The organism is Serratia sp. ASV30 (assembly GCF_016428815.1).
GTDB classification, from domain to species: Bacteria; Pseudomonadota; Gammaproteobacteria; order Enterobacterales; family Enterobacteriaceae; genus Chania; species Chania fonticola_C.
This window is the reverse complement of the sequence record NZ_JAELTL010000025.1, coordinates 1-57,671: the sequence shown is the minus strand read 5'-3', so window position 1 is coordinate 57,671 and position 57,671 is coordinate 1. Positions and strand designations below refer to the sequence as shown.

The 57,671-nt window shown below is 52.0% G+C and carries 48 protein-coding genes and 2 CRISPR repeat arrays (1 of these 50 running past the window's edge); of the genes, 26 read left to right on the top strand and 22 right to left on the bottom strand.

The features are described 5' to 3' along the window. Window positions 1–244: the start of a spermidine/putrescine ABC transporter permease PotB gene (potB, locus tag JHD74_RS13190; protein ID WP_024531135.1), read on the bottom strand. Its footprint begins 617 nt before the window's first position; 244 of the gene's 861 nt are visible here — the first part of the coding sequence; it begins with the start codon at window positions 242–244; the stop codon falls past the left edge of the window. Further along, complete coding sequence (gene potA, locus JHD74_RS13185) at window positions 228–1,334, bottom strand: spermidine/putrescine ABC transporter ATP-binding protein PotA (protein ID WP_024531134.1); 1,107 nt, start codon at window positions 1,332–1,334, stop codon at window positions 228–230. Before potA ends, potB begins: the two co-directional genes overlap by 17 nt. A gap of 333 nt (window positions 1,335–1,667) precedes the next feature. Here potA and pepT point away from each other — a divergent pair, with 333 nt between their 5' ends. Then, the gene (pepT, locus tag JHD74_RS13180; RefSeq protein ID WP_024531133.1) at window positions 1,668–2,900 is read left to right on the top strand and encodes a peptidase T; all 1,233 of its coding nucleotides are present in this window, start codon (window positions 1,668–1,670) and stop codon (window positions 2,898–2,900) included. 302 nt (window positions 2,901–3,202) lie between these two features. Here the strand turns inward: pepT and JHD74_RS13175 are convergent, their stop codons facing one another. From JHD74_RS13175 to phoP, 3 genes are all read right to left on the bottom strand, one after another. Beyond that, on the bottom strand, window positions 3,203–4,324 hold the full coding sequence (locus tag JHD74_RS13175) for a cupin domain-containing protein (RefSeq protein ID WP_199062854.1): 1,122 nt from the start codon (window positions 4,322–4,324) through the stop codon (window positions 3,203–3,205). 80 nt (window positions 4,325–4,404) lie between these two features. Continuing rightward, complete coding sequence (phoQ, locus tag JHD74_RS13170; protein ID WP_024531316.1) at window positions 4,405–5,862, bottom strand: two-component system sensor histidine kinase PhoQ; 1,458 nt, start codon at window positions 5,860–5,862, stop codon at window positions 4,405–4,407. 5 nt (window positions 5,863–5,867) lie between these two features. After that, window positions 5,868–6,539, bottom strand: coding sequence for a two-component system response regulator PhoP (phoP, locus tag JHD74_RS13165; protein WP_021804688.1), 672 nt, complete (start codon window positions 6,537–6,539; stop codon window positions 5,868–5,870). Between the two features lie 351 nt (window positions 6,540–6,890). Between phoP and JHD74_RS13160 the strand changes: the two genes are divergently transcribed. Genes JHD74_RS13160 through JHD74_RS13150 form a run of 3 tightly spaced genes read left to right on the top strand, consistent with a single transcriptional unit; the run spans window position 6,891 to window position 10,183 of the window. Next, window positions 6,891–8,141: a nucleoside permease gene (locus JHD74_RS13160; RefSeq protein ID WP_024531315.1), complete on the top strand. Its 1,251-nt coding sequence runs from the start codon at window positions 6,891–6,893 to the stop codon at window positions 8,139–8,141. 51 nt (window positions 8,142–8,192) lie between these two features. Continuing rightward, window positions 8,193–9,212, top strand: a complete 1,020-nt coding sequence (locus JHD74_RS13155) for an ADP-ribosylglycohydrolase family protein (RefSeq protein WP_199062853.1) — start codon at window positions 8,193–8,195, stop codon at window positions 9,210–9,212. Beyond that, a complete protein-coding gene (locus JHD74_RS13150; protein WP_199062852.1) occupies window positions 9,209–10,183 on the top strand; it encodes a PfkB family carbohydrate kinase in 975 nt (324 codons plus the stop codon). The genes JHD74_RS13155 and JHD74_RS13150 overlap by 4 nt, the downstream gene beginning before the upstream one ends. Here the strand turns inward: JHD74_RS13150 and JHD74_RS13145 are convergent. Next, the gene (locus JHD74_RS13145) at window positions 10,170–10,934 is read right to left on the bottom strand and encodes a GntR family transcriptional regulator (protein WP_074032127.1); all 765 of its coding nucleotides are present in this window, start codon (window positions 10,932–10,934) and stop codon (window positions 10,170–10,172) included. The genes JHD74_RS13150 and JHD74_RS13145 overlap by 14 nt on opposite strands. Window positions 10,935–11,041: 107 nt before the next feature. On the opposite strand from JHD74_RS13145, the gene JHD74_RS13140 reads away from it, so the two are divergent. Beyond that, entirely contained in the window at window positions 11,042–12,172 is a 1,131-nt protein-coding gene (locus JHD74_RS13140) for an RNA-guided endonuclease TnpB family protein (protein ID WP_074032128.1), read from the top strand. 351 nt (window positions 12,173–12,523) lie between these two features. Here the strand turns inward: JHD74_RS13140 and JHD74_RS13135 are convergent, their stop codons facing one another. From JHD74_RS13135 to JHD74_RS13125, 3 genes are read right to left on the bottom strand one after another with little or no spacing between them, the layout of a single operon-like run. Beyond that, window positions 12,524–13,795, bottom strand: coding sequence for a cytochrome c (locus JHD74_RS13135; RefSeq protein ID WP_199062851.1), 1,272 nt, complete (start codon window positions 13,793–13,795; stop codon window positions 12,524–12,526). 17 nt (window positions 13,796–13,812) lie between these two features. Continuing rightward, window positions 13,813–15,591: a GMC family oxidoreductase gene (locus JHD74_RS13130; protein ID WP_199062850.1), complete on the bottom strand. Its 1,779-nt coding sequence runs from the start codon at window positions 15,589–15,591 to the stop codon at window positions 13,813–13,815. Next, entirely contained in the window at window positions 15,592–16,311 is a 720-nt protein-coding gene (locus tag JHD74_RS13125) for a gluconate 2-dehydrogenase subunit 3 family protein (protein WP_199062849.1), read from the bottom strand. A 373-nt stretch (window positions 16,312–16,684) separates the two neighbouring features. Between JHD74_RS13125 and JHD74_RS13120 the strand changes: the two genes are divergently transcribed. Continuing rightward, window positions 16,685–17,386 carry a GNAT family N-acetyltransferase gene (locus JHD74_RS13120; RefSeq protein ID WP_199062848.1) on the top strand — a complete coding sequence of 234 codons (702 nt, stop codon included), beginning with the start codon at window positions 16,685–16,687 and terminating at the stop codon, window positions 17,384–17,386. 42 nt (window positions 17,387–17,428) lie between these two features. On the opposite strand, the gene JHD74_RS13115 is transcribed toward JHD74_RS13120, so the two are convergent. From JHD74_RS13115 to ebgR, 4 genes are all read right to left on the bottom strand, one after another. Next, window positions 17,429–18,844, bottom strand: a complete 1,416-nt coding sequence (locus tag JHD74_RS13115; protein ID WP_024529944.1) for an amino acid permease — start codon at window positions 18,842–18,844, stop codon at window positions 17,429–17,431. 90 nt (window positions 18,845–18,934) lie between these two features. After that, window positions 18,935–19,387 carry a beta-galactosidase subunit beta gene (locus JHD74_RS13110; RefSeq protein ID WP_199062847.1) on the bottom strand — a complete coding sequence of 151 codons (453 nt, stop codon included), beginning with the start codon at window positions 19,385–19,387 and terminating at the stop codon, window positions 18,935–18,937. A 3-nt stretch (window positions 19,388–19,390) separates the two neighbouring features. After that, window positions 19,391–22,462, bottom strand: coding sequence for a beta-galactosidase subunit alpha (gene ebgA, locus JHD74_RS13105; RefSeq protein ID WP_199062846.1), 3,072 nt, complete (start codon window positions 22,460–22,462; stop codon window positions 19,391–19,393). Window positions 22,463–22,808: 346 nt separating this feature from the next. After that, on the bottom strand, window positions 22,809–23,792 hold the full coding sequence (gene ebgR / locus JHD74_RS13100; RefSeq protein WP_199062845.1) for a transcriptional regulator EbgR: 984 nt from the start codon (window positions 23,790–23,792) through the stop codon (window positions 22,809–22,811). A gap of 255 nt (window positions 23,793–24,047) precedes the next feature. Between ebgR and JHD74_RS13095 the strand changes: the two genes are divergently transcribed. From JHD74_RS13095 to JHD74_RS13080, 4 genes are all read left to right on the top strand, one after another. Then, window positions 24,048–25,139: a LacI family DNA-binding transcriptional regulator gene (locus JHD74_RS13095; protein WP_074032133.1), complete on the top strand. Its 1,092-nt coding sequence runs from the start codon at window positions 24,048–24,050 to the stop codon at window positions 25,137–25,139. A gap of 142 nt (window positions 25,140–25,281) precedes the next feature. Further along, the gene (locus tag JHD74_RS13090) at window positions 25,282–28,374 is read left to right on the top strand and encodes a beta-galactosidase (protein WP_199062844.1); all 3,093 of its coding nucleotides are present in this window, start codon (window positions 25,282–25,284) and stop codon (window positions 28,372–28,374) included. A 213-nt stretch (window positions 28,375–28,587) separates the two neighbouring features. Beyond that, entirely contained in the window at window positions 28,588–29,850 is a 1,263-nt protein-coding gene (locus JHD74_RS13085) for an MFS transporter (protein WP_196062985.1), read from the top strand. 23 nt (window positions 29,851–29,873) lie between these two features. Further along, window positions 29,874–30,482, top strand: a complete 609-nt coding sequence (locus JHD74_RS13080) for a maltose acetyltransferase domain-containing protein (protein ID WP_098932001.1) — start codon at window positions 29,874–29,876, stop codon at window positions 30,480–30,482. Window positions 30,483–30,638: 156 nt separating this feature from the next. Here JHD74_RS13080 and purB read toward each other — a convergent pair whose 3' ends face one another. The 5 genes from purB to rluE form a co-directional block, all read right to left on the bottom strand. Continuing rightward, window positions 30,639–32,009 (bottom strand): adenylosuccinate lyase, encoded by a 1,371-nt coding sequence (gene purB, locus JHD74_RS13075; RefSeq protein WP_024529948.1) that lies wholly within the window; start codon window positions 32,007–32,009, stop codon window positions 30,639–30,641. Window positions 32,010–32,030: 21 nt separating this feature from the next. Further along, window positions 32,031–32,657: a high frequency lysogenization protein HflD gene (gene hflD / locus JHD74_RS13070; protein WP_021804670.1), complete on the bottom strand. Its 627-nt coding sequence runs from the start codon at window positions 32,655–32,657 to the stop codon at window positions 32,031–32,033. 2 nt (window positions 32,658–32,659) lie between these two features. Then, window positions 32,660–33,763, bottom strand: a complete 1,104-nt coding sequence (gene mnmA, locus JHD74_RS13065) for a tRNA 2-thiouridine(34) synthase MnmA (RefSeq protein ID WP_021178255.1) — start codon at window positions 33,761–33,763, stop codon at window positions 32,660–32,662. A 95-nt stretch (window positions 33,764–33,858) separates the two neighbouring features. Then, window positions 33,859–34,305: an NUDIX hydrolase gene (locus JHD74_RS13060; protein WP_074032137.1), complete on the bottom strand. Its 447-nt coding sequence runs from the start codon at window positions 34,303–34,305 to the stop codon at window positions 33,859–33,861. 9 nt (window positions 34,306–34,314) lie between these two features. Beyond that, window positions 34,315–34,941, bottom strand: coding sequence for a 23S rRNA pseudouridine(2457) synthase RluE (gene rluE, locus JHD74_RS13055; protein ID WP_065686209.1), 627 nt, complete (start codon window positions 34,939–34,941; stop codon window positions 34,315–34,317). Window positions 34,942–35,081: 140 nt separating this feature from the next. On the opposite strand from rluE, the gene icd reads away from it, so the two are divergent. The 5 genes from icd to JHD74_RS13030 all read left to right on the top strand — a co-directional run bounded on the left by icd (window position 35,082) and on the right by JHD74_RS13030 (window position 38,619). Next, window positions 35,082–36,335 (top strand): NADP-dependent isocitrate dehydrogenase, encoded by a 1,254-nt coding sequence (gene icd / locus JHD74_RS13050; protein ID WP_021804667.1) that lies wholly within the window; start codon window positions 35,082–35,084, stop codon window positions 36,333–36,335. A 195-nt stretch (window positions 36,336–36,530) separates the two neighbouring features. Then, window positions 36,531–36,989, top strand: coding sequence for an IS200/IS605-like element IS1541C family transposase (gene tnpA, locus JHD74_RS13045; RefSeq protein ID WP_024531425.1), 459 nt, complete (start codon window positions 36,531–36,533; stop codon window positions 36,987–36,989). Window positions 36,990–37,152: 163 nt separating this feature from the next. Then, window positions 37,153–37,497 (top strand): hypothetical protein, encoded by a 345-nt coding sequence (locus tag JHD74_RS13040; RefSeq protein ID WP_074030916.1) that lies wholly within the window; start codon window positions 37,153–37,155, stop codon window positions 37,495–37,497. Between the two features lie 37 nt (window positions 37,498–37,534). Then, window positions 37,535–37,738, top strand: coding sequence for a hypothetical protein (locus tag JHD74_RS13035; protein WP_143182269.1), 204 nt, complete (start codon window positions 37,535–37,537; stop codon window positions 37,736–37,738). Window positions 37,739–38,088: 350 nt separating this feature from the next. Then, window positions 38,089–38,619, top strand: coding sequence for a fimbrial protein (locus tag JHD74_RS13030; protein ID WP_074030917.1), 531 nt, complete (start codon window positions 38,089–38,091; stop codon window positions 38,617–38,619). A gap of 193 nt (window positions 38,620–38,812) precedes the next feature. On the opposite strand, the gene JHD74_RS13025 is transcribed toward JHD74_RS13030, so the two are convergent. Further along, window positions 38,813–39,835, bottom strand: coding sequence for an AAA family ATPase (locus JHD74_RS13025; RefSeq protein ID WP_074030919.1), 1,023 nt, complete (start codon window positions 39,833–39,835; stop codon window positions 38,813–38,815). Beyond that, window positions 39,832–40,389: a nicotinamide riboside transporter PnuC gene (gene pnuC, locus JHD74_RS13020; RefSeq protein WP_074030920.1), complete on the bottom strand. Its 558-nt coding sequence runs from the start codon at window positions 40,387–40,389 to the stop codon at window positions 39,832–39,834. Before pnuC ends, JHD74_RS13025 begins: the two co-directional genes overlap by 4 nt. Window positions 40,390–41,232: 843 nt before the next feature. Between pnuC and JHD74_RS13015 the strand changes: the two genes are divergently transcribed. The 10 genes from JHD74_RS13015 to cas6f all read left to right on the top strand — a co-directional run bounded on the left by JHD74_RS13015 (window position 41,233) and on the right by cas6f (window position 53,799). Continuing rightward, the gene (locus tag JHD74_RS13015; protein ID WP_233169528.1) at window positions 41,233–42,156 is read left to right on the top strand and encodes a fimbrial protein; all 924 of its coding nucleotides are present in this window, start codon (window positions 41,233–41,235) and stop codon (window positions 42,154–42,156) included. Between the two features lie 542 nt (window positions 42,157–42,698). Further along, window positions 42,699–43,244, top strand: a complete 546-nt coding sequence (locus tag JHD74_RS13010; protein WP_024529955.1) for a fimbrial protein — start codon at window positions 42,699–42,701, stop codon at window positions 43,242–43,244. A 59-nt stretch (window positions 43,245–43,303) separates the two neighbouring features. Next, window positions 43,304–44,008, top strand: coding sequence for a fimbria/pilus periplasmic chaperone (locus JHD74_RS13005; RefSeq protein ID WP_074030922.1), 705 nt, complete (start codon window positions 43,304–43,306; stop codon window positions 44,006–44,008). A gap of 143 nt (window positions 44,009–44,151) precedes the next feature. Beyond that, complete coding sequence (locus JHD74_RS13000) at window positions 44,152–44,499, top strand: FimD/PapC N-terminal domain-containing protein (RefSeq protein ID WP_074030923.1); 348 nt, start codon at window positions 44,152–44,154, stop codon at window positions 44,497–44,499. A gap of 183 nt (window positions 44,500–44,682) precedes the next feature. Continuing rightward, a CRISPR array of direct repeats spans window positions 44,683–45,430; the repeat unit is 28 nt; unit sequence GTTCACTGCCGTACAGGCAGCTTAGAAA. Between the two features lie 242 nt (window positions 45,431–45,672). Further along, complete coding sequence (gene cas1f, locus JHD74_RS12995) at window positions 45,673–46,653, top strand: type I-F CRISPR-associated endonuclease Cas1f (protein ID WP_186580278.1); 981 nt, start codon at window positions 45,673–45,675, stop codon at window positions 46,651–46,653. After that, window positions 46,650–49,916: a type I-F CRISPR-associated helicase Cas3f gene (cas3f, locus tag JHD74_RS12990; RefSeq protein ID WP_199062841.1), complete on the top strand. Its 3,267-nt coding sequence runs from the start codon at window positions 46,650–46,652 to the stop codon at window positions 49,914–49,916. Before cas1f ends, cas3f begins: the two co-directional genes overlap by 4 nt. A gap of 31 nt (window positions 49,917–49,947) precedes the next feature. Beyond that, window positions 49,948–51,300 (top strand): type I-F CRISPR-associated protein Csy1, encoded by a 1,353-nt coding sequence (gene csy1, locus JHD74_RS12985; RefSeq protein WP_161711993.1) that lies wholly within the window; start codon window positions 49,948–49,950, stop codon window positions 51,298–51,300. Continuing rightward, window positions 51,297–52,220 carry a type I-F CRISPR-associated protein Csy2 gene (gene csy2, locus JHD74_RS12980; RefSeq protein WP_199062840.1) on the top strand — a complete coding sequence of 308 codons (924 nt, stop codon included), beginning with the start codon at window positions 51,297–51,299 and terminating at the stop codon, window positions 52,218–52,220. Before csy1 ends, csy2 begins: the two co-directional genes overlap by 4 nt. Window positions 52,221–52,231: 11 nt before the next feature. Continuing rightward, window positions 52,232–53,233 carry a type I-F CRISPR-associated protein Csy3 gene (gene csy3 / locus JHD74_RS12975; protein WP_161712071.1) on the top strand — a complete coding sequence of 334 codons (1,002 nt, stop codon included), beginning with the start codon at window positions 52,232–52,234 and terminating at the stop codon, window positions 53,231–53,233. An 11-nt stretch (window positions 53,234–53,244) separates the two neighbouring features. After that, window positions 53,245–53,799 (top strand): type I-F CRISPR-associated endoribonuclease Cas6/Csy4, encoded by a 555-nt coding sequence (gene cas6f / locus JHD74_RS12970; RefSeq protein WP_199062839.1) that lies wholly within the window; start codon window positions 53,245–53,247, stop codon window positions 53,797–53,799. Window positions 53,800–53,928: 129 nt separating this feature from the next. After that, a CRISPR array of direct repeats spans window positions 53,929–55,158; the repeat unit is 28 nt; unit sequence GTTCACTGCCGTATAGGCAGCTTAGAAA. A gap of 31 nt (window positions 55,159–55,189) precedes the next feature. Here cas6f and JHD74_RS26620 read toward each other — a convergent pair. Next, window positions 55,190–55,351 carry a YnfU family zinc-binding protein gene (locus tag JHD74_RS26620; RefSeq protein WP_021178250.1) on the bottom strand — a complete coding sequence of 54 codons (162 nt, stop codon included), beginning with the start codon at window positions 55,349–55,351 and terminating at the stop codon, window positions 55,190–55,192. Between the two features lie 538 nt (window positions 55,352–55,889). On the opposite strand from JHD74_RS26620, the gene JHD74_RS12965 reads away from it, so the two are divergent. Then, complete coding sequence (locus JHD74_RS12965; protein ID WP_021804652.1) at window positions 55,890–56,519, top strand: LysE family translocator; 630 nt, start codon at window positions 55,890–55,892, stop codon at window positions 56,517–56,519. A gap of 57 nt (window positions 56,520–56,576) precedes the next feature. On the opposite strand, the gene JHD74_RS12960 is transcribed toward JHD74_RS12965, so the two are convergent. Continuing rightward, window positions 56,577–57,224 (bottom strand): winged helix-turn-helix domain-containing protein, encoded by a 648-nt coding sequence (locus tag JHD74_RS12960; RefSeq protein ID WP_098931402.1) that lies wholly within the window; start codon window positions 57,222–57,224, stop codon window positions 56,577–56,579. Window positions 57,225–57,671: the final 447 nt, after the last annotated feature.

Below are 57,671 nucleotides of genomic sequence, written 5' to 3'. Positions count from 1 at the left end.
GCAGGCAGCACAAGGTGGCGATCGCCGCCATGTTCAGCGAGTGCAGCATCACCTGGGCATACAGGGGATCAAACAGCCGGGTGTAATTATCCAGAGTGAACACCATCTGCACCAGATTGGCGTCGTCACGGGTGAGGAAACTGGTACCGATAATCATCAGATTCGGCAGAAAAACAAACAGCACCAGCCAGCCAACGGTGCCGCTGATCACCAGGTTTTGCAGCAAATTACGCGATTTCTTCATCGGCCAGCACTACCTCCCAGCTTGCAACCCAGGTTATCGCCATCTTCTGGTTTAACGAGTGGTCAAAGTCAGGATCGTCTTCATTGAAGAACTCGCTGACCATCACCATTTTACCGTTTTCCAGTTCAACTACCGACTCTAGCGTCATGCCTTTATAGTTGCGTTCGCGCACGTAGCCGATCAGGCCATCTATCTGCTCGCTGTCGTTCACCTCTTCGACGCGCAGATCTTCCGGGCGCAGCAGAACTTTCAGGGATTGCCCAGGCTCGACCGGGAGATCGGCGTAGATATCACACTCACGGCCTTCTACACGAGCGCGCACCCGCTGCGGATCGATACGATGTAGCACTACCGCATCAAAGATATTGATCTCACCGATAAAGCTGGCGACAAACAGGTTCTTGGGCTCTTCGTAGATTTCCCGTGGGGTACCGTCTTGTTCTATTCGCCCGTCGCGCATCACCACAATCCGATCGGACATGGTCAGCGCCTCTTCCTGATCGTGCGTGACGAACACAAAGGTGATGCCCAACTGGCGCTGTAGCGCTTTCAACTCGTTCTGCATCTGCTTGCGCAGCTTGTAGTCCAGCGCCGAAAGCGACTCGTCGAGCAGCAACAGTTTAGGTTTATTCACCACGGCCCGGGCAATCGCGACCCGTTGCTGTTGCCCACCAGACAGTTGATGCGGGCGGCGCTGAGCGAACTCGTCCAATTGCACCATGCGCAGGGCTTCCTCCACGCGCGGCGTTAACTCCGCCTCTGGGGTTTTCTGCATGCGCAGGCCAAAGGCGACATTTTCAAACACGGTCATATGGGGGAATAGGGCATAGCTTTGAAACACGGTGTTAACGTGCCGATGCTCGGCCGGGATGGCGGTGATGTCTTGCCCGTCGAGCACAATCTGCCCGTGGTCGGCATTTTCCAACCCGGCAATCAGCCGCAGCACGGTGGTTTTCCCGCAGCCGGAAGGGCCAAGCAGGGTGAGGAATTCACCATCGTTAATCTCAAGGTTGAGATCGCGGATGATCTCTTTGCCGTCAAAACTTTTACTCAGGGCGTTCAGTGTAACCAGAGAGGATCGTTCAGTCATTTTAGTGTCTCTATCCCGTACGGTGGTGCAGATAGAACCGCCGCTGGAAAAGACTGCGCGAGCTTACGGGAGTGACCCGTCAGGTACTGAAGCTCAAAGCCAGCGGCGCCGATCAAAAATTTAAGAGCGCGCATGATAGACGCTGAATCAGGTAATTGAAAGCCAAACAGCCCATAAGTCATGCCAATTGGCCGATTTTTGCGTCGGTAGTTACCCTATTAAACCATCACTTGCTTTAATGATTTGTGTTAAATCTGATTATTAATGACCTGTCTCAATATTTGATCCGGATCGGTTCCGCATAATGAAACGCGAAATTCTGAGGGCGGAACCATGGATAAACTACTAGATCGCTTTTTTAACTACGTCTCATTTGACACACAGGCTAAAGCGAACGTCAAACATGTGCCTAGTACCGAAGGGCAACTGAAGCTGGCGCGTGCGTTGCAACAGGAAATGATTGGGCTGGGGTTTGAACGGGTATCGCTAAGCGAACATGGCTGCGTGATGGGTACGCTGCCTGGCAATGTGAGCTGGCCAGTGCCAGCCATTGGCTTTATTTCTCACCTTGATACTTCACCCGATTTTTCGGGAAAGCATGTGACACCGCAGATAGTGGAAAACTATCGCGGTGGTGACATTGCCTTGGGCATTGGTGATGAAGTGTTATCGCCGGTGATGTTCCCGATCTTGCATCAGATGCTGGGGCAAACGCTGATCACTACCGACGGCAAAACGCTGTTGGGGGCCGACGATAAAGCCGGGATTGCCGAGATCTTGACCGCGATGGTGCGGCTAAAGCAGCAAAAAATACCTCACGGCGATATCCGCGTGGCGTTCACGCCGGATGAAGAAGTGGGCAAGGGAGCGCATTTCTTTGACGTTGCCGCGTTTGATGCAGCATGGGCTTACACCGTCGATGGTGGTGGAGTTGGTGAGCTGGAGTGTGAAAACTTCAATGCGGCAGCGGTGACGGTGAAAATCGTCGGTAATAACGTACATCCCGGCAGTGCCAAAGGGGTGATGGTGAACGCGTTGTCGTTGGCAACCCGTTTCCAACAGGCGTTACCCGCCGAGGAAACACCGGAGCATACTGAGGGGTATCAGGGCTTTTACCATCTCAACAGCATCAAGGGGAACGTTGAACGTGCCGAGATGCACTACATCCTGCGGGATTTTGAGCGTGAAGGTTTTGAGGCACGCAAGCGCAAGATGATTGAAGTTGCACAAAAAGTTGGCCGTGGGTTACCACGGGATTGCTACATTGAGGTGGCGATTGAGGATAATTACTACAACATGCGGGAGCAGGTGGCCGAGCATCCTCATGTGATCGAGTTGGCACAGCAGGCGATGCGGGACTGCGATATTGAGCCGGTGATGAAGCCGATCCGCGGTGGTACCGATGGTGCACAGCTGTCCTTCAAGGGGCTGCCTTGTCCAAACCTGTTTACCGGCGGCTATAACTTCCATGGCAAGCATGAGTTTATTACGCTGGAAGGGATGGAGCAGGCGGTAGCGGTGATTATGCGCATTGCTACTCTGAGCGCCGAGCGCGCTAAACGGTAGTTTTTTGCTTTAACAAAGGCCCCTCACCCTAACCCTCTCCCAAAGGGCGAGGGGACCGAATGTGCTACCACTTGGCTTTGGCACTCAGCCTAGACCTCAACGGCGCTACAGATTAATTACTGTGTCAGACTACAACGCCAAACCAGCGCCCTCTCCCAAAGGGCGAGGGGACCGAATGTGCTACCACTTGGCTTTGGTACTCAGCCTAGACCTCAACGGCGCTACAGATTAATTACTGTGTCAGACGACAACGCCATACCAGCTCCCTCTCCCTGTGGGAGAGGGTTGGGGTGAGGGGCGTCCTAGTCGTTAAAATACCAGTAACCGCTGTTGATTAACGCCGTCAGAAGGGCCAGGAACGACGGATCGTCCACCGCGTCGCCCAGCAAGGCGGCATCAACGCTGGCGTGCTGGCACAGCGCATCGGCGGCTTGCAGATGTTCGGTGTCGATTAGCTCACCGTTGACAAAGCATTGGTCGCCAACGCGCAGCACGCGTAACCCACCCAAACGTTGTAATGGCTCACCCTGTTGCAGTAACTCATAGATTTCACCGGCCTGATAAGGCGGCTCTGGCGGCGCGATGTCCAGCTCGTGGCGCGATTGCGAAATAAACTCGCCAAACCAGTTCTGGAAGTGCTCCGGCTGCTGCACCAGCTCCAGGATCATCCCGCGCAGTGCATCAACCTCATGGGGGAGAACCATCGCCGGGTGATCGCGCAGCGCGATATCCGGATCGGTGTAACGCTTGCTGCCCAACTCGCGCGCTAGCACGTAGTCGGCATAGCCACTCATCATCTCGCGGCCATTCGGCGCGCGGAAGCCGACGGAATAGTTGAGCGAGTTTTCCAGTGAGTAGCCTTCATGCGGGAATCCCGGTGGGATATACAGAATATCACCAGGCTCCATCTCTTCATCAATGATGGCGTCAAACGGCTCTACCTGTAATAGGTCAGGGTGCGGGCAGTGCTGCTTCATCGGTACTTTTTCGCCCACGCGCCAACGGCGGCGGCCAGTGCCCTGGATGATGAACACGTCATATTGATCGAGATGCGGGCCAACGCCGCCACCCGGCACTGAGAACGAAATCATCAGATCGTCCATGCGCCAGTCCGGCAGCTTACGGAACGGTTGCATCAGGGCACTGGAAGGCTGATGCCAATGATCAACGGCCTGCACCAGCAATGACCAGTTGTTCTCGCCCAGATGATCGAAGCTTTCGAACGGGCCGTGGCCAACCTGCCAGCGACCTTCCTGATGGCTCACCAGGCGGCTGTCCACCTCGTTTTCCATGGCCAACCCGGCCAGCTCATCCGGGGAAATCGGGTCGATAAAGTTGTTAAAACCACGCTTGATAATTACCGGGCGCTTTTGCCAATAGCGTTGCAAAAAGTCGTTCCAGTCGAGATCTAATTGGTAATCCATGTTCTATTCCAGGATAGAGTGAGCCTGCAGGGATTATAACGGAAGTTAGGCCCCGTGGATCGGGGCCTGAGCGACAGAATTTAATCGTGATGGTGGGAGTCGTGCTGGCGGGAGAAGGTGACCTCCATCCGTGCTCCACCCAGCGGGCTGTCGCTGATGGTAATTTGCCCGTCATATTGCTCGATGATCTCGGCGGCGACCGACAGGCCAATCCCCTGGCCGGGGCGCAGAGTATCGACGCGTTGGCCACGTTGGAAGATCAGCTCACGCTTGCTTTCCGGGATGCCGGGGCCGTCGTCATCAATGACGATCGTCAGATATTTGTCCGAGTGCAGCGAGGAGATCTCCACAAACTCCAGGCAATATTTACAGGCATTCTCCAGCAGGTTGCCCATTACTTCCATAAAGTCGTTTTTCTCGCCCATAAAAGTGACTTCTGGTGAGATATCGAGGGTAATGACTACCCCTTTGCGCTGATAGACCTTGTTCAGCGCCACGCTCAGGCTGTCGAGCAAGGCCGATACCGAATGGATCTCGCGGGTCAGCACGGTTTGACCAGAGTTGATGCTGGCTCGATGCAGGTAATAACCAATCTGCTGCGAGATACGGCTAATCTGCTCGAGCATGATCGGCTCGACCTCTTCGATGGTGGTCTGCTTGCTGGAACGCAGCGAACGCAGGGTGGTCTGCAATACCGCCAGCGGGGTTTTCAGGCTGTGGGTGAGGTCGGACAGCGTAGTGCGGTATTTGGTGTAGCGCTGACGCTCGTTGCGCACCAGGATATTCAGGTTTCGCACCAAGCCACGTAGTTCACTGGGGGGATTTTCATCCAGTTGCTCGCGCTCGCCATTTTCCAATTCACCGACCTGGGTTATCAGCGCCTTGATCGGCCGCAAACTCCAATACGCGGCTAGCCACAGCAGAGGCACGACCAGTAGTAGATTGGCCAGCAGTACGTAGCTGAACCATTCCCACACCACATCCGAGCGTTGCAGTTCCTGCGGAATGCTGTCGACCACCACAATGCTCAAGGCAGGCAGGCGTGGGGTGGCGGCATAGGTATTGACGGCCACCGAGTGGGTTAACGCCTCATGGTCGGTATCGTCATAGTCTTTCAGCTGATTCTGAGCCTTGGGGTTGTCGCCCAGCACTTCGCTACTGATGCGGGTGTCGGTGTCTATCTCATAGAAACCGGACTCTTGCAGCCACTCTTTCTGGATCCGTTTTTCCAGTTCCGGGACCGAGCGCTGGCTCCACAGCAGGTTGCCTTTATCGTCGTAGATAAACACCAGCGTTGGGGAGTTGATATCGAGATCGGGCGGGATGGCAATGGTCAGCTTCTGGTCTTTCCACTGCGCGAGGCTGAAGAACAGGTTGCTCTCACCGCGCAGCAGGCGGAAAGCGGTTTTATCAAAGCTGACGATATAGCCGACAACCGCAACCAGCCCATAGGACAGCGACAGCGCCAGGATCACCCCGGCGGTGGCCATCAGAAAGCGGGCGCGCAGTGAGAAAGGTTTTTTATCTCTGTTGAACATTATGCTCACTTGGCATCGAAACGGTAGCCCTGGCCACGCACGGTGGTGATCACTTCCTGCGGGTATTCGGCCTGTAGCTTTTTACGCAGGCGGCCCATTAATACGTCGATGGTGTGGCTTTCACGCAGTTCGGCATCCGGGTAGAGTTGCAACATCAATGAATCTTTGCTGACCACTTTACCCGCGTTACGGATCAACGTTTCGATAATGGTGTACTCAAAGGCCGTCAGTTTGATTTGCTGTTCGTTGACGCTCAACTCACGGCGTGAGAGGTCGATCTGGAATGGTGGCAGTACGATCACCTGTGAAGCCAGGCCGCTATTACGGCGCATCAAGGCCTGCATGCGGGCAATCACTTCTTCCAGATGGAAGGGCTTGGTGACGTAATCATCGGCACCGGCTTCCAGCACCGCTACCTTGTCCTGCCAACTTTCACGGGCGGTCAGTACCAGGATCGGCAATTTCATCTGATTGGCACGCCAACGGCGGATCAGGCTCAGGCCATCTTCACCCGGCAACCCTAGATCGACAATGGCGATATCAGGCGCGTGTTCCTGCAGAAAATAGTCGGCCTCTTTGGCATCTTCTGCGGCATCAACCTGATGCCCCATTTCACGCATTTGCACACTAAGATGGTGGCGCAATAGGCCATTGTCTTCAACAACCAGTACTCGCATGGTACAGACTCCTGTTGTTAGGCGGGTGCAACACCAGGCACCCGCGCTGAAAGGTTACACGCTATTGGCCACGTTGTGAAAACGCGCACTAGCTGACCATTCCCTGATCGTTTGATTCTGTCATCCTGTGATTATCGGCAATGGCTAATAAACGCAGGATAAACAGCGAAGTGTCAAAGGTAAACAAAACTTAAACAAAGCCTGACTGCCTGAAGTGTGAGCGGGATCGCTGCAAAGGATTAAAGGTATCATTAAGGTATTATATAGGTATCGTAATGATACTAATACCAGGAACCCTACACCGCTTTCCCGAGCCGATGCCGGGAAGGTAGCCAGCAAGGATACATAATAATGAAACGTCCTCATCTGAAGCTGTCTGTCATGATGTTTATCGAGTGGTTTATCTGGGGAGCGTGGTTTGTTCCCCTATGGCAATACCTCAACAAGCTCGGCTTCACGCCGGGCGAAATTGCCTGGTCGTACAGCAGTACGGCGATTGCGGCAATCCTCTCGCCGGTGCTGGTTGGCGTCATTGCCGATCGCTACTTCGCCGCGCAAAAAGTCTTGGGCTGGTTGCATCTGGCTGGCGGGGTGCTGATGTTCATCATCGCCTGGCAAACCACCTTTGCCACCTTCTTCCCGCTGCTGGTGATTTATGCCATCACCTATATGCCGACCGTGGCGCTGACCAACAGCATCGCCTTTGCCAACATTACCGATACCGAGAAAGAGTTCCCGCGCATCCGCGTACTGGGCACTTTGGGGTGGATTGCCTCCGGTCTGGTGGTGGGCTTTATGCTGCCGCCGCTGCTGGGTTTAGGCAATATTTCCGATAGCAACCTGCCGCTAATCATTACCGGTGTGGCCTCGATCGCGCTCGGTTTATACAGCTTTGTGCTGCCCAATACGCCAGCCAAAGGCACTGGCCCGGTGGATATCAAGGCGTTGCTGGGCCTGAACGCGCTTGGCCTGCTGAAGGATCGCTCATTTGCCACCTTCGCCCTGTGCTCGTTCCTGTTCTGTATGCCGTTGGCGTTTTACTACCAGTTTGCCAATGGCTATCTGACGCAGGTTGGGCTGCCGAATGCCACAGGCTGGATGACACTGGGGCAGGTCTCGGAAATCTTTGCCATGTTGGCGCTGCCGTTGCTGCTCAAGCGATACGGCATCAAGAAGGTGCTGCTGCTGGGCTTTGTGACCGCAGCGATCCGCTATGTGTTCTTTATCTACGGCGGCACCGCCGACGTCTGGGCCTACAGCATGCTGTTCCTGGGCATTTTGCTGCATGGCGTCAGCTACGATTTCTATTTCGTGACCGGCTATATCTACGTCGACAAAAAAGCGCCACCGCATATGCGTACCGCCGCTCAGGGCCTGATCACCCTGATTTGCCAAGGGTTGGGCAGCTTTATCGGTAACTGGCTTGGGGGCCGTGCGATGACCACTTTTGCCCTTGAACAACCGCGAGACGGTATGACGTTTGACTGGTTCGCCGTGTGGGGCGTGGGTGCGGTGATGGTGGTGGGCGTCATGCTGCTGTTCCTGCTGTTCTTCCGTGAACGCAGCGACAACATCACCCCGATTGACGTGGCACGGTCTTAATTCGTTGCGCCGGGCCTGTTGCCCGGCAAGGTAAAAATTCAGGAGAAACAGATGAAGCAGTTAACCCAGGAACAACGCGTGGTGGGCGCACTTTATGGTCAAATGCTGGGAGATGCGCTTGGCATGCCTTCCGAGCTGTGGCCGCGTGAGCGGGTTAAGCGCCACTTTGGCTGGATCGACCGCTTCCTCGACGGCCCGGCGGAAAACAGCGCCGCCTGCTATTTCACGGCAGCGCAGTATACCGATGATACCTCGATGGCTCTGGCACTCGCCGACGCGCTGATCGAGGCCGACGGTGAAGTGGTTCCGGAGCTGATTGCCCGCAACGTGATCCGCTGGGTCGATAGTTTTGACGCCTTCAACAAAAACATCCTTGGCCCTAGTTCCAAACTGGCGCTGGGGGAGCAGAAGAAGGGCACGCCGATTAGCAATTTGGAAAACAACGGGGTGACCAACGGCGCGGCAATGCGGGTTTCCCCGTTGGGTTGTGTGCTGCCTTCTGCGCCGTTGGAGCAGTTTTGCCAGCAGGTCTGGCTGGCCTCCAGCCCGACGCATAAATCCGATATCGCGGTTGCCGGTGCGGTGGTGATTGCCTGGGCGGTTGCCAAGGCGGTCGAAGGGGCCAGTTGGGCAGAGATCCGCCTGGCGTTACCGGGGGTGTCAGATTACGCTCAGCGCCGCCAGAGCACCACCTTCAGCGCGTCTTTAGCGGCGCGTATCGAACTGGCCTTCCAGGTAGTCGAACAGGCTGGCGGTACCGAGCAGGCCTCCGAACGGGTCTACCAACTGGTTGGCGCAGGGGTCAGCACCATAGAATCCGTACCGGCCGCGTTGGCTATGGTCGAACTGGCGCAAACCGACCCTACCCGCTGTGCGATCCTGTGCGCCAACCTGGGCGGTGATACCGACACCATCGGCGCGATGGCCACGGCGATCTGCGGTGCCTTGAACGGTATCGACGCGTTCGACGCGGCTATGTTGGCAGAATTGAAGCGGGTGAATCCGCTGGATATCAATCACTACGCGCAGGCCTTTCTCCGTTTCCGCCAGCGCTGGCAGGAGGCTGAATGAGTAACGAAAGACGCGAGTTATTGCAGACGCTGACCCAGGGCGGCTGGCATCAGCAGTGCCCGGTGACGGTGATTGGCGCAGCGGTGATGGATATGGTGGTGAGCGCCGATGCCTTGCCGGTACGCGGTGGCGACGTGTCGGCCCAGATGCAGGGGCTGCATTTAGGGGGCTGCGCGCTGAATATTGCCGTGGCTCTGCGCCAGTTGGGCATTACCAGCCACAATCTGCTGCCGGTGGGCGAAGGCGTGTGGGCAGAGCGTTTGCGTAGCGAGATGGCGCAGCGCGGCGTGAATTCCGATCTGCAAGTGGGGGGTGAGGATAACGGCTGGTGTCTGGCGCTGGTCGAGCCGGACGGTGAGCGCACCTTTATCTCTATCGATGGCATAGAGAACCAGTGGCAGCCGGAGTGGTTGGCAGACGTGACGCCACAAAGCGGGCTGGTTTACCTTTCCGGTTATCAACTGGGTGCCAGGCAGGGCCACGTGCTGGTGGACTGGCTGTTACGCCTGCCCAAACAGGTTCGCGTCGTGCTGGATATTGGCCCGCGCATTGACGTGATGGCGCAGAGCCTGCTGCAAAGCCTGATCCGCCCAGGGGTGATCTTGACGCTAAACCAGCGAGAAGCCCAGCACCTTGGCATGCAGGAAGATATTGCCGGTTTTTGCCAGCAGTTATGGTCAACCACCGGGCAACTGGTGATTGTGCGCTGCGGGGGGGAAGGCGGCTATTACTTTGCCGGGCCGGAGGATCATGGTTGGATTGCCGCTCGCCAGGTCAACGTGGTTGACAGCATCGGTGCTGGCGATAGCCACAGCGCCGGTTTGCTCGCCGGGCTCGCATTGGGCCTGACCGCCCGCCAAAGCATGATGTTAGCCAATAGCATCGCCGGTTACGTGGTATCGCAGGCTGGTGGAGATTGTGCGCCAACCCTGGCTCAGCTCCTGGCCAGTGAGGAGCTCAATCCTCGCTGATAAACTCGTACATGTCGCTGCGGCAGAAGCTTTCGCTGTATTCGATGGGCTTTTTCCGGCTGTCGAACAGCGTTTGCTTGATGATCAGCAGCGGCATGGGGTCTTTCAACTGTAGCGCTTGCAGGGTTTCACCGTCGCTCATGGCGGCGCTGACCTGGCTACGTAGCGATCCCAGCTCCACGTTGTTCAAACGGAAGTAGTCATACAGAGAAACGCCAATATCATCAACGTTGGCTATCGCCTCCGCCACCACATAAGACACCGCCACCGACATGGGGCGCTGATCGATAAAGTGAATACGTTTGAGTTTGTACACCGGCGTATGCTCGGCCAGCGATAGCTTCTCGGCCAGTGCGCTATCCGCCGGGATTTGCTCACGGCTGATCCACATGGTGTCCGGCTTACGGCCTTGCAGCATCACTTCGCGTGAAAAGCCTTTCACATCCGCCAGCGAATAGGCCAGTTTAGGTTGAGCCACGGTATTTTGAATGAAGGTGCCATAGCCCCGCGAGCGGCCGATAATGCCGTCCTGCTCCAGGCAGGCCAGGGCTTTGCGTACCGTAATGCGCGAGATCCCCAGCCGCTCGGTGAAATGGCGCTCACTGGGCAGAAAATCCCCCTGGTTCAATATGCCAAGCTCAATGGCTTGTCGTACCGATTCGTTAAAGCGCAGGTAGAGCGGCATAGCGCCAGCGCTGGTCAGATCGTGTTGCAGTTTGTCCAGCAGGCGCTGGTTGGGATCCGTGATCATCAGATTGCCTCCGGGAAACCTGGGCCTTTAGACCGGGGAGGAAAGGAGGCGGTTTTCAAGCTAACTTCTTTTTGTCTTTTCACTATAACCCCTGTAATTTTGTACATATGAAACGCGCCTACAAATATCGGTTTTATCCAACACAGGATCAGATTGAGTTTTTAGCTCAAACCTTCGGCTGTGTGCGTTTTGTCTACAATTCAGTTCTTCGCTGGCGAACTGATGCGTACCGCGAACGACAGGAGAAGATCGGCTACATTCAGGCCAATGCCCGACTAACCGCCCTAAAAAAAGAGCCTGAATTTACCTGGCTGAATGATGCTTCCTGCGTCCCGTTACAGCAGACTCTTCGCCACCAACAGACCGCCTTTTCTAACTTCTTTGCGGGGCGTGCCAAGTACCCGACATTCAAAAGCAAACACCACAAACAATCTGCTGAATTTACGGCGAGTGCCTTTAAATACCGTAACGGCAAGCTGTACATGGCTAAAAACACAACGCCACTCTCTGTTCGCTGGAGTCGTGAACTCCCCTCGACACCTTCAACCGTCACAATTTCCAAAGACGCATCAGGTCGATATTTCGTGTCCTGCTTGTGCGAATTTGAATCAAAATCACTGCCTGTTACCGCAAAAATGACGGGCATTGATATGGGTTTAAAAGATTTGTTCGTCACCGATAGCGGATTTAAAACCGGCAATCCCCGCCACACGGCGAAGTACGCGAAACGTTTAGCGTTGTTACAGCGCCGATTGAGCAAGAAGAAAAAAGGTTCAAGGAACCGTGCTAAAGCAAGATTAAAAGTCGCAAAGCTCCACGCTAAAATTGCTGATTGCCGAATGGACAGCCTGCATAAGTTGTCCCGCAAACTGATAAACGAGAACCAAGTTGTTTGCGTTGAATCCCTGAAAGTGAAAAACATGCTCCGTAATCCCAAACTATCGAAAGCGATATCCGATGCCGGATGGGGTGAATTTGTGCGGCAGCTACAGTACAAGGCGAAAGGGTCTGGACGCTCTGTCGTTGCCATAGATCAGTTTTTCCCGTCCTCAAAACGCTGTAGCTGTTGCGGCTTCACCATGGAAAAAATGCCACTTGATGTTCGTCACTGGCACTGCCCTGAGTGCGGAGCTGACCATGATCGAGATAACAACGCGGCGCGTAATATCAAAGCTGCCGGGCTGGCAGTGTTAGCCCACGGAGAGCCTGTAAATCCTGAATCGCAGCACGCGGCTTAGGTTCGGCTCTGTGAAGTGGGAGTCCTCGCCCTTTAGGGCGGGGAGCAGTCAAAGACGACCGAAATCCTGTAGCCTCAATGCGATAGCTTATTTAAGGTGATTTCGCCGGGCTGTGCAACCGTGTGGAGCAAGATCTGTGGAGATCAAACTCGCTACGTAGGAGCGCTGCATGCTGCGACTGTTTGGATAATCAATGGTGAGCCGGTGTCCACTGTTTCCCCTCACCCCAACCCTCTCCCCAAAAAGGAGAGGGGGCCGGTACGGCGCTATAGTCAGGTATGAGAGACAATCTGTAACACCAACGATCAAGTCAAAACGTAGGGGCGCTGCATGCTGCGCCCGTTGTGGTGTTTACTGCTGGGAAGGTTTGGCGGCGCTGTTCTCCCGTATTTCTTTGACCTGATCGGCAGTGACCGGAGCGGCGTTATTCCCCCAACTGGTGCGCACAAAAGTGGCAATCTGGGCCACCTGCTGGTCGCTCAGACGCCAGCCAAAGTCTGGCATGGTGAGTCCTGTAGGGGCGTCTATAGTCATCGGCGTACGTGAACCATTCAGAATGATGCTGATCACCGAAGCAGGGTCTTCCGCCAGCAACGCCGGATTATGGGCCAACTGTGGGAAGGTATTGCGATAGCCCTGACCATCGCTGCGGTGGCAGGCGGCGCAGTTGTCCAGATAAGCCTGACCGCCTGGGTTGCCTTGGCCGGTGCTGTAGAGTGCCAGCGGCTGGTTGGCCGTTGGCGTTATTTGCTCATCCCCCGCAGGCAGCGATTTCAGATAAGCGGCGATCGCCTGCAAATCCTCGTCGCTCAGGTGCTGAGTGCTGTCTTGTACCACGTCCACCATGGAGCCAAAGGCGGCAAATCTGTCGCTGTGGCCGGTTTTCAGGAAACGGGTCAGATCTTCCGCGTTCCAACTACCCAGCCCGCTGAGCGCATCGCCACGCAGGCTGGCGGCGTGCCAACCTTCCAGCGTCCCACCGCTCAGATAGGCGTCATCAGTCTGGTTCAGCGCCTTCTCCTGGAAGCCAATGCCGCGTGGCGTATGGCAACTGCCGCAGTGGCCCAATCCTTGTACCAGATAAGCCCCACGGTTCCATTGTGCGCTTTGGTTAGCGTCTGGCTGATAGGCGCCATCCTCGCGGAAAATGCCGTCCCACATCGCCAACGGCCAGCGCATATTCAGCGGCCAGGGGATATCGCTAGCCTTGTTCTGCTGCACCACCGGCGTTACCCGTTGGGTGAAGTAGAGATACAGATCGCGTAAATCCTCATCATTGATTTTGGCGAACGAGGGATAGGGCATGGCCGGGTAGAGCCGAGTACCATCGTGCCTAATGCCTTTACGCAGGGCGTCGGCAAACGCTTGTAGGTCGTAGGCACCGATCCCGGTGGTTTTGTCTGGGGTGATATTGGTGGAATAGATCGCGCCAACCGGGGTGGTCATCTTCAGCCCACCGGCGAACGCCATGCCACCTAGTGCGGTATGGCAGGCGGCACAGTCACCAACGCGGGCCAGATATTCGCCATGAGCGATTTGCCCAACCTGGTGGGTATCCTCGGCGGCCTGAGCGCTGGCGCTTAATACCAGCAAGGCCAGCAGCGAGGGGGTTAATCCTTTCATCGTCTTCTCCTTGCGTATCAGGCCTGAACCAACGGGCCGGGGTTGTTCAGATACTGATTACGGATCGCTTCCGCTGAATAATAGGCCAGCGCACCGACGATCCCGGTGGGGTTATAAGCCAGGTTCTGCGGGAAGGCGCAGGCACCGGTGACAAACACGTTGGGCACGTCCCAGCATTGCAGGTATTTGTTCACCACGCTGGTTTTTGGGTTGTCGCCGGTGATTGCCCCGCCGGTAGTGTGGGTGGATTGATACGGGCGCACGTCATAGTGCGAACCGCTGCCCATCACCGAAATCGCCATCTGCTTCGGCTCCATGGCCTTGGCGATGTTCGCCATCTTGCTGGTAATGTGTTGGGTCATCTTGATCTCGTTAGCCTTCCAGTCGAAGGTCATGCGCAGCAGCGGTAGCCCATAGGCATCCCGATAGGTGGGATCGAGATCGAGATAGCAGTCGCGATAGGGCATCACCGAGCCTTCAGAGCCAATGCTCATCGAGTGCGGATAATTATCTTTGATGCCTTGTTTCCAGCCACTGCCCCAGGTGGGCGTTCCTGGCGGTAATGACATCTGTTGGATCGGGCGGCCACCGGTGCGGGTGGCGGAAATATAGGCACCACCGATAAAGCCCAACTCGCCGTGGTCGAAGTTTTCCGAGTTGAGGTCGTCGATCACCGTGCCTGCGGCTCCGGCTCCGATGAACGGGTTGAAGTGGGTGTCCTTATCGTAAAATAGCGAAATGCCGCTGTTCATCTGATAGGCGTAGTTCTTGCCAACGACCCCTTCGCCAGTGACGGGGTCATAAGGTTTACCGATGCCGGAGAGCAGCAGCAGACGCACGTTATGCAGCTGAAAGGCGCTGAGGATCACCAGGTCCGCCGGTTGTTCAATCTGTTGGCCCTGGGCGTCGACATAGGTGACACCGGTGGCCTTTTTGCCGCTGCTGTCCAGATTGACCTTGATAACCTGCGACTGGGTGCGCAATTCGAAGTTTTTCCGCTTCATCAGCACCGGCAGAATGGTGGTTTGCGGTGAGGCCTTGGAGTACATAAAACAGCCGAAGCGCTCACAGTAACCGCAGTAGTTACAGGGACCGAGTTGCACACCGTAGGGATTGGTATAAGGCTCCGAGCAGTTGGCTGCTGGAATACTGAACGGGTGATAGCCGAGCGACTCGGCCGCCTTGCCAAACAGCGAACCAGAATAGAGCTGCTTGAGGGGGGCCGTGGGATATTCGCTAGTGCGTGGCCCTTCGAACGGGTTGCCGCCTTTGACGATGTTGCCTTGCAGGTTACCGGCTTTGCCTGCGGTGCCACAGACCTTCTCGAACTTATCGAAGTAAGGCTCCAGCTCGGCGTAACTGAGAGGGTAATCCTGCAACAACATGCCTTCTGGCACCCATTTGTCGCCATACTTTTCCGTCACTGTGGTACGCATTTTCAGATCGGCGGGCAGGGCGCGCCAGTGCATGCCGTTCCAGTGGACGCCAGCACCGCCAACGCCGTTGCCGGGCAAAAAGGATCCAAGCTGACGATAAGGCACGGCAAAATCCGCTGGCGTGTGGCGCACGGTGACGGTTTCGTGCGCCATCTCCTGCTCGAGTTTCAGGCGGATGCCATAGGTCAATTCGTCCGCAATCCGTGGATAGGCAAAATCAGGGTAGGTATCGCGCTGCTCACCGCGCTCCAGTGCCAATACGCTCAGGCCGGTTTCGGTCAGTTCCATGCCCATAATGGCACCGGTCCAGCCAAATCCGACAATGACCACGTCTACCGGTGGCTTTTTTATCGTGCTCATTTATGCATTCCTTTTGCTGGAGATACTTACCGGGCCAAGGGGATAAGCCTGATTGGGATGATCGACCCAGTCGGTGTAATCTGCCCGCGCACCAGGGAAACCGATCAGCTTCCATGAGGCCATCGACTGGTTACCGCCGTGCTGTGGATCGGCCAGATAACCCTCTTTGGTGTTTTGCAGCAGTTGGCTGAAAAAGGCTTTGCCGGGCAGGGTTTCGGAGTCCAGCTCACCTTTCTCCAGCGCCGTCAGAATCTGCTCTTGCTGGGCATGATCCAGTTCCGCAAAGGCTTTCTGGTACTGCTGCTGGCAGTGCGCATTGAGGCCGCGAATGCCAATGCGATAGGTATCACGCGGAGTCAGTTTGGACTGATAGCCTAATTCAGGGGCGGAGGGAACAAACGGCGGGTGCATATACCACAGGCCGCCGTGACCATAAGGCGTTTCCATCTGCTTATCGATAAAGATCGGCACGCCTTCTTCGACGGCTCCGGGGCCATTGCTATCGCTGGGGATCAGTCGATCGCAGGCCGCCAGCAGAAAACGCCATTCTTCGTTATTGAAATAAGCGGGAACATAGTGAGAAGAGATACCCGCCGCCGAGGCTGGCAGGGGTGTCATCGTCAGAACGCCGGTACCTCCGGCTGCGGCCAATGGGATTAACGCCAGAGTCTTTTTAAGAAAGCTCCGCCTGGGCGGTATAGAAGGGTGCTGTTGCGACATAGTTCCACCTTGAATATGTTTCACAGAAATGCCCGCGTGCGGATCAGGTACGCACTGCCGCTGTCTTGGGCAGTAACGGGCAGAGGGAGTTGCTATCCCATGACCAATAACAATTAGCAAGCTACTGGTATGGTGATTCAAGTTTAAGTCTTGGCAGCTAAAACAAACAATAAAGCATCTGTTTCAAAACATTTTCTTCACATTGTTTTTGATTTAGATCATTTCATTAACAATTTGCCTTGACTATTGCCTCTAACGAGCTTCGGCTGATTGGTCTATTCGCTGGATTGAATTGGTCTGTATGATGCGATCTGGCATCGGTATATGCTGCTGTGGAGAACCTGCTTTTGCAGCAACCAGACGGAATACTTTTATGGCGATAAATCAATATGGTCAGCCGGTGGGCGAACCCTTGGCGCAATGGCATGCCTTGCCACGGCCGCAGGCGGTGACGCTGACGGGCAAATTTTGCCGCCTCGCGATGTTGGACGTCGAGCGGGACTTTGCCGCGTTGTTTGCGGCTTACCAGCTAGCGCCAGACGGCCGTGACTGGACTTACCTGATGAGGGAGCGACCGGATAGCTCGCAGGAACTGCGTGCGCATCTGGAAAACCTGCAGGCCAACCCGGCGCTGGTCAATCTGGTGGTGTTCGATTTAGCCACCGATATGCCCGTCGGCACGGTGGCCTTTATGCGGATTGAAGAGGCTAGCGGCGTGTTGGAAATTGGCCACGTCTGCTGGTCACCGCTGATGAAGCAGCGCTCCTGCGCCACCGAGGCGATTTACCTGATGCTGCGCTATACCTTTGACGAGCTGGGTTACCGCCGCTGCGAATGGAAATGCGATAGCCTGAATGCGCCTTCGAGGCAGGCAGCGCAACGCTTTGGGTTCCAATACGAAGGGCGCTTTTTGCAGGCATTGGTCACCAAGGGCCGCAACCGGGATACCGACTGGTTCGCCATGATCGACCAAAACTGGCCCCAGATGCGTAGTGCGTTCGAAGGTTGGCTGGCTGATGAGAATTTTGGTACCGACGGCCAGCAGATACAGCGTTTGCAGGCGTTTATGCCTTGATATGTAGGGGGGCGAACATGTGGATGTTCGCCCCTATGTAGCTTACTGCTCGCTCAGCGCCGCTTTATTTCTTACCTGCTTGGCCTCGAAGCGTGAAATCCACCACCAGGCCAGAGCCGAGAACACCGCGGTCATACAGACGTTGATAAAGAAGGCTTTCATCAGATCGACCCCCGGCGGGAATGCCGAAGCCGTCATGCTGACCACAAAGATGGTGATCAGCACCGAAACCACGCCCATTCCGAACTTGCGCGACCCCATGCGGAACTCGCGCGGCGTATCGTCATGCTTCCAGCGGAACACGAAGTAGGCCACCATGATAAAGATCGGCGGCAGCATCGCCGTACCCGCCGTCAGGTTGATCGCGGTGTTCATCATCTGCTGTACCGATTCGGAACCAAAGCCGTTAACCACCAACATCACGAACACGAAGGCAAATTGCCACCATGCAGCACGTACCGGAACGCCATGTTTGTTCAGCTCGGTCGTTTTCTGGCCGTAAACGCCTTTCGGGATCTCGGAGAAGTGGATCTTCACCGGCGCGGAGGTCCACATCATCATCGAACCAAAAATGGCGATAAACAGCACGATGCCCACCAGACGGCCCACCAGCGTTTCGGAAATGCCGAAGTACTTGGCCATTCCGGTGAAGATTTCCACCATGCCGCCTGCGTAGGTCAGGTTTTCACGCGCGACAAACACGTTAACCAGCAGGGAACCGACGGCATACATCCCGCCGATCACCGCACCGGCAATGATAATCACCTTGATAAACGACTTCTGGCCCCCTTTGACGTCATTGAGGTAGGCCGCCGCCGTTTCTGCACCGCCAGCCGCCTGGAAAATCCAACACATGATGCCTAACGTTGCCCAGTTCACCGTCGGCGTCATCGCCTCCAGCGTAATAGGCTGCGCCGGGACGTGATCGCCGCTCAGCGCCATCAACGCGCCCAGCACGTAAATCGCAAACAGGGCGAATACCCCATAGGCGACGACTTCGGCAATCTTGCCCAGCCAACTGGCACCCTTGGTGGAAATATGGGTGGTGGCGGCAAACAGTACGATCGAGATGATCGATACCATCACCGGGGAAAAGGCGTATTCGCGGCCCATAATGGCGTACGACGCATAGGCAATCACGTTAGGCAACAGTGATACAAACCAGAAAAGGTTGACGAACCAATACAGGAACGACCCCATATAGGCTGCACGGGTGCCCAGAGGCTGTTTTAACCAATCGTACATCCCCGATTCCGAGTTCTTATTGGCGGACACAAACTCCGCGATAATAAACACAAAGGGAATGAAGTAGACCAGGGTTGCAAACAAAAATACCGGGGCTGAACTCAAGCCCAGTTCAATGTTGTTGTTGACGATATTGCGTACGTTGAACACCGCCGCAAAGGTCATCGACAACAGGGCAAACTTGCCAATCGTGCCACGTAAAGAATCGGACATAGCGTCCTCCGATGAACAACATGAATGATGAACTCAATCTGGATTGAGCGGGAGTGATTTCCCGCCCGGTTCGCTTCATAATCAGCAGGATCACTTGTTCAACATGTAGCCATCCTCAATGGTGACCCGCAGCACCACTTTTCTCACCCGGTTATCGCCGTGGAAGCGGTAGGCCTCCCGATTGTCAAAAATCGCCAGTTGCCCGGCACGTAATTCGCAGGTTTGCCCGGCGCCTTGCAGATATTCGCGGTCGGTTTCATCGCGGTAGGCCTCAACGGGGGTGAGGGCTGATTTCTGCGCGAACTCCACTGTTTCGCCGCCCTCGAGGTAGTATTGGATGGTGAAATAGCGACGGTTGCCTTCAAAGGTCGAGCGATTACAGGTGACGCCGTCTTCAATCATATAGACCAGCGTATCGCCGATGGAGTGCATCACGCCGTCTTTGATATTGGCAATGTTGTCAATGGCTTCCACACAACGGTTCCATTTGCGGCCGTCCCGGTAAACCACTTTGAATTGTTCCAGGTTGTCTAATACGTGCATGGATCAGGCCTCATTGGTGGTTGGAGTGAAGAAGTCATTGGCAAAGTCATGGCTGGCCAGCGCCTGGGCGCTGACGTCACCGGCTTGCAGCGGTAGCAGGGTCAGGCCATAGCGGAATGGCGCCATGTAAACCCGGTAGGAGTCGAGGACTTCGCTGCCCCAGGAGTTGGAACCCAGCCCCATCACTTGGTAGTCAAGGTTGAGAGTGATATATCCACTTGGTTGCAGCTCATTGGTATGCTGTGCCTGATGCAGGTTCTGGCTGGTGTACTCCCAGGCGCTGAAGTTGATCGGTTGCTGCGGTTTGACCAGCAGACCGGTACCGTGACGATTGGTGAGCGCGGCCCAGCGCACATGCTGGCGGTTACCGTTGTTTTGTGGGAACGGATAGTGCTCGAACATCTCGGCCACCGTGGTCTGGTAGATATCGATCAGGTTGGCTTGCTGGCTGTCCTGATAGTTTTCTTCCGGGCCGCGGCCATAGTAGTTCACCCGATCAAAGCCGCCGTTAATGCCGATATCCAGCCCGATGGCCGGGATCACGTACGGGTAATCGCCGTAACGCTCGCCGCTGAGTTCCACGTTGAGCTGGCCTTCGGCATTGATCTGGTAGCGGTAGCAGCAGCGCATGCCGAAGTCGAAGACCGGCGGGGCGATGATGCTGGTCACGGTGATTTCAACGCGGCCTTTGGCCTGAACGACGTCCAATGTACGGAAGTGCTCTTGCATGATTTGCAGATGAGCGGGTTCCCACAGGCCCTGATACTCCTGTTTATGGTTATCGATCATCGGTTTGAAGAAGCTTAACGCCGGAGCAGAGGCGATGATTTCTTCCCCGTAGCTCACCCAGGAGGTCAGCTTGCCGTTCACCTTGGAGAAGGTCAGCGTAAAGTCCTGGCCGCTGATGCAGTATGCCAGGCGGCTTTCCGCTACCCGGAGAGGCAGGGCGTTGAGGTTGGTATAGGCTTCTGTTTGCGCAGTGTTCTCTTTGAGCTGGAACTGGTACACCGCGATATCATGATTGGCCGGGCTGTACAGCGTGCTGGAGTTCTTGCGCACGGTGAAGTTCACAAAGGCTTCGCGCTCATCCAGTTCAGGCAGTTCAAGGCGGATTTCCCGTGAAGAGTTGGCTGCCAAATCTTTCAGCCGCAGAGACCGCGTTGCCAGCGTTTCCCCTTCTGCGCGGATTTCGGCGGTGAGGGTGTAATCATCCAGATTGGTGAACCACAGCTTGTTCTCGACCAGGAAGGTGCCAAGGTGAGGCTCAAGCGCACGGATCTTCACCGGCGCAATAACCTGCTTGTACTCCTTCAGGCCTGGCCCTGGGGTTTGATCCGGGAAGATCAGCCCGTCCATGCAGAAGTTGTAGTTGTTCGGATAGTCGCCGAAGTCGCCGCCGTATTTGTAAAACGCCTGGCCTTGCTCATCGTGCGCCAGGATGCCGTGATCGCACCACTCCCAAACGTAGTGGCCCTGAATATGATCGTGCTGGTAAAACACGTTCTGATATTCCGTCAGGCCGCCGGGGCCATTGCCCATGGCGTGCGCGTATTCACAGATGATGCGTGGTTTGGCGTGCGGGTGTTCACCAAACTCGTTCATCAACGGCGCACGGGTATACATGGTGGAAATGATATCCACCACCTCGGCGTCGCGGTCTTCTTCGTAGTGCACCAGGCGGGTATCGTCGATGGCCTTGGTGGCATGGTACATCGCATGGATGTTGCAACCGTAACCGGACTCATTGCCCAGCGACCACATCACGATCGACGGATGGTTCTTCTGCGCGTGAACGTGGCGCACGATGCGATCGACGAATACCGTTTCCCAGGCCGGATCGTTGGTGATGCGGCTCAGATCGCCCACGTTGGCAAAACCGTGGGTTTCGACGTCGGTTTCGGCCATCACGAACAGCCCGTAAATGTCGCACAGCTCATAAAAGCGCGGGTCGTTAGGATAATGGGCGGTACGTACCGAGTTGATATTGTGCTGTTTCATCAGGATCAGATCTTTTTCGACGCGATCCATGCCTACCGCACGGCCTTTCAAATGGTCGTTATCATGGCGGTTGACGCCGTGCAGCATCACATACTGGTTGTTGATGTAGAACAGTCCGTCACGCACCTTGATATCGCGGAACCCGACGCGCTGAGGGATCACTTCCAATACGGTACCGCTTTGGTCTTTAAGCGTGATAAACAGCTGATAGAGATAAGGGTTTTCCGCTGACCACTGGATTGGATTGGCCAGATTGATAGCAAAATGGGTCTGCGTTTGTGCACCTAGGCACTGCTGCGCCAGGAGGTTATCGTTATCAAACAGGGCATACTCGACCACGTAGTCTGCTAGCGGTGCGCCGGACAGGTTTTCGATCTCCAGTGCGCAAGACAGGGTCGCGCTTTGGTAGTCATCGGCAAAATCGGTGCGAACGGTCAGATCCTGCACGTGAACCGGCTCTTTGCCCACCAGATAGACATCGCGAAAGATGCCAGCTGTCCACCACATATCCTGATCTTCAATATAGGTCGAGTCCGCCCACTGCATAACGCGCACGGCGAGCAGGTTTTCCCCGGAGTGCACGTAACCGGAGATATCAAATTCGGCGGTCAGGCGGCTGCCCTTGCTGAAGCCGACATACTGGCCGTTGACGTACACTTCAAAATAGGTCTCGACCCCATCGAATTTGATGATGGTCTGTTTTCCACTCCACTGTTCACCAAGTGTAAAGCTACGCTGGTAAGTACCGGTCGGGTTGTCTGTCGGCACGAAAGGGACATCGATCGGGAAGGGGAAGCCTTCATCGGTGTATTGCAGGATGCCGTGGCCTTCCATTTGCCACATGTTGGGTACCGTGATCTGGCCCCAGTCAGTCATCCTTTGTGAATAAAAGTCTTCGGGCACCAGCAGCGGGTTGGTGAAGTAGTTAAAGCTCCATTGGCCGCTGAGTGCCATAAAGTGGCTGCTGAGGGCGCGCTGAAAGGTTTGGGCACGCTTAAGCGAGTCATATGAGAAGAAGTAGGCGCGGGGGGCCATTCGGTTCTCATGCAGGTGTTGAAAGTTTTCCCAATTATTCACGTCATCTCTCCTGGTCTGAATGCTGTAGGTCGCAGTCTTGGCATGGAATGCGTCAATGCTTGGAATGGATTTTAGTAAAACATTTACTAAAATATAGCCGATGATTTGTTTTACTTTAACTCGATCACGCTTTATGCCCGATGCGCTGGTGGATCTGTGATCGGGTTAAAGGAATGGCAAATTGGCGTGGTAGGCGAGGAATAGTGGCAGGAATTGACAGATTTCGAAGTAAAAAACCTCGTAATTATTAGTATTTTTTACTAATAATTAGGTGTTTGGATGCGAGATAGGTGCTTTAGCGGGCGCACATACGGCGCCCCTACATGGCGAGAATTGAGTCGTCAGGTTACTTGGTGGTTTCACGCAGTTTTAACTTGCTGGGTACGTAGACCTGCAGCGGCAGGGCGCGGCCATCACGGAATTTCTCCAGCAGCAGGTTGACCCCTTGGATCCCCATCATTTCCGAGTGGATACGCACGGTAGAAAGTGGTGGGAAGGTAAAACGCGCGGTTGGGATATCGTTCACGCTGATCAGGGCGATGTCCTGTGGGATTTTCAACCCCAGCTCATGAATGCTGCGTAACACCCCAATGGCAATGGAGTCTGAGGCGACAAACAGTGCGGAAGGGTAATCCTTGGTTGCCAGCATCTTTTTCGCCAGCTCATAGCCGGAGGCGCTAGAGAAATCGCCACGGTAGATATCTTGCTCGCGGACTACGCCTTTCAGCCGCCCATATTCTACAAAGGCCGCTTCGCGGATATCCGCTTTATTCGGCTCATCGGCACCGCCGATAAAACCGATGCGTTTGGCCCCGTGCTCAATAAAGAAGTCGATGATCTCTTTGCTGATTTTTGTCAGGTCGATATCCACCGAGTCGTATTCGGAACCGGGCTCATTAAAATCAATAAAGCAGATGTTGTCGGTTAACGCCGCTGCCTTACGCAGGATCTCAGGCGCAGGTTTACTGACGATCAGCACACCAGTGATCTTTTTCAGAGCCGGCAGTTGGTTGTTTTTGTAGCAGTTGGTGAGTTCAATTCCCAACCTCTCGCACTGGGTTTCGATGCCGTGACGGATGGAAAGGTAGTAAGGATCGTTGATTTCCATCTCTTGCTTATAGCTGTAGAGCGCTAGCACGTGATGTTGTACCACCGCGTTAGTCAGATGCTTTTTGGCACTGCTGGTCTTGTATTCCAGCTTTTCGGCAATTTCCAGAATGCGATGTTTGGTCTCTTCTTTGACGTTGAGCGTGGGATCGTCATTCAAAACCCGGGAGACCGTCGCCAATGAAACTCCTGCTTCGGCCGCGATGTCTTTCAGCGTTGCCATATCTATCCTTATCTCACAGCCTGAACGGCAAACTTCGTTATCTGGCATTGTAAGTGATGTCGGCGAACTTTCATCAGTTTTTAGTAAAAAATAAGGGTTGCGGGATTTACGGGTTCACGTTTTATGTGCCCGAAGGCCTGAAATCAATACCTTCAGGCCGTGCCGCCAATAATGCCTGGTTGAATAGCTTCTTAAGCTGCTATGATTAACACTCATTAGCTTGATTTCTTTGAATTAATCGACGCGAGAAACTGTATGAAGCCTAAATCTGTCACGCTGAATGACGTCGCCGACTATTCCGGAGTGTCGTATCAAACCGTGTCGCGGGTATTAAATCGTGCTGAACACGTTTCGGGTAAAACCCGCGCGAAGGTCGAGCAAGCAATGGCTGCGTTGAATTACGTACCAAACCGTGTCGCACAGCAACTTGCAGGTAAACAGAGTTTTACGCTAGGGCTGGCGACCACCGAACTAGCGCTGCACGCACCTTCCCAAATCGCTTCGGCAATTAAAACGCAGGCGAACCAGATGGGATTTAACGTGGTGATTTCCATGGTGGAAGATCTTAGCGTTCAGGCCTGTCGCACTGCGATAAATGAGCTGTTGTCGCAACGGGTGGATGGATTGCTGATTAATGTTTCTCTCTGCGCTGAAGATTCTCACGCTATTGAACAAGTTTGTGGCAAGGTGCCTGCGCTGTTTTTGGACGTCGACCCTGATTCTGATGTCTCCAGCATTCTTTTTGATCCCTATGAGGGGGCTCGTCAAGGGGTAGAACATGTCGTTGCTCTTGGGCATCGTGATATAGCACTGATTACCGGGCCGCTGGTCTCGATTTCGGCGCGTTTGCGCTATCAGGGGTGGCTGACTACGTTAACGGAGTGTCAGTTGAAGCCTTGTTCGGTGCTCCATGGCGATTGGAGTGCGGCTTCCGGTTATCAGCTTGCCGGGCAGATCCTGAGCTTGCCGAAACACCCAACGGCGATATTGGTTGCCAACGATCAAATGGCGTTAGGCGTGCTGCGTGCTCTGCAGGAGTATGGGTTGCAAATTCCGGTGCAAATGTCGGTAGTGGGTTACGATGATACTGAAGACAGTGCTTATTATTACCCCCCGCTGACAACCATTAAGCAGGACTTTCGGATGTTGGGGCAGGAAAGCGTTAAACGCCTGGTTCAGTGCCTGGAAGAGCGACATGTGCCTCATGCCGGTTCTTTGCGTTTGACGACCAGTCTGGTGCAAAGGCATACAACGGCGGTTATGAATCAAGAGAAGGTATCGCTGCAAACTTTATCTCAGGAGTTGCTGCGTATCGCACGCCAAATCTCCGCGCTCGAGGGAAAATAGCCGCCAACGCCAGGGATCGGTTGCGATCCCTGAGCTTAATTTGTGACTGACCTCGCTTTCCCAAGGATATTTGCTTTACACCTCTACACGTACTGTTCATTTTATTGTTAATTGTGAGCGTATAACATTTTGGAGGGGAAGCATGAACGCATCTCAAACAGGGAAATCACTCAGCGCTGTTTTATCTCGTCGAGACTGGGAAAATCCTGCCTGTACGCAATACCGTCGCCTACCAGTACACCCGCCATTTCAAAGCTGGCGCAATGAGCAAGATGCCAGAGAAGATAGAGCTTCAGCGCAGTCTGTTTCATTAAATGGGACCTGGAAGTTTAGCTATTTTAGTCAGCCAGAACGGGTGCCGGAGACCTGGCTACAGAGCGATCTGGATAACGCTGATGAAATACAGGTGCCGTCAAACTGGCAATTGGCAGGCTATGACGCACCGATTTATACCAACGTCACCTATCCGATCCCGGTTAACCCACCCTTCGTCCCGGTAGAAAATCCTACAGGATGTTATTCGCTCACATTTAATGTCGATGATGGGTGGCTATCGCAGGGGCAGACCCGGATTATTTTCGACGGTGTCAATTCTGCGTTTTATCTGTGGTGCAATGGTCACTGGGTTGGCTATTCACAAGACAGCCGTTTACCTGCTGAATTCGATCTCAGCGATGTTTTGGTTCCAGGGGAAAACCGGCTGGCGGTGATGGTATTACGCTGGTGCGACGGCAGTTATCTGGAAGATCAGGATATGTGGCGCATGAGCGGGATTTTTCGCGATGTCAGCCTGTTGCATAAACCCGCCACTCATCTGAGCGATATCACTATTACCACGCCATTAAGCGACAGTTTCCGCCGAGGGGAGTTGGTGGTAGAGGTGCGAGCTCATCAGCCACAACAACACCGGGTGCAGGTGCAACTGTGGCGTAAAGATGCTCTGATCGCCGAGAAAATGCAGGACTTCGGCAGCGAGATTATCGATGAGCGCGGCGCTTATGATGAGCGCACGACTCTGCGTTTGTCGGTGGATCAACCCGCCTTGTGGAGTGCAGAGACGCCAGCACTGTATCGTGCAGTGGTCAAGTTGCTCTCCCCAACCGGTGAATTGGTGGAGGCTGAAGCCTATGATGTGGGTTTCCGACAGATTGAGATCAGCAACGGCTTGCTAAAGCTTAACGGACAGCCGCTATTGATACGTGGCACCAACCGGCATGAGCACCATCCAGAGCATGGTCAAGTCATGGATGAAGCCACCATGCGTCAGGATATCCTGCTGATGAAGCAGCATAATTTCAACGCTGTGCGCTGTTCCCATTATCCGAACCACCCGCTGTGGTACAAGCTGTGCGATCGCTACGGCCTGTATGTAGTGGATGAGGCTAATATTGAAACCCACGGCATGCAGCCGATGAACCGGCTAAGCAACGATCCGCTCTGGCTACCCGCCATGAGCGAGCGCGTTACGCGTATGGTGCAGCGTGACCGTAACCACGCTTGTATTATCATCTGGTCATTGGGCAATGAATCTGGCCATGGGGGCAACCATGATGCTCTGTACCGCTGGATAAAAAGCGAGGATCCTACCCGTCCGGTACAGTATGAAGGCGGCGGAGCCAACACAGCCGCAACGGATATTATCTGCCCGATGTACGCAAGGGTTGAGCAGGATCAACCCTTCCCAGCGGTACCCAAATGGTCGCTCAGCAAGTGGATCGGTTTACCCGACGAACAGCGTCCGCTGATCCTGTGCGAGTACGCCCATGCCATGGGCAATAGCTTTGGCGGTTTTGATCGTTATTGGCAGGCTTTTCGTAAACATCCGCGACTGCAGGGGGGCTTTGTCTGGGACTGGGTCGACCAAGGTCTGACGCGTCTTGCCGATGATGGTCAATCATACTGGGCCTACGGCGGCGACTTCGGTGATACGCCTAATGACCGCCAATTTTGTCTTAACGGGTTGGTATTCCCCGATCGCAGTCCGCACCCGGCACTGTTTGAAGCGCAACGTGCCCAGCAGTTTTATCAGTTCCAAATGCTCGAACAGCAGCCGTTAACGATTGAAGTAAACAGTGAGTATTTATTCCGTACCAGCGATAACGAGCGGCTTTATTGGAATGTAGCCTTGGACGGGAAAGCTATTGCACAGGGCGAGATTGAACTGTCATTAGCGGCGCAGGGTACGCAGAAAATCGTACTGGGTGACATTCCCGAACTGAAAGAGAGCGGTGAACTGTGGTTGAACGTGGAGGTTCGCCAAATCAAGGCAACAGCATGGTCTGTAGAACATCATCGTTGTGCCTGGGACCAGTGGCGTTTATCTCGACCATTAACCTTACCAACCGACCACAGTGACGTTCAGGCGCAGTCACCTCGGTTGAACGAGCATGATGACGCTTTCAGCATTGAGTGGGGGACACAGCGCTGGCAGTTCAATCGGCAAACCGGTTTGCTTGAGCAGTGGTGGCAGGGTGAAAAAGCCGCTCTGTTGACGCCGTTACGCGACAATTTTACCCGTGCACCGCTTGATAATGACATTGGGGTGAGCGATGCCGCCCACATCGATCCTAATGCGTGGGTAGAACGTTGGAAGAGGGCTGGTATGTACGCGCTAGAAACGCGCCTACTGCAATGTGAAGTTGATGCGATTTCCCAAGGCGTGCAGATCTGCACAGCCCATGCTTATACCTACCAAAACAACATCATGTTTATCAGCCGCAAGACCTTTTTGATTAACCGCCTGGGTAAACTGCATATTGATGTCAACGTTGATGTAGCCCATGGAATTCCAGCGCCGGCGCGGATTGGCTTGAGCTGCCAACTTGCGGAGGTTGCTGAACGCGCAACGTGGCTGGGGTTAGGCCCACACGAAAACTACCCTGACCGCCAGCTTTCCGCTCAGCTTGGGCGGTGGACGTTACCGCTTTCTGAGCTACATACGCCATACATTTTCCCAACGGAGAATGGATTGCGTTGCAATACTCGGCAACTGAATTTTGGCCACTGGCAGTGGCAGGGGGATTTCCACTTTGGTCTCAGCCAATATGGCCAGCAACAATTGGCTGATACCTCGCATAACCATTTGTTGCGTGCGGAGCAGGGGGTTTGGGTCAATATAGATGGTTTCCATATGGGGGTCGGCGGTGATGACTCATGGAGCCCGAGTGTGAGCCCAGATTTTATCTTGGATGCTGAGCACTATAACTATAAGTTGGTTTGGCAGTACGGCGGATAATACTTATTCATCACAGGATGGATTCTTAGTTGCACTTGTTTACCCCAGTCACATGGTTATCTATGTGACTGGGGGCGTGGGTTTAGCACCTTCCCGCAACTCGAGTATTTAAAATACGGAAAAGTATCTATCTCCTACCTGATGAAAATATAAATAATGTCGCGTACTTGAGTATGAGCTCAAACGCGCTTGGGTTTTGCACAAGGAGTTCGCATGTACTATTTAAAAAACACTAACTTCTGGATGTTTGGGCTGTTTTTCTTTTTCTACTTCTTCATCATGGGCGCCTATTTTCCGTTTTTCCCTATCTGGCTGCATGACATCAACCAGGTCAGTAAAAGCGATACCGGCATTATCTTTGCCAGCATCTCCTTCTTCTCATTACTGTTTCAGCCGATATTTGGCTTGCTGTCGGATAAACTGGGGTTGAGAAAACACTTGCTGTGGATAATCACAGGGATGCTGGTGTTGTTTGCGCCGTTCTTTATCTATGTTTTTGGCCCGTTACTACGCACCAATATTGTTTTAGGCTCCATTGCGGGTGGGATTTATCTTGGCTTCATTTATAACGGAGGTGCGCCGGCTATTGAAGCGTATATAGAGAAAGTAAGCCGCCGTAGCTCGTTTGAATTTGGCCGCGCGCGTTTATTTGGCTGTGTGGGCTGGGCGTTGTGTGCCTCTGTGGTTGGCATCATGTTTACCATCAACAACGAATTTGTATTCTGGTTAGGCTCTGGTTGTGCCGTGATACTGGCGATCCTGTTACTTATCGCCAAGCCTGAAACCGGCAGTACCGCCCAGGTTGCTGACAAATTGGGCGCTAACACCAAGCCATTTAATTTACGCTTGGCGTTCGAATTATTGAAAGACTCAAAACTGTGGTTTTTAGCCCTGTACGTGGTAGGCGTTTCCTGTACCTATGATGTGTTTGATCAGCAATTCGCCAACTTTTTCACTTCGTTTTTCTCTTCTACCGATCAAGGAACGCGTGTTTTTGGTTATGTCACCACGATGGGGGAGTTGCTGAATGCCTCAATCATGTTTTTTGCACCGCTCATTGTGAATCGTATCGGTGGGAAAAATGCGCTGTTGCTCGCGGGGCTAATCATGTCTGTACGTATTATCGGCTCTTCATTTGCCTCTACGCCGTTAGAAGTGGTTATTCTGAAAACCTTGCATATGTTTGAAATTCCGTTCCTGATCGTCGGCTGTTTTAAATATATCACTTCGGTATTTGAGGTGCGTTTCTCTGCCACTATTTATCTGGTTTGCTTCTGTTTCTTTAAACAATTAGCCATCATGTTTATGTCGGTCTTTGCCGGGAACATGTATGAAAAAGTCGGCTTCCACGGAACCTACCTTATTCTGGGGCTTATTGCGCTAACGTTTACTCTGATATCAGTCTTCACTTTGTCGGGACGTGGGCCGCTGTCAGCTTTTAAACGTGAACCTGAAGCCGTAAGGGATATGGCATAGTCAACGACAAGGATAATGCGATGATGACGCAACGGGAAAAGTTAGCCAGTGGGTGTTTATACACTGATATGGATGAAGGTATGGCAGAAGAGCGCCTGCGCGGAAAAGAATTGGTTTATGACTTTAATCATACGCGGCCTTCAGAGCGAACAAAACGTGAAGCGCTGATCCAACAACTGATGGGAAGGATTGGCAAGAACTTTTGGATTGAGCCGCCACTGCATGTTGCCTATGGTAGCCAGATCGCTATTGGGGAAAACTTTTATGCCAACTTTAATCTGGTTGTGGTGGACGACGGTAAGGTCCAGATTGGCGATAATGTGATGATTGCACCGAATGTCACGATATCTACCACGGGGCACCCGGTGGATCCTGCGGTGCGGATTACCGGCCAGCAGTTTTCTTTGCCCGTAACCCTTGAAGATAATGTCTGGATTGGGAGTGGGGTCATCATTAACCCTGGCGTTACCATTGGTCGTAACAGCGTTATTGGTGCTGGAAGCGTAGTGACCAAGGATGTGCCTGCAGACGTGGTTGCTGTGGGCGTTCCCTGCCGCGTACTAAGACCAATCGGTGAGCACGATCGAGTTTTCTACCATAAAGGGCGGCGTTTCACAGATAGCTCACTATAAAACGGCAAGATAATCTTTTCGCTGCGTAGGGTCGCTGATCTTGCCGGCTTGTTGTTTCATAGGTGATCCGGCTGTGGGATCAGGTTCAGCTCGGTTAAAGTTTACCCGCCCTTGGGCGGGTAACTAAAGAGCCTTTAAAGATACAAGGGAAGACGCTTACTTCAGCTCGTCAACCATGGTGGTGGCGCGGCCAATATAGTTAGCTGGCGTCATGGCTTTCAGGCGGGTTTTCTCGTCTTCTGGCAGTTCCAGGCTATCGATAAAGGTTTGCATACCTGCCGCATCCACGCGTTTGCCACGGGTCAGCTCTTTCAGCTTCTCATACGGTTTTTCGATGCCGTAGCGGCGCATCACGGTCTGGATCGGCTCGGCCAGCACTTCCCAGTTGTGATCCAGCTCATCCAGCAGGTGCGCACGGTTCACTTCCAGCTTGCTAATACCTTTCATGGTGGCCTGATAGGCAATCAGCGCATAGCCCAGGCCCACGCCCAGATTACGCAGCACCGTGGAGTCCGTCAGGTCACGCTGCCAGCGGGAAACCGGCAGTTTGCTAGCCAGATGGCCCAGTACCGCGTTAGCCAGGCCCAGGTTGCCTTCGGAGTTCTCGAAGTCGATCGGGTTAACCTTGTGCGGCATGGTGGAAGAACCGATCTCACCGGCAATGGTTTTTTGCTTGAAGTGGTTCAGGGCGATGTAACCCCAGATATCACGGTCAAAGTCGATCAGGATGGTATTGAAACGCGCCACGCAGTCGAACAGCTCGGCGATATAGTCATGCGGCTCGATCTGGGTGGTGTACGGGTTCCAGGTCACCCCCAGCGAGGTGACAAACTCTTCGCTGAAACGGTGCCAGTCCACTTCCGGATAGGCCACGATGTGGGCATTGTAGTTGCCCACCGCGCCGTTGATTTTACCGAGGATCTCAACGCGCTCTAACTGGCGATATTGACGCTCCATCCGGTAGGCCACGTTGGCAAACTCTTTACCCACGGTAGACGGGGTAGCGGGTTGGCCATGGGTACGTGACAGCAGCGGAATATCACGATATTCCAGCGCCAGCCCTTTGATGGATTCGATGATCTTGCGCCAGTGCGGCAACACCACATCCTGACGCGCGGTATGCAGCATCAGCGCGTGGGACAGGTTGTTGATGTCTTCAGAGGTACAGGCGAAGTGGATAAACTCGGACACGGCGTGCAGAGCGGGTACCGCTTCCACTTTCTCTTTCAGGAAGTATTCCACCGCTTTCACGTCGTGGTTGGTGGTGCGCTCGATGGTCTTGATGCGCTGGGCGTCTTCTTCACTGAATTCTGCGACGATCTTATCGAGGTAAGCGTTTGCGTCGGCGTCAAAAGCGGGAACTTCTTTGATCTCTGCGCAAGCGGCCAGTTTTTGCAGCCAACGTACTTCAACCTGCACGCGGAATTTCAGCAAGCCATACTCGCTGAAAATGGTGCGCAGTGCGCTGACTTTATCACCGTAGCGTCCATCAATGGGGGAAACGGCGGTCAGTGAGGATAATTCCATCGGTAGCAACTCCTGGGAAGTTTAACAATGAGCAACGATATTTTGCGCCTGCTTGAGCAGACGATTACGGGAAAACATTAACTGCAGGCGGCTACCGCCAACCTGCTGCCACAGCACGGCGGCACGAATACCGGCGAGCAGGGTGGCACGAACCTTGGCCTGCACCTGCGGATTTTGCAAGATGGCGGGTGAACCTGTTACCTGAATACGTGGCCCTAATGGTGCCACGACATCGACATAGATACCGGCCAGGGCGCTGATGATGGTATCTGAACCCAGTTCATAATGCGCCAACTGACGCTCCAACTGGCTCAGGCGCTCGCCGAGCGTATTCATCGCCGTTTTGTTGGCGTTCAGCTTGCGCTCCAGCACCATCAGGCTGATGGTGTAGCGGGTCAGTTCGGCAGCCGGGCCTTTGTTATTGGCGTTGAGTACGCCAATCAAGGTTTCCAGGCCCATCTTAAGGTTACGCTCTTCACCGCCGAACACCGCCAGGGTAGAAGGCGGATCCATCTGCAACAGGCTGTTGAGTGAGGTATGGAAGGCTTCGCCATCCATTTGCCCTTCGTGCGCCAACTGCTGTACCAGACGGGCCGCTTGGCTAATCCCGGCCATGGCCAGCGTGATGTCGTAATAATTCTTCGCCACGGTTACTCCTGTATACGCTGTTCAATAATGCCGCCGCCCAGGCAGATATCGCCCTGATAAAACACGGCGGACTGGCCTGGGGTGACGGCTGCGACCGGCTCGTCGAAGCGGACTTCGATGCGCTCGGCGTCTAGCGGCGTCACGGTGCAGGGAATATCCTGCTGGCGATAACGGGTTTTAACCGTACAGCGCAGAGGTTGTGTCAACGGCAGGCGATCCACCCAATGCAACTGCTGGGCGATCAGGCCGATAGACATCAGGCGCGGATGTTCGTGGCCTTGAGCGACCACCAGAATATTGTTGGCGACGTCTTTATCTACCACGTACCACGGATCTTCGCTGCTGTCTTTCATACCGCCGATGCCCAAGCCTTTACGCTGGCCGAGGGTGTGGTACATCAAGCCCTGGTGCTCGCCGATGGTTTGGCCGTCGACGCTAACGATTGGGCCTGGCTGTGCTGGCAGATAGCGGCCCAGGAAGTCGCGGAATTTACGTTCGCCGATAAAGCAGATGCCGGTAGAGTCTTTTTTCTTGGCGGTAACCAGTTCCAGTTGCTCCGCAATGCGGCGTACCTCTGGCTTTTCCAACTCACCGACCGGGAACAGGCTTTGTGCGACCTGCTCGTGGCTCAGGGTATACAGGAAATAGCTTTGGTCTTTGTTACCGTCGACGCCGCGCAGCAGGCGGCTTTTGCCGTCCACGTCCTGGCGGCGGACATAGTGACCGGTAGCGATAAAATCCGCCCCCAGATCTTCAGCCGCAAACTCCAGGAACGCTTTGAATTTGATTTCTTTATTGCACAGGATATCCGGGTTAGGGGTACGGCCTGCCTTGTACTCTTCAAGGAACAGCTCGAACACGTTGTCCCAGTATTCCGCCGCGAAGTTCACCGTATGCAGCTCGATGCCCAGCTTGTCGCAGACGGCTTGCGCATCGGCCAAATCGGTGGCGGCCGAGCAGTATTCCTCGTCGTCATCTTCTTCCCAGTTCTTCATGAACAACCCAGCGACCTGATAGCCCTGTTGTTGTAACAGATAGGCGGTAACGGAAGAGTCGACGCCGCCGGACATTCCGACGATCACTTTTTTCTGGCTGTTGTCTGACATGGGGATCTCACGAACTTGAACACGTACTGTGCGATAAAAAACAAGCGCAGGATTTTACCACGTTGGCCGCCTGCGCGCACGGCCCTTATTTGCCGTTAAAGCGGCCAGTTAAAGCTGGCAACCAGCGACAACGGGTAGCGTTCCGGCTGCTGATAACAACGGATCGTCTCGGCCACTAGCGGTGAACGCAGGTTTTCAGCCTCCAGGATCTGCTCGGCGGTCAGCCACAGACAGCAGTCGATGTCATCGTCTTGCGGCTCGGTGGGCAGCGGCTGCTCCAGCTCAATCACAAAGCAGAAGCGCAAAAACGGCGTGCGGTCTGGCGCGATCCACTGATGCATCCGCAGGAAAGACTGCGGCGTGGAGCGGATGCCGGTCTCTTCCCACAACTCGCGCTCGGCGGCCTGGACCAGCGTTTCATCCGCTTCGAGATGGCCAGCCGGTTGATTCCACAGGGCTTTACCGTTGATGGTTTCTTCGACCACCAAAAATTTACCGGCGGCATGAACCACGCAGGCAACGGTGACGTGCGGCTTAAACATGGCGGTTCCTTATAGTGAATCGACGGTCTGCCATTCCCCAGGTTGCAAGCTCCCCAGGGAAAGATTGCCCATACTGTAACGAATCAGGCGCAGGGTAGGGAAGCCGATATGTGCCGTCATGCGACGCACCTGGCGGTTCCGGCCCTCGTAGAGCGTGATTTTCAGCCAACTGGTGGGGATGGTCTTGCGTTCGCGGATGGGCGGAGTACGTGGCCATAACCATTCTGGTTCTTCGACCAGCTCCGCTCCGGCGGGCAGGGTTGGCCCATCGGTCAGCGTAACGCCAAGGCGCAATGCAGCCAGATCGCTCTCCTGGGGTTCGCCTTCCACCTGCACATAATAAATCTTACCGGTGCGTTTGCCGGGCTGGGTTAGCTGCGCCTGTAGCTTACCGTCGTTGGTCAGCACCAGTAAGCCTTCGCTGTCGCGATCGAGTCGCCCGGCGGCATAAACATCGCTGAAAGGAATGAATTTTTTCAGAGTGACGCGGCCGGCTTCGTCGGTAAACTGTGGTAACACATCAAAGGGTTTGTTGAAGATAACCACTCGCCGCGGCGCCTGCGATTTCTGGCGTGCTGCGGGTTTACTGCGGCTGAATCGTTTAACTTGGTGATTTTTAACAGAGAATTTAGTCATGGTCTTTGAGATTTCGAATGTTAAGCGCATTATAGCCTAATCCGTTTCGGATTGGCGCGAGCTGAATATTCAAGTAGTATTGACACGCATCTTACAAAGCATTAACAAAAATTGCGCTTGAAGACAGAAAGGAGAGGTTGATGGAAAGCAAAGTAGTTGTTCCGGCAGAAGGTAAAAAGATTACGGTTGATGCCCAGGGTAAACTGGTTGTTCCGCATAACCCTATCATCCCGTTCATCGAAGGTGACGGTATTGGCGTTGACGTTACTCCTGCCATGATCCACGTGGTGGATGCAGCGGTTAAAAAGGCCTACCACGGCGAACGTAAAATCTCCTGGATGGAAATCTATACCGGTGAAAAATCCACCCACGTTTACGGGAAAGACGTGTGGCTGCCGGAAGAAACACTGGAACTCATTCGTGACTACCGCGTAGCGATCAAAGGCCCACTGACTACGCCAGTGGGTGGCGGTATTCGTTCTCTGAACGTTGCACTGCGCCAGCAACTCGATCTGTACGTGTGTCTGCGCCCGGTACGTTATTACCAGGGCACACCAAGCCCGGTTAAGCAGCCTGAGCTGACCGATATGGTGATCTTCCGTGAAAACGCCGAAGACATCTACGCCGGTATCGAATGGAAAGCGGGTTCTGCAGAAGCCGACAAAGTGATCAAGTTCCTGCGTGACGAAATGGGCGTGAAGAAGATCCGTTTCCCAGAGCAGTGCGGTATTGGCGTTAAGCCTTGTTCCGAAGAAGGCACCAAACGCCTGGTTCGTGCGGCCATCGAATATGCGATCACCAACGATCGTGATTCAGTGACGCTGGTTCACAAAGGCAACATCATGAAGTTCACCGAAGGTGCCTTCAAGGATTGGGGCTACGAACTGGCACGTGAAGAGTTCGGTGGTGAACTGATCGACGGCGGCCCATGGCTGAAAATCAAGAACCCGAACACCGGTAAAGAGATCGTGGTTAAAGACGTGATCGCCGACGCCTTCCTGCAGCAAATCCTGCTGCGCCCGGCTGAATACGACGTGATCGCCTGTATGAACCTGAACGGTGACTACATCTCTGACGCCCTGGCAGCTCAGGTTGGCGGTATTGGTATTGCCCCTGGTGCCAACATCGGTTCCGACTGTGCGCTGTTTGAAGCTACCCACGGTACCGCACCTAAGTATGCTGGCCAGGACAAAGTGAACCCAGGGTCCATCATCCTGTCCGCTGAGATGATGCTGCGCCACATGGGTTGGTTCGAAGCTGCTGATTTGATTGTTAAAGGCATGGAAGGCGCTATCGCTGCCAAGACCGTGACTTACGACTTCGAACGCCTGATGGAAGGCGCTAAGCTGCTGAAATGTAGCGAGTTTGGCGACGCTATCGTTAAACACATGTAAGTGTGATTTAGTGTTGAATGATAACGGGAACCTGATGGTTCCCGTTTTTTTTGTGCACAGAAAACCTCCAGCTAGGCTGGAGGTTCCGTAAAGCTTTCAGCTTTGAGCCAGTTATAAAAACCCCTTTTGATTTGTTAAAACAGTTTGCGGTCTGGCAACTGCAAAGGTTCAACAAGAAATCAAAAGGGGGTCCCTATGAGGGACGAAAAGAGCTTAGCGCACACGCGATGGAACTGTAAATATCACATAGTATTTGCGCCGAAGTACCGAAGAAAGGTGTTCTACGGGGAAAAGCGTAAAGCGATTGGCAGTATCTTAAGAAAGCTGTGTGAATGGAAAAACGTGAATATTCTGGAAGCGGAATGTTGTGTGGATCACATCCATATGCTTCTGGAAATCCCGCCCAAGATGAGTGTGTCGGGCTTTATGGGATACCTGAAGGGAAAGAGTAGCCTGATGCTTTATGAGCAGTTTGGCGATTTGAAGTTCAAATACCGTAACAGGGAGTTCTGGTGCCGAGGGTATTACGTTGATACGGTTGGTAAAAATACAGCCAGGATACAAGAATACATAAAGCACCAACTGGAAGAGGATAAAATGGGTGAGCAGTTGTCGATCCCCTATCCGGGTAGCCCGTTTACGGGCAGTAAGTAATCCATAAATGCAAATGTCAGCTCGCAATGCGCCTGTTAGGGCGCGGCTGGCAACAGAGCCTTATAGGCGCATATGAAAAACCTCCGGCTATGCCGGAGGATATTTATTTTTCTGTTAACAATATCCTGATACTATTCGGTCAAAATACTAAAGGGATATGGATATGAAGAAACTACTTCTGACGTTAGCGGTGATAACTATCACGGGGTGCGTCAACCCCTACACTTATAGAGAAGATCAAGAGATTGTTGCCTCTTTTACGACATCTAACGGAGTTCAGGAGACGCAGGAATGTATCTTGGCTGCGTGGCAAGGTAAGTTAACCGGGGGAGGGCCTGTTTCATCACAGAAAACAGGGAAGTATTACAGCATTATTTCGATAGCGGATAATGCAGATGTCTATAGTGATGGCGGTATAACCAAGATTGATTTCTACTCGCTGAGAGGTTCACTGGATCCGTGGCGAGGAGTAAAAAAACGAACAGAAGGAATAAAATCCTGCCTATAACCACCTTCTGGTGGTTTTTTTACGCTTGGAGAAAAGCTTGAGTGACATTGCAGGAGTTGCTCGGCGTGTCGATACCAGCGACTTGCAGAGTGGAAACAGTGACTGGATAAACTCCAGCAAAAAAACAACCGGGGCAGTTGGTGCCTCTCACTGCTACAAAAATGAGCCTTTAAACGTTCTCCTCTATTATCAATTAAATCCGGCTAGCATTGAAGCTGGTATTTTGACCTTGTGGATTTAGTCATTTCAAAACCTGTTGGTAAAAAGAAAATAGTCACGAATCTACGTTAGCCGTTGTGTCACTCTGCTAGTAACATATAAGAATGGAGTGGCAAATTCAATTATGATGATGGTCATGAGTGAACTATGTTCAGCAAGTGGATACACCAATAGCCGCGACTGCCCTCAATAAATATTTCCCCCCACGTTTTAGGTTGTACAAAAATTGACTAAAAAACGCACGAAACCAGGCTGGATTAAATTAATTTTTGCCTGTCGCTGACACAACGTAAATGAATTTTAATTTTCTGATGAAATGCGATTATTGACATGCACATTCGATGCAATTGTTTTTTAATAAGGGGTTTTATTATGAAAGTTAAAAACTTGTTCGCTGTACTATTTTTAACAACCTTCGCTTTTAGCTCGGCGGTGATGGCCGAAGGTAGTGGAAGAATGACCGTGTCAGGCAGCATTATTAAGACGCAAACATCTTGCGCTATAGCACCTGAGTCCATTGACCAGACGGTTACGTTAGGGCAGGTGGCCGATGCCGCACTGCTTGAAAACAATGGCTCTGGCAAGTCGACTGTACAACATTTCAATATTCGCTTGGAAGATTGTGAAGTTTCTGGCGGTAATAGTGTAACCGTTACTTTCGTTGGCGCGGAAGGAAAGGATGGCCGTCTTGGCATTACAGGTACGGCTAGCGGTGCCAGTGTTGCATTGACCGACGGGGCAGGAAATGTGCTTGAACTGGGAAAACCCAGCAAAAACTTTTCGCTCCAGAATGGTAATAACATCCTTCCTTTTACCGTTTACCTTCAGGGAGATGGTGTGCCGGGAAATATTCAAGCGGGTGATTATCAGGCTGCAGCTGGTTTCATGCTGAATTTCCAATAAATCAAAAATTCACTATTGAATATCGGGAGCCTGAGGGCTCCCGTTCTTTGTGTCCCCGACGAGGCGGGCTAAACCATCGAACTGAAGGACGCTTAGGAAGTCAGAGATGTGCAGCGTAAACGAAAAAATAAAGCAGATTTTTATACTATCGTGATTATCCAGCTAACAGTGTCTTTGTAGTAACACTCTGTGTTCAAATAATCGAAACCTTAGAGGGAGAAAGATGATCAAGTATCTGCTCTACTCGCTGTGTCACACTGCCAGTAACGTATAAAAAGGGAATGCCACGTCTGGTCAACTCTTCGATATACCATTGCTGTTGTCGTTGACGGAATGACTCATCCTGGCGTGTGCCATCCTGATGGAAAGCGAAATCGTCAGCACAAAGCACGACTGTGTCGTAATGTCGGCAGGCTAACTCCTCCAATGCAGGGTCTGCACTACCAAACATGGCCAACGAGTAAAATAACGTTGTCAGCGGTGAAGTATCACAAACTAAATAGCGATTTGGGCATGCAGTCATCTCCCATAAGGTCTGGGTATGTGCAATATGCAGCATGTCTTCGAAAATCAGATGTCCCTTTCTTTGTTCCCATCGTTCGCGGCCATACTCACAGATCGACACAGTGTCCAGTGCAGTAGCTAATGCGATACTCAAGGTACTCTTGCCCGTAGATTCCCCGCCCAGGATACAGATGCGGTGAACAAAATGGGCGTACACTTCAGGTGCCATCAGGTGTCGATATTGATGAATGTCTGATCGAATCAGTGTTCCCGACACGGCTCCGGGCCCTAGCTCGCGCATCAGACGTACATGTGAAACCTGCCGTTGAAAACGTTTGCTAAGCACCTGAGCAAATCCAGAGCCATAATCTTCGGCAGTGAATACGGCTTCAGGAATTATGTTTAGGTGCTGTAGGCACAATGACGCGACGAAATGGCGGTGTGAATCGTCATCGCCTTCATTATGGGGCATCTGGCCAATGCCCCAAGCTAAAGCGTCCTCGGGTTCTATCACCAGAATGTGTGCTTGTGGAAAACGGGTCTGTAGATAGGCCTGCCGTCTAGCAGGGCCGAAGCCGGGGAGTTCAGGTAAGGAATAACTGATAATGACCAGCTTCTCGCATGCATCAAGTGCGGTGTTAATCAGTATTTCATGGCCATGATGTAATGGTGCAAACTTGCCCACGATCAGCCCAGTAGCAAAGCGTTTCATCTTGCTTTCAGCTCCTGACGCCATTGATAAAGGCCGTACCAGGCATTACACCAGAAGATGAGATAGAGGATCGCCGTGATGTAAAGCTCACGTGAAGCGTAAAGCGGTACCGCAATAGTATTTACCAGCAACCACACATACCAGTTCTCGATCCTTCTCCCCATCAGCATAAACTGCGCCATGATACTGAATGTCATGATCAAGGAGTCGAGCCAGGGAGACCAGGCGTTGGTATAAGTGTGAAGCACATAGGCATAACAAGAGGATACCAGCAAGGCTGCCAGGGCAAAACCGCCAAGCAACCACCCTGGGGTTTTACGGATATGGATTGCCTTACCTTGATTGCCAGTTAGCCAGTTCACCCAACCTGCGATGCTACTGGCAATGAAAAATAGCTGAAGTGTGACATCGGCATAGAGCTGAACAGAGAAAAATACCCACCCGTAGAGTAGGCAACCAATAATGCCTATCCACCAAGTATGAACATTATTACGGGCAGCCATCCATACTGAAGCGGCGTAAGTGCTACTCGCAGCTATTTCAATCAAAGACATTGATATTTATTCCTTTAAACACAGCTAGTTCACCAACGTAGCAAGTTGGCTATTGGATAATCTTGGTCTCCCGGTAGGAGACAACAAAGCTGCAATATAAGGAAGTATTTGGGCAGCTAAGTCAACATTGGTGATCTAATTTATGGGCTTTAGGCACTTCAAAAATAGCGCAGACTAAGAATCGGTTGCATAAAACCGAGTGCTGCATATTGGAGGAGCGCAGCTATATGGGAAGGTTTGAAACCTACCTTATGCTGAAGGAGTCACCGCTGCCAGCACCGTGATCAGCAATGTAGTCTATTCTAATCAGTATCAATAGTGAGTTGTTGAAGGGGACTCATCCCTTTTTAACTCCCGTTGGGCCAGGAGTTTTGATGAAGCTTTTTCTCAAAATATGGCGTGTCAGATTGGCACTTTTGCCGGTTCTGTCGCATTCAAAAGGCTTTATCTTGCCTGCTTACTCAACGTGACGGGTTTCGTTAATGTCAGCTTGAAAGCCACGACGCGCAGCTAATATGGTGGTCTTAAACTGGCTTGGCATCGGGTTCTGACATTGAAAATGACAAACGTAGTGAGCCTTTAGCGCCAGAGGTAAAAATGAAGGGGATAATACAGGGTACGATAGGGGTGCTTTTGCTCATGTCCGCCAGCAATAGTGCCTGGGCTGCGGTAGTCTGTTCACCGATGAATGGCTCCCCACGTACCGATAATGTGACTCTGTCTCCTGCAGCGATCTCGGCGGGGAGTGATCTTCCAGTCGGAACGGTGATTTATCAGGGCCGATGGGTGAGTGGTGCTACCGGCCTCTCGGTGATGTCCTGTGACTCGCCGACGGATACCTCAATGTGGCTTAACATTGCGTGGACAGTTGAGCAGGCACCTCTTCCCCTCGCCAACTGGGTGGGTAGTCCTTTCGGTGGCGCTGTCTATCAGACCAGTATCCCAGGGGTAGGAATTGCCATCTCCCGCAATAATAATGGTGATGCAGCCATATTAGGCAAACCTAACTATCAGTTTCCGGCGGATGTGAACAGCCTGGTGACAGGGGGATCCTATAAACCTTTTCTGTCTAACAGAACGATCTATGCAACGTTGATCAAAATTGGCGCTATTACACCGGGTAGTTACACCCTCAATGCGACGACATTGCCAACTGCCGCACTCTCGGTTGTGAATCCGATAAGTTATCCGGCGACAACCGGGCTTCCCATTAAAGCGTACATTATCAAGTTTCAGGGGCAGTTAACGGTATCAGCCCAGACCTGCACTACGCCAGATGTGAATGTTAATCTGGGGAGTTACGATACGCGGCAATACTTTACCAGGCAGGGGGCAACCACTCCGTGGGTTGATGCTTCGATCACCATGACCAACTGCCCAACCTTTTATGGTTATTATAATGCCGCCAACAGTACATTAATGTTTGACTATGCTATCGGCTCCGGGCAGGTAGCCAACTCAACCAATAATAGTATTGGCGTGCGATTGACCCCGACAACTTCAGTGATTGATGCTGCCAATGGGATTATGGCTATTGACTCTACAGTACCCGGTGCAGCATCGGGGGTGGGGATACAGCTCGGTTGGGGAAATAGCAGCCAAACGCCGTCGCTGTTTAACTTTGCGGCAGAGCAGTCAGTAACGCTACCAAAAGACGGTAGTCCGACAATTCGTGTTCCATTGGCTGCCCGTTATATTCAAACCGCTTCTGGGACTTCGCCAGGCAAGGCGAACGGCAAAGTCACGTTTACGATTAACTATTACTGATTAATGAAATACCCTACGGGTAAGCGGAGCTATCGATGTATCGCTGCCAAAACCCCTTAGTGTTGTACCTTTCTTTTATATATCAATGGGTTTCTTGTTTTTCTTATATGGCGTTTCAGTGCGGTTAGAACAATTAAGAAATGCGTTTTTTTATATAAGAATTTTATATAACTTATTGATTAATATGTCTATAAGTGATTTTTCCTGCGTTTTATACTACTTCACTAAGAATATTCCGCATTCAACGGTAATATTTATTCCAACAGCAAGGCAGTATGCAGTACCAGACGGATGGTTCGTGATAGGTAAGGGATAAAGGTTCGCTGAAATGGCTTTCAACAAGGAACTGTCGTTCATTGATATCTTGTGAATGTATCTTGTCTTCATTTAATTTGATAGCGCCAGTTATTGTCCTGCATTTCAAATGCTGTGTGATTGCCGATATATGCTCGCCATATTTATAGAGTTATGTATTGCAAAAATATATCCACCCTCCGTGGGTAACCTAATAGTTTAATGACGCAAGGTAAATAGGAATAAATATGAAAAACTTAACAATCGTAGCTTCTCTGGTTGCAGTATTTGGTTCAGTGGGTCTGGCTCAGGCTGCTTCTACCGGTACCATCACCTTCAACGGTGAACTGACCGCCAACACCTGTGATGTCGTAGTCGATGGCCAGACTGCAGACGCCACTGTCGTGCTGCCAACCGTCGGCACCAACCAGTTGAACGGCGCGACCCAAACTGCCGGTGAAACAGGCTTCGTGATGGCACTGAATAACTGCTCAGGCACACTGCAGACTGCCTCCGCCTTCTTTGAAGCGGGTGCTTCGGTAGATTCCGTGACTGGTCGCCTAAAAAACCTGACCGGTACAGCGTCCAACGTCAGTCTGCAACTGCTGGATGCGTCCAGTGCGTCTCAGGCGGTGATCCAGGCAGGTAACGCGAACCAGGTGACCAACACCACGTATAAAGATGTTACCAGCGGTAGCGCTACTCTGCCTTATGCAGTGCGTTATTATGCTGAAGGAGCCACTACTGCTGGCACCGTGATCAGCAATGTAGTCTATTCTATTCAATATCAATAATCAGTTTTCGAAGGGGGAGTCGTCCCCCTTCTTACATTCCGTTGGGTCAGGGGGTTTTTATGAAACTTTTTCCTCTCAATATTGCGCGTCAGGTTGGCACTTTTGCAGCGATTGCCCTATTCAGCAGCAGTAGCCTCGCCAGCGTGGTACTCAGCGGCACACGGGTGATTTATCCGTCGGACGCCAAAGAAGTCAGCGTCAAAATCAATAATGTCGGCCCCTCGCCGGTACTGCTGCAGAGCTGGATAGATAATGGTGATCCCAACGCCAAACCTGCGGCTATCAAAGTTCCCTTTGTACTGACTCCACCGATGAACCGGGTGGAGCAGGGTAAAGGCCAGACACTGCGGATCAGCTATGCTGGCGGAAGCTTGCCAATGGATAAGGAATCAGTGTTCTGGCTGAATGTGCTGGAAGTGCCGGCCAAGAGCGAAGCTAAAACGAACGAAAACCGTCTGCAAATGGCTTTCCGTACCCGGATCAAGCTGTTCTATCGCCCTGCGGGCCTGCAAGGCAATGCCAATGATGCTTATAAAACCGTCACCTGGAATACGCAAGGCGGTAAAGTACAGGCAACTAACCCCACGCCGTTTTATGTCAATTTTGTGAACCTGTCAGTCAATGGCAAAAAACTCGACAACGCCATGGTGGCACCACGCTCAAGCATGGTGTTGAATCTGGCTGGAAATGGGGGCAACAAAATCACTGGAAGTGTTGTTAATGACTATGGCGCGGTCAACGCCTTCGATGCTGTAATAAAGTAACATGCTAATATATCAGTATTATTATTTTAAAGTCGTAGTGCTTGACCCGGTATCAAGCTCTTGAGGCGGCGGGATGTCAAAATTTTGCGCTACGCTATCCGGGAGCTATTCGCCTCTTTGGAGGAGTGGTGCTATAGATTTTTGTGGCGGTAAGCGTCAATGCGGTAACTGAAAATGCGCCGCAAACCAGCGCCAAGAGCCTGGAGTTCGACTCGTCTTTTTTGAATGTTGATGACGTACAGTCGATCTATCTCAGCCGTTTCGCCGAAGGTGCCTCCAGGTTGCCCGGAATTTACAAAACCGCGCTGTATGTTAACGGTCAACTGATCCGTAATACCGATATTGAATTCAAGTCTTGGGCCGATAAGTCGGTCTATCCCTGCCTGACCAGCGACATTATTAAAAAATATTGCGTTCAACTTTTCTCCGCTGAAACTCTTCCGCACGGTGGTATAAAAAACGAGCCACATTCACCCTTGGTAGCTCTGTAATCATCATCTGAAGCTGTATCTATCCATGAGACTGGTAGTATGTGTCGTTCTAGACCCTAATTTTGGGGTGGTTATTAACTAATTGATTTTAAAATAAATTAATGGCGTGAGTGAAAAAGGGTTTTCCAGAGGATTTCAAAGGTTATTGTTTAAGTAACAGAGAATTAGCGCTAGGATGTAACAGTTCACTGCCGTACAGGCAGCTTAGAAAAACGGGAACCGCAGCGTAAAAACCAGGCCACCGTTCACTGCCGTACAGGCAGCTTAGAAAGAGCAGCTGCTAGCACAAGCATGGCACCACCAGTTCACTGCCGTACAGGCAGCTTAGAAATGGCGCAGGCTGTAAGCCGCAGAAGCCCCCGGGTTCACTGCCGTACAGGCAGCTTAGAAAATCATCCGGCCAATCATCCCGGAAGTGGTGCCGTTCACTGCCGTACAGGCAGCTTAGAAAGGCATGTGAAACATTTTTTCATAGCCTTTAGCGTTCACTGCCGTACAGGCAGCTTAGAAATATTTATGGAGCGGGCAACGCCGGAGGAACAGGTTCACTGCCGTACAGGCAGCTTAGAAAGCACAGGAATTTCGCGCAATAACGACGTAACGGTTCACTGCCGTACAGGCAGCTTAGAAAAGTATCCAGGCACCGATTTGGACATTGAGGCAGTTCACTGCCGTACAGGCAGCTTAGAAAGTTAACGCTGCCGGTTCCATGGTGACGGATCAGTTCACTGCCGTACAGGCAGCTTAGAAAAGACACCGCGAAGTAGTTGGGCCATCCGAGGTGTTCACTGCCGTACAGGCAGCTTAGAAATGAAGCAGCTCCACCGATGCCACCAGACAGTCGTTCACTGCCGTACAGGCAGCTTAGAAAACCAGGCCGGTGACTCAAGTCGGCCCATACTGGTTCACTGCCGTACAGGCAGCTTGGAAGGTTGACGCACCGCCAACTTTCACCCCAAGATTGTTTTTATTATTAAGCTAACTGATATAAATGATTCATGATTTGTATCTATCTCTATGATTCATCATCAATATAAATTAAATGAAAATCTAACATCAATCACTCTATACAGTGAGCCTATTATGTTAAAACAACAATATCGCGTTGGCATCTGTCATAGGTAATCACGTCTTGGATGATTTTATGGCATAAAGCAGGGATGTTTTCATTTAATGCAAAATCAATTTTCGCCTTCTGATCTAAAAACCATCCTGCATTCAAAGCGTGCGAATCTTTACTACCTGCAGCATTGTCGGATCCTAGTCAACGGCGGCAGGGTGGAATACGTTACGGATGAAGGTAAGCAATCCTTGTATTGGAACATCCCGATCGCTAATACCACAGCTGTAATGTTGGGGACGGGAACTTCTGTTACTCAAGCGGCAATGCGTGAGTTTGCTAAAGCCGGGGTGCTGGTTGGATTCTGTGGCGGCGGAGGTACACCTTTATTTGCCGCCAATGAAGTGGAGGTGGATGTCTCGTGGTTAACATCGCAAAGTGAATATCGCCCCACGGAATATTTACAGCACTGGGTCAGCTTCTGGTTTGATGATGATAAGCGCCTGGCTGCGGCAATTGCTTTTCAGCAACAGCGTATCGCTCAGATCCGCACTCACTGGCTTTCTTCACGTATGCAGCGCGAGCAAGGATTCGATATTGATGCGGCACGGCTTAATCCAGTGTTAGACAGCTTTATGCAACGTTTATCTTCCTGCCAAAATAGCAACGATGTCCTGGTGCAAGAGGCCGTTATGACCAAGGCGCTCTATAAACTGGCGGCCAATGGTGTGAATTATGGCGAGTTTAGCAGAGCTAAGCGCGGTGGCGGGATAGATATCGCTAACCGGTTTTTAGATCATGGTAATTATCTTGCCTATGGGCTTGCTGCTACAGCGGCTTGGGTCATTGGTTTGCCACATGGATTGTCGATACTGCATGGTAAAACCCGGCGCGGTGGCCTGGTATTTGATATCGCCGATCTGATTAAGGACGCTTTGATTCTACCGCAGGCTTTTATTGCCGCTATGGCAGGGGAAGAAGAGCAGGAATTTCGCCAACGCTGCCTGCGCGGGTTTCAACAAGCGGATGCGCTGGATGTGATGATTGATACGCTGAAAGAAACGGCGGAAAGTCTATCTCAGGTGGGCAAGTGAATATTTTGCTGATTGCACAGTGCAATAAAAATGCATTAGTAGAAACGCGCCGCATTTTAGATCAGTTCGCGGAACGCAAAGGTGATAGAACCTGGCAAACGGCTATAACCCTGGAAGGGCTGAATACGCTAAGAAAACTGCTGCGTAAAACCGCCAGGCGCAATACTGCGGTGGCTTGTCACTGGATAAAAGGCGGTAATCAGACCGAGCTGCTATGGATCGTGGGCAATCTCCGGCGTTTTAACTCCGAGGGTTCGGTGCCGACCAATACTACCGAGCGCGATATCCTCCGCAGCCAGGATGAAAATAGCTGGCATAGCGTAGAAGCGATTGCGTTGATGGCTGGGATTGCCGGGCTTTTTCATGATTTCGGTAAGGCTAATTTCTTATTCCAGAATGGATTACGTGGCAAAGGGAAACATTTCCAACCCTATCGGCATGAATGGGTTTCATTGAGACTGTTTTGTGCCTGGGTAGGAGAACGTAGCGATAAACAATGGATAACGGCGTTAGCGGCGATCGACGAGAGCGATGAAAACCAGATGATAACCGCGCTGGTAAAGGACTCCGTTGACGCTTTTATCAATCCATTTCTCTCTTTGCCTCCGCTGGCAACAACCATAGCCTGGTTGATTGTCTCTCATCACCGTTTGCCTGCTTACCCTAACAGGGATCAGGAAAGTGGGAGCCCGCCAGAGTTAAAGGATATGGATGGCTGGTTAACAACACAATTGGTTGCAGAATGGAACTCCACGAACAGCCTAATTGAAGGTTGGACAACGGAAGAACACTATGCGGTATGGGATTTCCCGCATGGCACGCCAATGCGCAGTGCTATCTGGCGTGAAAAAGCACGCAAATTTGCCCAACGCGCATTGCAATTACCCTCATTGATGCAATTTGCTGTATTGGAACAACGTTTCACCAGCCATATGGCGCGTTTAGTGCTGATGTTGGCAGATCATCATTATTCATCTTTAGCGCCGACGGCAGGTTGGCAAGATGCTGATTATCAAGCGTATGCCAATACCGATCGCCTAACCGGTGGATTGAAGCAACAACTGGATGAGCACAATATCGGTGTGGGGCAGAACGCGTTGTTATTGGGGCGAAGTTTACCGCATATCCGCACCACATTACCGGCAATCACACGTCATAAAGGTTTCAAACAGCGAAGTAAGACAGAGCAGTTCCGTTGGCAGGACAAAGCTTATGATCTTGCGTGTGCCGCGCGTGAACGATCGGTTAAGCAAGGTTTCTTTGGCGTTAACATGGCTTCTACGGGCTGCGGCAAAACGTTTGCTAATGCGCGAATTATGTATGGCTTGGCCGATGAAAAGTCAGGCTGCCGCTTTTCTGTTGCTTTAGGGCTTCGCACTTTAACCTTGCAAACCGGCGATGCTCTTAAAACCAGATTAATGTTGGATGATGACGATCTGGCCGTATTAGTGGGTTCTGCTGCGGTGCGGGAACTGCATCAACTCAATAATGATAAAGCTGAACTGCGTGGTACAGGCAGTGCCTCGGCAGAGGAGCTGTTCGCCGAACATCACTATGTCAGCTACGGTGGCAGTCTGGACGATGGGCGCTTAAGCCGTTGGTTGCAAGGTAGTGGCAACTTGCACAAGCTATTAAGTGCACCGGTATTAGTGACCACTATCGACCATCTGATTGGTGCGACCGAGGGTGTGCGCGGGGGCAAGCAAATTGCACCGATGTTGCGCCTTATGACTGCCGATCTGGTGTTGGATGAACCGGACGATTTTGATATTGCCGATCTTCCCGCGTTATGCCGCCTGGTCAACTGGGCTGGAATGCTAGGTTCCCGCGTGCTGCTTTCTTCCGCCACTTTACCGCCTGCGCTGGTTCAGGCGTTGTTTAATGCATATAAAGCGGGCCGTGCTGATTATATGCAAGTGTGCGGCCAGCCGGATTCGCCATTAAATATCTGTTGTGCCTGGTTTGATGAGAACGATGCCATCCCGCACGATATACAAGGTGCGAAAGATTTTAAAGCTGCGCATGAGGCGTTTGTCGCTCAGCGAGTGGCAAAACTGCAAAACATCGCGGTATTGCGCCGTGCACAGTTGATTGCGGTGCAATCGACAAACCAGCAGAAAAGTACGGTACTGGATAGCGTGGCGGAAACACTATCGGTCGCCATGAGGCAATTACATACGCTTCATCATCAAGAACATCCCGAGGGTAAAACCGTGTCGTTGGGGGTGATCCGCATGGCAAATATTAATCCTTTGGTGGCGGTAGCTCAGCGGTTATTGCGCATGCCTGCGCCAGAGAATACTCGAATTCATTATTGTGTTTATCACAGCCAACATCCATTGGCGATGCGTTCACACATCGAGCGGCGGTTGGACGAAACCCTGACGCGTTATTGCGAAACGGCGCTGTGGCAAATCACAGAAATAAAACAGGCATTGGCGAATCATCTAGAACAGCATCACCTGTTTGTGGTGCTGGCGACATCCGTTGCCGAGGTAGGTAGGGATCATGATTACGATTGGGCCATTGCCGAACCGAGTTCAATGCGTTCGTTGATCCAATTGGCAGGGCGTATTCAGCGCCACCGGCAGAAGCCTTGTACGTCGCCAAATCTGCATATTCTGCAAAAAAACGTGAGGGCGTTACAGGGTAATAAACCGGCTTATTATCGGCCAGGGTTTGAGTCTGAGAAATACCGGCTACAACTCAATAGCCACGATCTGGCGGAGACTTTGCAGCCCGCTCAATATGAAACGATTAGTGCAATTCCCCGAGTACAGGAATCTTTGAAACTGAGAGTTCACGATAATTTGGTCGATCTGGAGCATGCCTGTTTACGCAGCGTATTGCAGGGGCGACAGGATCTTGAGGGCAAATATTACGCTGCGCTCTGGTGGCTCAAACAGGCCACCTGGTGCGCAGAACAGCAACGAGTGAGCCCGTTTCGGCAATCTACTGAGGAAGAACCGCATTATCTGTGGATGGAAGATGAAGTGGATAGGCCGCGCTTTAAATTCCCAGATATTGTCCCTGGCCAGTGGAAGCCCAGCGATAACTTTCGCGAGATTGAAGTGGTTTTCGCCGAAGGGATTGGCGCATGGATCACGGAGGACTACCCCACAATTTACCAAGGGCTGGCCGATATGCTGGAGATGGAACTACCCGAGGTGAGCCAGAGATTCGGTGAGATAAACCTACGAAAAAACAAGGCAGATCAATGGCATTTCCACCCGTTGTTAGGGGTGTTTGGCGCACTCGAATGAATAATCTAATAACATTGAGGTAAGGAGGCGTATGAGTCAGAACGGATTAACCGCTTTAATTGTTGAATATATCGCCAGTCGAAAACAGCCCAAGTTGGAGGCGCTTGAGAAAGAGACGGCAAAAAAACTGGCTGTGCTGACTGATTCCGAAGAGATCGCAGTTGCTAAACAAACGGCATTAGAGCAGCGGCAGGAGCTAGAGAAAAACTATGCACCACGCAATTGGCTGACCGATGCTGCTAGCCGTGCCGGGCAAATCAGTTTGGTGACACATGCGCTGAAATTTACTCACAGCGATGCCAAGGGCAGCAGTATTTTCAGTTCGGGTTCGCTTGAGCAGACAACGAATACTCTTTCTACTTCCTCATTATCGCAACCTGCTGTTGATGCGGTCGGCAACGCGGCGGCATTGGACGTGGCAAAATTGCTACAGTTGGAATATGAAGGTGAGTCACTGATCGCCTGCTTGGGTCGCGACAACACTGTGCCGCTGGCCGAATTGGCAGAAAATCCTCAACAACTGGAACAGTGGGTAACAGGGTTCAAGCAGGTATTAACCGATAAACATCTCTCTTCTCACACTTTGGCCAAGCAGATCTATTTCCCGATAGGGCCGGGCGAATACCATTTACTGAGTCCGTTGTTCTCTTCCTCGCTGGCTCATGCAATGCACAGCCGAATCAGCGAAGCGCGCTTTAGCGATGCCTCCAAAGAGATATACCAAGCCTTCAAAACTGGTGATTGGCACCCTGATCCCCGTGTGATTTATCCCAAAACGGCAGTGGTAAATATGGGGGGTACCAAGCCGCAAAATATCTCCTACCTTAACAGCGTACGCGGTGGCCGAGCTTGGTTACTGCCTTGCGCTGCGCCGATATGGCAAAGCCAGAATAAGCCGCCGTTGAACCAGAACTCTATTTTCCAAGAGCGTAAAGCATTCTCGGCTATGGCGAGAGACGCTGTGTGGCAGTTGAAACAATACCTGCGCAGCCTTAATCCGCAGGATCGAAATGTAGAGATCCGCCAGCAGCGTGCTGCCTTCGTGGATGAGATTGTCGATACTTTGTTTAGCTATGTGGCCGGTATCCAAAACAGGGAAGATTGGCAATGCTGGAGCATGGAAGAAGGGTGCCAGCTCTCGCGTGCTCAGCAGTTGTGGCTCGATCCATGGCGGATTAAACAGGATGAAGATTTCCAGTTCGAGCGTGAAGGTGGTGATTGGAAAAAGCAAATCGCTATCGACTTCGGCGTCTGGCTAAATCACCAGTTAAAAACCGAAGAGATGAGGTTTAGCGAGGTTGAACGCCGTGAATGGTCTACCACGTCTTTGTTTAAACGTCGCCTGCGTGAGTTTGAGCAAGAGTTTAAGGAGGACTTCGCATGAGCGCGCTGATCGTATTACGTCACGTTCGGGTGGAGAACGCCAATGCCATCGCCGGGCTGACCTATGGTTTTCCTGCTATCACTCACTTTCTCGGCTACAGCCATGCATTATCCCGCAAATTGCAGCAGAGCCATGGTTTAACCTTGGCAAACTGCGGTGTGGTCTGCCATCAGCAGCAGCTCCATGCGTATTCATCCGGGCGTGATTATGCTTTTGCCTTGACGCGCAACCCATTGACGAAAGAGGCGAAAACGGCAGCGTTCAACGAGGAAGGGCGGATGCATATCACGGTTTCGTTATTGATGGAGTGCCACGGCACCATCGTTAACGGCGATCAAGGCGCTAAAGCGTTGGAAGCGCACCTTGCCGAGGTGTGTCCAACCCAGCGCTTGGCCGGCGGCGTGATCACCGACATTGGCGCGATTAAGGTGATGGGTACTCCTGACAAACCAGAAGATCTGCGTAGGCTGATGCGCCGTTTGTTACCCGGATTTGCTTTGCTCGATCGTTCTGAGTTACTGACCAGTCATTATCAAACGTTGCGCGAGAGTAACCCACAGGCGGAGCTAATTGACGCATGGCTAGACTTTGCGGCGCTGAAATATCAGGCGCAGGATGAACAAAATCCTCAATGGTGCTACCAGCCAAAACCTGCTGCTGGTTATCTGGTGCCGCTTCAGACTGGGTATCGTGCGATCTCTCAACTCTATGCACCGGGTGAAGTCGAGAAATCACGTGATCCAACAACGCCTTTTCGTTTTGCCGAGCCTGTCTATGGTATTGGCGAGTGGCGCAGTCTTCACCGCATTACCGATCTGAATCAGTTGTTATGGCAATACCATCATCAAGGCGATGACTACCTCTGCCGTAGTGCGGTGCCGGTCATCACGGAAGACTACCAATTTAACGAAGAAGATTAACTTAAAGGATTATCTATATGGCTACTGTAAAGACTGCATCTGTCCTGGCTTTCGAACGTAAATTGGCAAACTCCGATGCCATTATGTTTGCTGGTAACTGGCAACAACCTGAATGGACGCCGATTGCGATTCAAGAGAAAGCGGTGCGTGGCACGATTTCCAATCGTTTGAAAAATGCGATTGCCAGCGATCCGGCTAAACTGGATGCCGAAATCCAAAAACCCAACTTGCAGCGTGTGGATGTCGCGGCATTGCCGTTCGACACTGATACCTTGAAAGTCAGTTTTACCCTGCGTGTGTTGGGTAATTTATCGCAACCTTCGGTATGTAACGATCAAGATTACCAAACCGAATTGGCGAAGGTGATCCAAGGTTATATCAAAGAGCATGGGTTTAAAGAACTGGCCGGGCGTTATGCTGAGAATCTGGCAAATGGTCGCTTCCTATGGCGCAACCGCGTTGGTGCCGATGAGATTGCTATTACCGTTAAGGGGAAGGAGAAAACCTGGCAATTCAACGCTAGTGATTACAGCTTGCGTACGTTTAGCCAGCCGAAAGGCGATTTAGCGGAGTTGGCCAAGGAAATTGAGCAAGGCTTGGCAGGGGAAAGCTTTGCATTCTTTAGCGTGGAAGCCTGCGTGCGATTGGGCAAAGGACAAGAGATTTTCCCATCGCAGGAACTGGTGCTAGATAGCAACAGTAAGAAAAGTAAGGTGCTGTACCAGGTGGATGATATTGCTGCCATGCACTCGCAGAAAATCGGTAATGCGTTGCGTACCGTCGATAGTTGGTACCCCGATGCGGGTGAGTTGGCATTAGGGCCAATTGCGGTGGAACCCTATGGTTCAGTGACCAGCAGGGGGCAAGCCTATCGTCAGCCGAAACAAAAAATGGATTTTTATACACTGTTGGATAACTGGGTAACTAAAGGGAAGGTGCCAGAAGTCGAACAACAACACTATGTCATGGCCATACTGATCCGTGGCGGCGTATTTGGCGAGAAAGGCGAATAAAGGGGCGACGTATGGATCATTACCTCGAGATTCGTGTGCTGCCGGATCCGGAGTTTTCAACGACGGAATTACTGGAAGCACTCTTTGCCAAGTTGCATAGGGCATTAGGTAGTGCTGGGCAGGGAAAAATAGGCGTCAGTTTCCCCTCTGCCGGTAAAACACTGGGCGATAGGTTACGGCTACATGGCACTCTAGCGGTGCTCACTGCCTTTGAGACTTTACCTTGGCGTAAAGGATTACGGGATTACACGGAATGTGGCGAAGTTCTGCCGATACCCGCTAATGCAAAATATCGTACAGTGCGACGAGTGCAGCTCAAAAGCAGCGCCGAGAGATTACGTCGTCGCTCTGTTCGCAAGGGATGGGTAACTGAAGAAGAGGCTCGTCTGCGTATTCCTGATGCCGTTGAGAAACGCTCAGCATTGCCATTTATTCGTTTAAAAAGTCTATCCAGCGAGCAAACCTTTTTGTTGTTTATCGAACAAGGCAAGATTTGCGATAACGCAACAGAGGGGGCATTTAGTGCTTATGGTCTAAGCGCAACGGCAACCATCCCGTGGTTTTAACCCTAATTTAATGACTGATTCTAACCTATTGATTTTAAAGGTTGGGGTCAGTCATGTTTAGAAAAGGGTTTTTGGGTGGGGTGGCGGGATTCTATTTTATTAACAGTTAGTTACCGTTAGCATGTAACAGTTCACTGCCGTATAGGCAGCTTAGAAACAGAATGCCGACTCGTCACCTATGAATAGGCTGGTTCACTGCCGTATAGGCAGCTTAGAAATGAGAGCTTACGTTGCTTAGCTGAAAATGGTCGTTCACTGCCGTATAGGCAGCTTAGAAAAATATGAAGAATCGATGGTTCAGCCGTATTTAGTTCACTGCCGTATAGGCAGCTTAGAAAAACGAAAGCAAGTTTATTGCCAGGATCACGAAGTTCACTGCCGTATAGGCAGCTTAGAAAAGTAATGCTTTAGCGGCTGCAAGTAGGGCATTGTTCACTGCCGTATAGGCAGCTTAGAAATAAAACAGGCCGCTGGCGTCAAGTGGTTATCGGTTCACTGCCGTATAGGCAGCTTAGAAAATGATTACACCTTAAATTTTCGTAATACTTTAGGTTCACTGCCGTATAGGCAGCTTAGAAATTCAAAGATTTTAATAAGCTGCAAAGCTGCTTGTTCACTGCCGTATAGGCAGCTTAGAAATCACCCGATCCAGCGATTGTCCTGTGTTGCTAGTTCACTGCCGTATAGGCAGCTTAGAAATCTGTACGCCCTTGTTTTTCCAGGGCATCAATGTTCACTGCCGTATAGGCAGCTTAGAAAGTTAGATAGGTTAGCTTGTACGGAGTCGCTACGTTCACTGCCGTATAGGCAGCTTAGAAAAATCCAAGCGTCGTTGAATGAGTTGTTGATATGTTCACTGCCGTATAGGCAGCTTAGAAAGTTTGCAGCGCTTCACGCTCTAATCGTTCTATGTTCACTGCCGTATAGGCAGCTTAGAAAAGTGGAGGAACTCACCCCGGCGATCCTGAAGCGTTCACTGCCGTATAGGCAGCTTAGAAATCTGCCACGTTCTCCTCTGCCTTCTGGTTTAGGTTCACTGCCGTATAGGCAGCTTAGAAATGCATGTTCATGCTTATGCTGCTAACGACGATGTTCACTGCCGTATAGGCAGCTTAGAAATAATGGCAACCGTATTTACCGAACTCAAACCAGTTCACTGCCGTATAGGCAGCTTAGAAACGGATAATCATAATAGCGATAATCGAAAGCCTGTTCACTGCCGTAGAGGCAGCTTAGAAAATTTCGTAGCCGAGTTTGTCAATGCAGCGCAGGTTCACTGCCGTATAGGCAGCTTAGAAGGGTTTACCCCTGAGAAAGTTAGAGCGGCTTTCGCTCACTACCGCACAGGTAGCTTAAACATTAATCTGGAGAGGGAGGCGCGTTGAAGGTCTCAATCTTCGCGTTTACGGAAATAATGTCCACAGTGGGGGCAGATCAGTGTGACGTTTTTTTTCACCTTGCTGCGATTTTGCGGCGAACTTTTTGCGCATTCAGGGCAGGTGACATCAACGGGGGCGTCACCGAATAGCTTAAAAGCATCAAAGAAAGACATCTTTTTCACCGGGTAGAGGTAGGAGGAGTTCAGTGTACCTTTATCGCTCGATGATAGCTCCACATAGATTGGTAAACCACTGGTAGAGACGTAGCTAGCTGCGCGCTAAAAAGGGAGTAACAAGTGGGGAGAAGGGGCGAGGGGGAAGAAAAAAGCCCCGCAAAAAATGAGGGGCAAACACAACAACACCAGGGAAATCGTTGATAACTAATCTGCTATTACTATATGTTTTTTGAGACGAGAGTTCATCAATAAATTGCTGCATTATTGCAACATTATAGTTAATTAATTTGTATGCATTTGGCCTTATTCATACGTTTTGTGAATTTGTTCGTTATTTGTGAGCAATAAGTCCGCATGTTGGTTGTTTTTTGTTGAATTGATGCCTTTTGGGGTGATTTCTTGCTCCATTACCCCCTCCCAAACAGAATGTGACTTGAATCACATTGGGCTGATCCCCTATATTCCCCACCCATAGCGATGTTGTCGTATTGCGATGCAGCGGCGCAGAGAGTTTTACATTTATCCGGAGTTGTTGATGGAGTTAACTACGCTTTTGCTTTACGTGATTGCCGTCAGTGCGGTGATGGTGACGCCTGGCCCTTCCATGCTGTTGGCGCTAAACAATGGTGCAATCCACGGTATGCGTATTGCCAGTTACGGTTTCCTGGGGGCGGTATTGGCCGATCTGTTGCTGATCGGCGCTGTCGGTTGCGGACTAGGGGCGTTGTTGCAGGCCTCTGAGCAGTTGTTTGCCGTAGTGAAGTGGGGCGGTGCGTTATATCTGGTCTACCTGGCTTGGGTGCTGTGGCGGGCACCGGTAAAGGCTTTGGCGGTAAACGCTAGCGCCGCCGCGGCGACCGGGAAAACGGCATTCCTGCGCTCCCTGATGGTTGGTTTGTCCAACCCTAAAGGCCTGCTGTTTTTCTCGGCCTTTCTGCCGCAGTTTATTCAGCCAGAAAAGCCGATCGCCATGCAATACCTGATCCTGGCTTTGGTCAGCGCAATGATCGACTGCGTGATGATGACGATCTATGCCTACGGCGGCCGCCATGCGATGCGTAAATTCTCAGCGAACGTAATGCGCTGGGTAAACCGTAGCTGTGCCGGCATGCTTGGCGTGTTGGCCGTAGGCGTTGCGCTTTATCGGCGTAGCGATGTGAGCTAGAGCCTGTCGGTTGAATCAGCGGGCGCAGCATGCTGCGCCGCTACTTGGCGAAAATGACTACAGTTTCAGGGAGCTAACCAGCTCCCTTTTTAATAGGTGACTGCCTGTGTTAGCAAAAGAGGAAAGCTTAGGCATATTACCAACTGACGGATCTGCAGATAACTCGCAGGCCGCATTGTTCCACCTCATAGCGGTATAGTTCGCATCTGATTGGTAGTAGTGCTGATAGATGTGAAATATATGCACCACGGTAGTCACCGTTAATATAATCACCAGCGCAATTAAAACGTAAGTGATTTTAACTTTGCTCAGAAAATTCTTTTTCTTTTTACAGGGCAATTCAGCTTCACCCTGATTAATTGCGATCTCTTCAATGGCGACGTCATTGGCTATTCTTAACCCTACTTTTGGTATGGTTTCTATGATGTTTTTATCAATGCCCATACTCTTGATGATCCGCCGTAGCGTGCTCAGGCACTGGTTGAGATTATTATTGCTGGCCTGTAGACCGTAATCATCCCACACTCTTTGCAGAAGTACTTCTCTCTCAACAATTTCTCCTTTATTTTTAATAAGAAAGGAGAAAAGTCGAGCTGCAGATGAGGAAATGGTGACGATTTCTTCTTGAAGTTCCTGATGATAAAAACCGACGCTATTCGGGCAGAAAAGGACATCTCCTTCGATGAGATATTGGGGCTTTGTCATGCTGATTCACTCCATGTCAGACAGTATAATTAACTTAATTAACGTTAATCCTAAGTCTCATAATATTGTTTTTTTGGCGGTAGAGCAAGAAAGAAACAATATAAAATATAGTGTAATCAGCAAATTTCAGTTTAAAATCCGCTCTAATTCATTACGGTAGTTATTAATATTAAGTAAATGCCATGTAAAATATTAAACGCTATTTAATAAAAATTAAGATCGCTAACTTACTGATAATTTTGCTAAACAAAGGATCTAACTAGTCCGACCTGTAAGAATCCTGTCTCTTATACACATCTGACGCTGCCGACGATGCCAACTAGAAGGGGGGGGGGGGGGGGGGGGGGGGGGGGGGGGGGGGGGGGGGGGGGGGGGGGGGGGGGGGGGGGGGGGGGGGGGGGGGGGGGGGGGGGGGGGGGGGGGGGGGGGGGGGGGGGGGGGGGGGGG

What these genes read in the sequence shown, in the direction of transcription:
- JHD74_RS13140 (WP_074032128.1), top strand. Translation starts at nt 11,042, where the DNA reads ATGAAACGCGCCTACAAATATCGGTTTTATCCAACACAGGATCAGATT.
- phoP (WP_021804688.1), bottom strand. Translation starts at nt 6,539, where the DNA reads ATGCGAGTACTGGTTGTTGAAGACAATGGCCTATTGCGCCACCATCTT.
- JHD74_RS13060 (WP_074032137.1), bottom strand. Translation starts at nt 34,305, where the DNA reads ATGTTTAAGCCGCACGTCACCGTTGCCTGCGTGGTTCATGCCGCCGGT.
- purB (WP_024529948.1), bottom strand. Translation starts at nt 32,009, where the DNA reads ATGGAATTATCCTCACTGACCGCCGTTTCCCCCATTGATGGACGCTAC.
- JHD74_RS13125 (WP_199062849.1), bottom strand. Translation starts at nt 16,311, where the DNA reads ATGTCGCAACAGCACCCTTCTATACCGCCCAGGCGGAGCTTTCTTAAA.
- JHD74_RS13130 (WP_199062850.1), bottom strand. Translation starts at nt 15,591, where the DNA reads ATGAGCACGATAAAAAAGCCACCGGTAGACGTGGTCATTGTCGGATTT.
- icd (WP_021804667.1), top strand. Translation starts at nt 35,082, where the DNA reads ATGGAAAGCAAAGTAGTTGTTCCGGCAGAAGGTAAAAAGATTACGGTT.
- JHD74_RS12960 (WP_098931402.1), bottom strand. Translation starts at nt 57,224, where the DNA reads ATGACAAAGCCCCAATATCTCATCGAAGGAGATGTCCTTTTCTGCCCG.
- cas1f (WP_186580278.1), top strand. Translation starts at nt 45,673, where the DNA reads ATGCAAAATCAATTTTCGCCTTCTGATCTAAAAACCATCCTGCATTCA.
- JHD74_RS13160 (WP_024531315.1), top strand. Translation starts at nt 6,891, where the DNA reads ATGAAACGTCCTCATCTGAAGCTGTCTGTCATGATGTTTATCGAGTGG.
- JHD74_RS13015 (WP_233169528.1), top strand. Translation starts at nt 41,233, where the DNA reads ATGTGGCTTAACATTGCGTGGACAGTTGAGCAGGCACCTCTTCCCCTC.
- csy2 (WP_199062840.1), top strand. Translation starts at nt 51,297, where the DNA reads ATGAGCGCGCTGATCGTATTACGTCACGTTCGGGTGGAGAACGCCAAT.
- JHD74_RS12965 (WP_021804652.1), top strand. Translation starts at nt 55,890, where the DNA reads ATGGAGTTAACTACGCTTTTGCTTTACGTGATTGCCGTCAGTGCGGTG.
- tnpA (WP_024531425.1), top strand. Translation starts at nt 36,531, where the DNA reads ATGAGGGACGAAAAGAGCTTAGCGCACACGCGATGGAACTGTAAATAT.
- pnuC (WP_074030920.1), bottom strand. Translation starts at nt 40,389, where the DNA reads ATGTCTTTGATTGAAATAGCTGCGAGTAGCACTTACGCCGCTTCAGTA.
- JHD74_RS13090 (WP_199062844.1), top strand. Translation starts at nt 25,282, where the DNA reads ATGAACGCATCTCAAACAGGGAAATCACTCAGCGCTGTTTTATCTCGT.
- ebgR (WP_199062845.1), bottom strand. Translation starts at nt 23,792, where the DNA reads ATGGCAACGCTGAAAGACATCGCGGCCGAAGCAGGAGTTTCATTGGCG.
- JHD74_RS13025 (WP_074030919.1), bottom strand. Translation starts at nt 39,835, where the DNA reads ATGAAACGCTTTGCTACTGGGCTGATCGTGGGCAAGTTTGCACCATTA.
- JHD74_RS13175 (WP_199062854.1), bottom strand. Translation starts at nt 4,324, where the DNA reads ATGGATTACCAATTAGATCTCGACTGGAACGACTTTTTGCAACGCTAT.
- JHD74_RS13030 (WP_074030917.1), top strand. Translation starts at nt 38,089, where the DNA reads ATGAAAGTTAAAAACTTGTTCGCTGTACTATTTTTAACAACCTTCGCT.
- JHD74_RS13145 (WP_074032127.1), bottom strand. Translation starts at nt 10,934, where the DNA reads ATGATCACGGATCCCAACCAGCGCCTGCTGGACAAACTGCAACACGAT.
- JHD74_RS13110 (WP_199062847.1), bottom strand. Translation starts at nt 19,387, where the DNA reads ATGCACGTATTAGACAACCTGGAACAATTCAAAGTGGTTTACCGGGAC.
- JHD74_RS13155 (WP_199062853.1), top strand. Translation starts at nt 8,193, where the DNA reads ATGAAGCAGTTAACCCAGGAACAACGCGTGGTGGGCGCACTTTATGGT.
- csy1 (WP_161711993.1), top strand. Translation starts at nt 49,948, where the DNA reads ATGAGTCAGAACGGATTAACCGCTTTAATTGTTGAATATATCGCCAGT.
- rluE (WP_065686209.1), bottom strand. Translation starts at nt 34,941, where the DNA reads ATGACTAAATTCTCTGTTAAAAATCACCAAGTTAAACGATTCAGCCGC.
- pepT (WP_024531133.1), top strand. Translation starts at nt 1,668, where the DNA reads ATGGATAAACTACTAGATCGCTTTTTTAACTACGTCTCATTTGACACA.
- JHD74_RS13115 (WP_024529944.1), bottom strand. Translation starts at nt 18,844, where the DNA reads ATGTCCGATTCTTTACGTGGCACGATTGGCAAGTTTGCCCTGTTGTCG.
- phoQ (WP_024531316.1), bottom strand. Translation starts at nt 5,862, where the DNA reads ATGTTCAACAGAGATAAAAAACCTTTCTCACTGCGCGCCCGCTTTCTG.
- JHD74_RS13135 (WP_199062851.1), bottom strand. Translation starts at nt 13,795, where the DNA reads ATGAAAGGATTAACCCCCTCGCTGCTGGCCTTGCTGGTATTAAGCGCC.
- JHD74_RS13005 (WP_074030922.1), top strand. Translation starts at nt 43,304, where the DNA reads ATGAAACTTTTTCCTCTCAATATTGCGCGTCAGGTTGGCACTTTTGCA.
- mnmA (WP_021178255.1), bottom strand. Translation starts at nt 33,763, where the DNA reads ATGTCAGACAACAGCCAGAAAAAAGTGATCGTCGGAATGTCCGGCGGC.
- JHD74_RS13095 (WP_074032133.1), top strand. Translation starts at nt 24,048, where the DNA reads ATGAAGCCTAAATCTGTCACGCTGAATGACGTCGCCGACTATTCCGGA.
- JHD74_RS13040 (WP_074030916.1), top strand. Translation starts at nt 37,153, where the DNA reads ATGAAGAAACTACTTCTGACGTTAGCGGTGATAACTATCACGGGGTGC.
- potA (WP_024531134.1), bottom strand. Translation starts at nt 1,334, where the DNA reads ATGACTGAACGATCCTCTCTGGTTACACTGAACGCCCTGAGTAAAAGT.
- JHD74_RS13150 (WP_199062852.1), top strand. Translation starts at nt 9,209, where the DNA reads ATGAGTAACGAAAGACGCGAGTTATTGCAGACGCTGACCCAGGGCGGC.
- JHD74_RS13010 (WP_024529955.1), top strand. Translation starts at nt 42,699, where the DNA reads ATGAAAAACTTAACAATCGTAGCTTCTCTGGTTGCAGTATTTGGTTCA.
- JHD74_RS26620 (WP_021178250.1), bottom strand. Translation starts at nt 55,351, where the DNA reads ATGTCTTTCTTTGATGCTTTTAAGCTATTCGGTGACGCCCCCGTTGAT.
- cas6f (WP_199062839.1), top strand. Translation starts at nt 53,245, where the DNA reads ATGGATCATTACCTCGAGATTCGTGTGCTGCCGGATCCGGAGTTTTCA.
- JHD74_RS13085 (WP_196062985.1), top strand. Translation starts at nt 28,588, where the DNA reads ATGTACTATTTAAAAAACACTAACTTCTGGATGTTTGGGCTGTTTTTC.
- JHD74_RS13120 (WP_199062848.1), top strand. Translation starts at nt 16,685, where the DNA reads ATGGCGATAAATCAATATGGTCAGCCGGTGGGCGAACCCTTGGCGCAA.
- JHD74_RS13080 (WP_098932001.1), top strand. Translation starts at nt 29,874, where the DNA reads ATGACGCAACGGGAAAAGTTAGCCAGTGGGTGTTTATACACTGATATG.